Origin of the sequence: Achromobacter sp. GD03932, assembly GCF_029839485.1 — a bacterium.
GTDB lineage: Bacteria > Pseudomonadota > Gammaproteobacteria > Burkholderiales > Burkholderiaceae_B > Achromobacter > Achromobacter bronchisepticus_A.
Genome location: NZ_JAOCAT010000002.1, coordinates 278148 through 327337 on the forward strand (window position 1 = coordinate 278148; position 49190 = coordinate 327337).

Consider the following 49190-nt stretch of genomic DNA (forward strand, 5'->3'; position numbering starts at 1 on the left):
ATCCCCCGGCGGCGAGCTGGCGCCTGGGGTGGCCTATCCGATTCCCGAGCGGGTGAGCTTCGCGCTGGCCCATGGCGCGGATCCGGCCGTGGGCGGCTACGGCGAGGGCAAGGCGCTGGAGCGCAACGGCCTGAACGAAGCGCTGAGCCTGGCGGCGCGCTATATGCAGCCGGCGCTGGTGGACCAGTTGGTCCAGGCCGCAGGCAAGCCGCAAGCGCCGCTGACGCCGGAATCGCTGTCCAGCCTGTTGAGCGTGTGGAACCAGGTCGAGGTCCGTGCGGCGATCAAACAGAACGGCCCGGATTGGGACGAACTGCGCGCCCGGCTGCGCGCCACGGCGGCGCGTTTGCTGGCGGCCGGCGTGCCGCTGACGCAGGCCTCCGATGCGACCGGCGTGCTGGCCAACCGGATCGCGCCGCTGAGCCTGCCGTGGCTGCCGGACGACTTGTACCTGCAATGGCTGCAGGCGGGCGCCGATGTGTCGGATCGCACCGATCAAGGCATCCGCATCCAGGGCGTGGCCGACCCCGACGCGCTGCCGCTGGTCATCATGCTGAGGCTGGGCCAGGAGACCAAGGCAAAAATGCTGCTGGAACACGACGCCGGCCTGTACCGCACGCCCTGGCGCTGCGGCGCGGCGGTGGCCGACATGCTGGCCTGGCAAGCGAGCCAGGACGGCAGCCCGCAGGGACCGGCAGGCGCGCGCGCGGTGAAGCAGGTGCTGGATGGCGCCGAGGCCGCGCCCGCCTGCGACCTGAACCAGCGCGCTCGGGTGCAGCCTTTCGTGGGGGTCAGCGCAAGCGAACTGGCGCGCCGCGCCAATATCACGCTGAGCTTGCGGCCGGCCGGCTGAGGCCGACGCGATCGCAGGATCGCCGCGCAAAAAAACAGGCGCCCGCAGGCGCCTGTTTTTTTTGCTTCAACGGCGAGCCGTCATTACATGGCGTGGCCCATGTTGACGTTCATGTTGTACAGCACCCATGCCGAACCGCCGACGATGATGGCGATGATCATGACGGTGAAGACAAACGTGGCCAGGTTGTCGCGGGCCGACTTCGATGCGCCCATGTGCAGGAAGTACACCAGTTGCACCAGCAACTGGAGCACGCACAGCGCAACCACGCCGGCGATGGTGATGGCGTGGGACAGTCCGCCGTTCATCACCAGGCCGAAGGAGCCGAAGGTGAGAAGCAGCGAAAGCACGAAACCGATGATGTAGGACTTCAGGCTGCCGTGGTCGGCGGCGTGATCGTCGTGGCCGTGTGCGGCCGCAGCGGAGTGCGACATCAGATGGCTCCCATGAGATAGACGAAGGTGAAGACGCAGATCCAGACGATGTCCAGGAAGTGCCAGAACAGGCTCAGGCACGCCAGACGACGCTTGTTGATCGAGTCCAGGCCATGGCGGCGGATCATGTCCAGCAGGACGATGATCCAGATCAGGCCGAAGGTGACGTGCAGGCCGTGGGTGCCGATCAGCGTGAAGAACGCCGACAGGTACGCGCTGCGGCCCGGGCCGGCGCCGATCGAGATCAGGTGATGGAATTCATAGACTTCCATCGCGATGAAGCCCGCGCCGAACAGGAACGTCACCATCAACCAGCCCATGGCGCGGCTCTTGTTGTTGGCGTGCACGTTCAGGTTGGCCATGCCGAAGGTGAAGCTGGAGAACAGCAGCAACAGCGTTTCGACCAGCACGAACTTCAGATCGAACAGTTCCTTGCCCGTCGGGCCGCCCGCGGTGGCGTTGAACAACACCGCGAACGTGGCGAACAGCACCGAGAAGATCAGCAAGTCGCTCATCAGATAGACCCAGAAACCGAATACGGTCTTGGATCCATCGTCATGATGCGCGTGATCGTCGTGACCCGCGTGGGGGTGAGTGGCTACGGCTTGAATCATGGCTCAGGCGGCCTTCTGCATTTTGTCAAAGTGAGCGTTTTCGATGCGTTCGACTTCCGCGGCCGGGACCCAGTAGTCGACGTCGCGGTCATAGGCGCGGACGATGAACGAACCGATCATGCCGACGAAACCGACGATGGACAGCCACCAGATGTGCCAGATCAGCGCAAAGCACATGACCAGGCCAAAGGCGCCGATGAATACGCCGGCGGCGGTGTTCTTCGGCATGTGGATGTCTTCGTACTTGGCCGGGCGCTTGTAGGCCTTGCCGTTCTGCTTGTCTTCCCAGAACTGGTCCAGCGAGTCAACGTGCGGCACGTGGGCGAAGTTGTAGAAAGGAGCGGGCGAAGAAATGGCCCATTCCAGCGTACGGCCATCCCAGGGGTCGCCCGTGATGTCCTGGTTCTGCTTGCGCTGGCGGATCGAGACGAACACTTGCTGCAGCAGGAACCAGATGCCCAGCATGATCAGCGCGGCGCCAGCCAGGGCGACCAGCAGGTACGGCTGCCATTCGGGGTTGTCGTAGTGGTTCAGGCGGCGGGTCATGCCCTTGAAGCCCAGGATGTACAGGGGCATGAAGGCCAGGAAGAAGCCGACGAACCAGCAGTAGAACGAGTAGCGGCCCAGACGCTCATTCAGCTTGAAGCCGAAGGCCTTGGGGAACCAGTAGGTCATGCCGGCGATGCAGCCGAACACCACGCCACCGATGATGGTGTTGTGGAAGTGGGCGATCAGGAACAGGCTGTTGTGCAGCACGAACGACACGCCGGGGATAGCCAGCATCACGCCGGTCATGCCGCCGATGACGAACACGATCATGAAGCCCAGCGTCCACAGCACCGGCGTCGTGATGCGCAGGCGGCCGCGGTAGATGGTGAACAGCCAGTTGAAGATCTTCGCGCCCGTCGGGATCGAGATGATCATTGTCGCTATGCCGAAGAAGGCATTGACGTTGGCTCCCGCGCCCATGGTGAAGAAGTGGTGCAGCCAGACCAGGAACGACAGCACGCCGATGGCGGCCGTGGCGTAGACCATGGACTTGTAGCCGAACAGGGTCTTGCGGGCGAAGGTGGCGACGATTTCCGAATACACGCCGAACGCCGGCAGCACCAGGATGTAGACCTCGGGGTGGCCCCAGATCCAGATTAGGTTCACGTACATCATGACGTTGCCGCCCATGTCGTTCGTGAAGAAGTGCGTGCCCAGGTAGCGGTCCATCGTCAGCAGCGCGAGCGTTGCAGCCAGCACGGGGAAGGCGGCGACGATCAGGACGTTGGTGACCAGCGAGGTCCAGGTGAAGATCGGCATCTTCATCAGGCTCATGCCCGGCGCGCGCATGCGCAGGATGGTCACGATGAAGTTGATGCCGCTAAGCGTGGTGCCCAGCCCGGATATCTGCAGCGCCCAGATGTAGTAGTCCACCCCCACGCTCGGGCTGTAGTCCAGTCCGGAGAGCGGCGGATAGGCGAGCCAGCCGGTCGCGGCGAATTCGCCCACGAACAGCGAGATCATCATCAGCGCGACGCCGGCGCCGAACAGCCAGAAGCTCAGCGAGTTCAGGAACGGGTAGGCCACGTCGCGGGCGCCGATCTGCAGCGGCACCACGAGGTTCATCAGCCCGGTAATGAAGGGCATCGCCATGAAGAAAATCATGATGACGCCGTGGGCGGTGAAGATCTGGTCGTAGTGGTGCGGCGGCAGGAAGCCGGCCGAGTCGGCGGACGCGACCGCCAGCTGGGTACGCATCATGATGGCGTCGGCGAAGCCGCGCAGCAGCATGATCAGGGCGACGATGATGTACATCACGCCAATGCGCTTGTGGTCGACGGTGGTCAGCCATTCCGTCCAGAGGTACTTCCACTTCTGGAAGTAGGTGATGGCGCCGAAGACCGCTAGGCCTCCCAGGCACACGGCGGCCAGCGTAACCATGACGATGGGTTCATGGTACGGAATGGCCTCGAGGGTGAGTTTCCCGAGCATTGTTAGTTAATTCCTGCGATCAGATTGTTCGACGTGGGGGTGCACGTGGCGGAGTCCACGCCGGCCATCTTGGTCATGGTGCTGCCAAGAATGAAATCAAACATGGCGGGGGGCGCCGAGGAGTACTTGACGACCGGGTTGTGCTCGCTGCGCTTGGTCAGCTCTGCATAGACCTCGGGGGTCAGTGCGGTCGGGGCGGCCTTGGCTTCCTTGACCCAGTTGTCGAACCCGTCCTGGGACATCGCGATGGCCTTGAAGCGCATGCCGGAGAAGCCGGCGCCGCTGTAGTTGGCCGAGATGCCAGCGTAGGTGCCGGCTTCGCGCGCGTTCAGGTGCAGCTTGGTCTCCATGCCAGCCATCGAGTAGATCTGGCTGCCCAGCTGGGGGATGAAGAACGAGTTCATGACCGTGGCCGAGGTGATCCGGAAATTGACCGGAACATCGACCGGGAAGGCGATCTCGTTGACCGTGGCGATGTCGTACTCGGGGTAGATGAACAGCCACTTCCAATCCAGCGAAACCACCTCGATGGTCACCGGCTTGTGTTCGGACACGAGCGGCTTGTAGGGATCCAGCGCATGCGTCGAGCGCCAGGTGATCACGGCCAGGATGGCCACGATGATACAAGGGACGGTCCAGACCACGATTTCGATCGCCGTGGAGTGGGCCCACTTGGGCTGGTAGTCAGCTTTGGTGTTGGATGCGCGGTATTTCCAGGCAAAAACCAGGATCATGACGATGACCGGAATCACGACGATGAGCATGAGCCCGGTCGTCGTGAACAGCAAAGTCCTTTCCTGAATGCCGATATCTCCCTTGGGGGAGAGGATTTCCATGTTGCAGCCGCCAAGCAGCATGACCGCGCCGACGCTGAGAATGCGCGTAAGGGTCGCAAGGAGGGGGTGTTTCACGTACAGCCTTGGATGGAAGGTGGAAAATGCTGCATAGCAGCAGACTGGAATGCTGCTAGGCAGCAACGTCCATCCTATCGGCTTGATATGGGTCAAGCATGCGACGAATGGTCGCATTGCCTGGGAGGATTCCGCCCCAAGGGGAACAGATTCAGGGTTTTCCTAGGGGAGCAGGGGCTTGCTGCCAGGTTCCCGGGTGCGACGATATGTCGCACCCGCACATGTGGGGTCTGCGACAATTTGTCGCATCCGCACAAATCAGTCGATGAGCACTTCGCGTTCCGGCCCCGGTTTCTTGGCCAGTTTGCGCTGCAGGGAGCGCCGGTGCATGCCCAACAGGCGCGCCGCCGCCGAAACGTTGCCGCCGGTTTCGTGCAGGGCCTGGTGAATGTGCTCCCATTCTAGGCGGTGCAACGGTGTCATGGTGGTTTCGATCGTAACGTTTTCCGGCTTCACCAGGCCCAGGGTGCGCAGGATCATCGGCGCGGTGGCGGGCTTGGGCAGGTAGTCGTCGGCGCCGCGCTTGATGGCCTCGACGGCGGTGGCCACGCTGGCATAGCCGGTGACCAGCAGGATGCGCATGTCGGCGCGCAGGGCGCGCAGCGGGCGGATCAGGGTCAGGCCGGAGTCTTCGCCCAGGCGCAGGTCGACCAGGGCGAAGGCGGGGCGGATTTCCTCGGCCACGCGCAGCGCCTCGGCGATGCCGGTGGCGGTTCGGGTTTCCAGGCCGCGGCGCGACAGGCTGCGCTGCAGGGTGCGCACATACAGTTCGTCGTCGTCGATCAGCAGGCCAAGATCGGTTGGGTTCATTGCACTCAAGTCCCGGTACTCCCCAGCGGGAGGTAAAAGCGAATACGCGTGCCGCCGTCTTCGGCGGCGGTCATGGTCATTTCGCCGCCCATCTGTTCCACCGTGGCGTGCGACAGCGCCAGGCCCACGCCCAGCCCTCCCGGCTTGCCGCTGTTGAACAGGCTGGTCGCCGGCAGCAGGGTCTGGTCGGGATCGAAGCCCCGTCCGTAGTCCCTGACTTCGCCGCGCAAGGCGCCATAACCGTACTCCAGATGCAGGTCCACGCGGGGCGCGTCGGCGGCTTCGCCGGCGTCCGCCGCGTTGTTCAGCAGGGCCTGCAGCAGGTGGGCGATGGCCGGATCGACCCGCAGGCTGCCGGGCAGGGTGCCCGAGCGCTGCAGATCGATGGTCGGCCGGATCAGGCGCCATTGCCCCACCACGCGGACCAGGTCCACCGCGGTTGGGACCGCCAGATTGCGGATACGTTCCCGGCACAGGGCCAGCAGCTGGCTGAGCGTGGAGACGTCGGCGCGCAGGTCTTCGTCCTTGACCTCGGCGGCGATCTCGTCGGCCAGCAGGGTCATGGTTGCCAGCGGGGTGTTCAATTCATGCGCCATCGCCGCGGCGTGGGTGGCCAGGGCGACGATGCCTTCGTTGCGGGTGAAGCGTTCGCGCAGCCGCGCCAGTTCACGCTCGCGGTCGCGCAGGTCCGAGGCCAGGCGGGTCGAAAACACCAGCACCACCACCACCGAAATCAGGAAGTTGGCGCCCATGCCCCAGAGCAGCAGGGTGTGGGTGTCGACGTCGCCGCGCAGGGGCTGGCCGAAGATCGCGGCCGCCGCGTAGCCCGAGATGCCCGCCACGGCCGCGGCCAGTGCCCAGTTGCGCGGCAGCGCCAGGGCCGCCAGCGCGGTCAGGATCAGGAACATCATGCCGAAGGGATTGCTGATGCCGCCGCTCCAGCCCACCATCCAGGCCAGCACCGCCATGTCCACGAACAGGTGGCCGAAGGCGGTGGCGTGGGACAGGTCGCGGCGGTGGCGCAGGCGCAGGCTGGCGTAGGCGTTGAAGCCGATCAGCGCGCCGACGCCGATCCACAGCGGCTCCAGCGGCAGGGCCAGGCCCAGGACGCTGCTGGCCAGCAGAATGGTGGCGGCTTGGCCCGCGATGGCGAGCCAGCGCAGGCTGCAGAGGGTACGCAGGAATGAAAAGGCGGAACTACCGGGCATATCCAGACACAGAGGTGCCGGCAGGCTGCCGGCGGGCACGCGCCCGGCTGCGCGGAACGCTGGCATCCGGCGCGCGGCGGCTGGGCCGGCTGCCGCCGCGCCTTCAGGCAGGGCGGCGGTGGATGTGCTGGCATTGTATGGCGAATCAGGCGCCGCCGCCGGTCAGCGGGCAATCAATGTGTCCCTGATATGCCTGCGTGACGCCCGGACCTGCCACCGTTCCGGCCTCTGTCTCAATGGATATCAGAGGTGCCGCTATGGGCCATCGCGGGCGGCGGGTAGTCTTCCTCGTCGGACGCCATCTGGCCCTGGATCTGCGCCTGCTGCAATTCCTGCTCAACCTGGGCGCGGGTTTCAGACTGGTGCGACATGACCGGGGGAGGATAGTCTTCGTCGCCGAAGGTGTACTGGCCGTTGGCCTTGGCCTGGGCCAGTTCGGCGCTGACCTGGTCCGCCGTCTTGGCGGCGGGGGCGGCGTAGGTGACGCGCCAGTCGCCGTAGAGGTCGTGGGTGTACTGCGTGGTCTGGGCCTGCACGGCCCCGGCGGCTGCCAAGCCGGCGCATAGCAATAAGGTCTTGCTGAGGGTCTTCATGAAACGCTCCTGGCAATCAAAGCTTGCGGCCATCGTGCCGGCCGCGCCGACGTCCGCGATGCTGCCTGCGGGCGATTCCTGGATGCGGGAAAGCCTGGCCGGGCGCGCCGCGATGGCGCGCGCCGGACCTTTTCCAATTCGACCCGGCGCGCGGCGCGGCGTTGCACGCAGGACGGCCTTGTTGCAATGAAGCTGTTTCAGGCGTGTAGCATAGCTGTCAAGCCACTTTCAGGGGACGCTGCGGGCTCAGTGGCCGTGGCCGGCGACCGGGGCGGTTGCCGCGTTCAGCGGACGCGCCAGCGCGTCCACCGGCACGCGCCGCTGGCGTTTGTCGGCATCCTCGACGATGAGCGTCAGGGCAACGTGCTCGCCGGGCGAGATCTGGCCGGCCAGATCGATCAGCATCACGTGATAACCGCCGGGCTTGAGCTCCACGGTCTGGTTCGCGGGCAGCGCGATGCCCGGCACCTGGCGCATCTTCATGACGTTGTCCTGCATCGCCATTTCATGGATTTCGACGTGCTTGGCGGCCTGCGATTCCACGCCGACCAGGCGGCCGCCGGAGGCGGAGGTCAGGCGCATGAAGACGCCGGTGGCGTGCTGGCTGGGCACGGTGGAGCGCACCCAGGCGTCGTCCACCTTCAGGGCGGCATCCTGGGCCAACGCGGAAGGGCTGGCGCCGGCCAGGGCGCAGAAGGCGAAGGCGGCCGCCAGGGATTTGATCGTGGTGTTTTTCATGAGGGTTGCCTCTCTATATAGATTCTGGTCAGAGCACGGTGCGCAGGTCGTCCACGCATTCCTGAGCGCTTTGCTGATGGCGCAGGGCGATGCGCAGCTTGCCGCTGGCGTCGATGACGTAGGTCAGCGCGGTGTGGTCCATGGTGTAGGACGAGCCGGTCGCGACCTTCTGGTAGAAGACCTTGAACGATTGCGCGGCGGCGCGCGTCTGCTCGGCATTGCCGCGCAGGCCGACGAAGTCGGGATCGAAGGCCTGGGTATAGGCGCGCAGGATTTCCGGCGTGTCGCGTTCGGGATCGACGGTGATGAAGAGGACGCGCAGCTTCTTGGCGTCCGCGCCCAGCAGGCTCTTGATCTCGACGGCGCGGGTCAGCGCCGTGGGGCAGATGTCCGGGCATTGCGTGAAGCCGAAGAACAGCATGATCGGCTGGCCGGCGTAGTCGGCCAGCTTGCGCTCGCGGCCCTCGGTGTCCTGCAGCTGGAAGTCGCCGGACGGCATGCCGGACAGATCCATGCCGTGCAGCTTGGGCGCATCGGGGCCGCAGCCTGCCAAGGCCAGCAGGGCGACAGAGGACAGCAGCAGGCGGCGCCGCGGATCGGGCGCATGGGAGCGCGCCGCGCCGGATGGCGCGCGCAGAAAGGGGGAATGCATGAAAACCTCGTCGGTTGACGGTTCGTCCAGGGGCGCGGCGGGGCCGCGCGTGCAGGCGGAGTCAGGCGAGGCGTGGAGGAGCGCGGGAACCCAGCGGCGGTCCCGCGGCGGTGGACGCGGGCGGGGCGGCGCTGGCAGGCGCGGGCAGTGCGTGCCGGCCGGCGGCCAGCAGCAGGGGGGTGAGCGCGGGGGCCGGAGCGGGCGCGACGTGCGCCAGCAGGCCGAAGGGGCAGAGCGCGCCGGCATCGGCGGCATCGTGGCCGGCCTTGTTCTTGTCGCCGGGCGACAACGCCAGCGTCAGCGCGGAGACGTCGCCCGCGGCCGAGCAGAACGTGACTTCAAGCCGGCCGTCGTGCAGCGCCCGGGCGTCGGGCATGTAGCCCGCCGGAACCAGCGCGCGCAGCGCCAGGGCCAGAAGCGCCAGCCACAGCACGCCCCGCGCGCGTGCGGCGCTGCCGAGGTGCTGGAGGCGGATCAGGCGGGTCATGGCGGCATTCTATCCCGCGCGACCGGCGCAAGCATCTGACGCCGGCGCCCATGGCCCGCCAAAATCTTGGTACCCTTGAACGCACTCAAATATCTCCCGACATCCCACTCAGTGCCTCAGGTTTCAGTGCTTTCCTCGTCCGCCCAGACCCTGCCTCTTTCCACGTTGCCCGCTGCCGTACGCCGGGGCAGGCCGTCCTTCCGCTTGTGGATGTGCGTGCTGGCCGTGGCGCTGCTGGCTCTGCTGTCCGCCTGCGGCACCACCAAGGTCCAGCCCGGCTACTACCGTGTGCAGTCGGGCGACACGCTGACCCAGATCGCGCGCAAGCAGGGCACCAGCGTGAGCAATCTGGTGCGCTGGAACAATCTGTCGAATTCCAATGCCATCGAAGTCGGGCAATTGTTGCGGGTGGCGCCGCCGGCTGGGCAGGCCAGCACGTCCACCGCGCCCAGCAAGGCGCGCGGCAAGCCTGCCCCTTCGCCCAAGTCGTCTACCTCGACCGCCAAGCGCCGCACCGCCCCGCCGGGGGCGATCTCGCTGGTCTGGCCCGCCCAGGGCAAGGTCACGCGCGGCTATGACGGTTCGGGTTCCAACGGCATCGTCATCAGCAATTCCTCTGGCACGCCGGTGGTGGCCGCGGCGCAAGGCACCGTGGCCTATTCCGGCAGCGGCCTGCGCGGCTATGGCCACCTGGTCATCGTCAAGCACAACGCCAGCTTCCTGAGCATCTACGCCCACAACAGCAAGCTGCTGGTCAAGGAAGGGCAGCGCGTCAGCCAGGGGCAGAAGATCGCTGAAATGGGTAATAGCGACAGCAAGCAGGTCGGGCTGTATTTCGAGCTGCGCTACGACGGCCAGGCGGTCGACCCGGCGGGGTCCCTGCCGCCGAAGTAGGAGCTTAGAGTTGCACCAGCTGCTTGAGCGAATCCAGCTGCAGGATGCATAGCTCGCCGCGGCGGTCCGATATATAGCCCTGGCGTCGCCATTTCGAGAATATCCTGCTCAGCGTTTCGGCGCGCATGCCCAGCTTGACCGCTATCTGCGAATGGCTCAGCGGCAGCACCACGGGCCGGTTGTCTTGCGGCTTGCCCGCGCGCAGGATGTATTCGGCCAGGCGTTCCTCGGCCGAACTCGACGTCAGCCAATCGATCTGATCCGTGTGATGGCGGATCAGGTTGGCGCAATGCGCCATGACGCGGCAGGCGAAGCGCGCGTCGTTCAGGCAGAGCTGGCGGAATGCCGCGGCATTGAGCAGGCAGCCATTGCCCTCGGTACGCGCGCGCACGCCGTGCAGGTGCCGCGGCGTGGCCTCGAACAGCGTGGAAACGGACAGCCAGCCGCCCGGCCCGACATGGCCGAATACCTTGTCGCCGCCATCCGCCGTGTAGCGCACGCCCTGCAGCGATCCCGCGCACACCAGCAGGCAGGAGGAGGCCGCCTGGCCTTCCGAAAAAATCGTGTCGCCCGCGTTGAACTCCAACCAGCGGCTGCCGCCCGCCAGGGCGAGCAGGGCGGCATCGTCCACGCCATCGAACCAGGGATGCTGGCGCAGCGCCGCGATCAAGAGCGCGGATCGTGAATTGACAATAGTCATTTGGTCTGGGGGCTCTGGCAAATAGAATTAATGCGATTGATTCTTATTTGTAATGGTACCACTGCGGAGGCCGCCATCAATGACCGGCCTTTGCTGCGCAACCCACTCCCACATGACCATCTCAGCGTATTTCCGCACCGCCGCGGCGGCAGGGGTTTTCTTGTCGTCCGCCGCCAACGCGGCGCCCATCGTGTTCCAGGACATGCTGGGCAATCCCGTGAGCCTGTCAGCGCCAGCCCAACGCGCAGTGACCCTGCCGATGCCGGCCGGATCGCTGCTCATCTCGCTGGATGGGGGCGCACAGCGCCTGGCCGGCATGCATCCCAGCGCCCACGGGTTGATGAAGGACGGGCTGCTGGCGCGGATCTTTCCGGCCACGGCCCAGGTGCGCACCGACATCACCCGGTCCGGCTTCGTGCCCAATGTGGAAACGCTGCTGCAGATCCAGCCCGATCTGGTGTGGCAGTGGGGGCACATGGGCGACGATCTGATCGCACCTCTGCGCAATGCCGGACTGCCGACCGCGGCGCTGGTGTACGGCACCGAAGACCGTACCCGCGTATGGATACGCCTGATGGGCCAGTCGCTGGGGCAGGAGGCTCGCGCGCAGTCCCAGTTGCGCTGGCGCGATCAGGTGCGCGCGGACATCCGCGTCGTCACCGATGGCATTCCGGCCGCCAAGCGGCCGGGGGTGCTGTACCTGTCGCGTTATGCGCCGCAGCTGCGCGCAGCCGGCGGCAACACCAGCTTCGAGGACGACATCACCCTGGCGGGCGGGCGCAATGTTTCGGCTGCCATCGCCAGCGGCCAGACCGTGAACATCGAGCAGATCATGGCCTGGGCGCCCGAGGTGATCCTGCTGAACAACTTCGAATCGGGATTGACGCCCGAAACCCTGTATGGCGACCCGCTGTTTGCCGACATCCCCGCCGTGCGCGATCGCCGCGTCTACAAGGTGCCGATGGGCGGCTATCTGTGGGATCCCCCCAGCCAGGAATCGCCCTTGTACTGGCAGTGGCTGAGCATGCTGCTGCACCCGGAAAAATTCTCCTGGCCCTTGCGGGACAACATCGCGCGGGCCTACGGCGAACTCTATGGATATCAGCCTGCCGCTGGCGAGGTCGACGCAGTGCTGCGCCTGAAAATGAACGAGGGAGCCGCGGGCTATGAACGCTTCCGTTGAAACGGCGCGCGCGCCTGCCGCGGGCACTTGCGCGCGGCCGGGGCTGTGGGCGTGGCCGTGGCTGCTGATGGCGCTGGCGCTGCCGGCGTCCGTGTTGGCGGCGCTGTGCGTCGGCCGCTACCCCCTGGCGCTGTCGCAGGTGTCCAGCGTGCTGGCCGGGCTCGCATTGCCGGACGGCCTGGCGAACTGGCTGCCGTCGGTCGGCGCCACGGAGCATCGCGTCGTCATGCAGGTGCGCTTGCCGCGCGTGCTGCTGGCGGTGCTGGCCGGATCCAGCCTGGCGATGTGCGGCGCGGCGCTGCAAGGCGCTTTCCGCAATCCGCTGGTCGGGCCGCAGATCCTGGGCATTTCCTCGGGCGCGGCGTTTGGCGGCTGCGCGGCGATCCTGTTGTTCTCATCGCTGTGGGCAACGCTGGGCCTGGCGTTTGCCGGGGGCCTGCTGGCGGTGGCCGTGGTCTATCTGCTGGGCCGTTCCAACGGCCGCACGACGATCCTGATGCTGGTGCTGGCGGGCGTGGTGACCAGCGCCTTCTTTTCCGCGTTGATCTCGCTGACCACGTACTTCGCGGATCCGAACGACAGCTTGCCGGCCATCGTGTTCTGGCTGATGGGCAGCTTCGCCACCGCAACCTACGTCAAGCTGGCGGCCGCCGTGCCGCCCATCGTGGCTGGCATGGCGCTGCTGGTCGCGCTGCGTTTCCGCATCAACGTGCTGTCCTTGGGCGACGAGCAGGCCAGCGCCATGGGTATCGCCGTGGAGCCCTTGCGTTGGCTGCTGCTGGGCTGCGCCACGCTGGTGGTGTCGGCCAGCGTGGCCGTATCGGGCACGGTGGGCTGGGTGGGATTGGTGGTGCCGCACATTGCGCGCATGTTGGTCGGCCCCGACCACCGCGTGCTGCTGCCGGCCAGCGCCCTGATCGGCGGCACCTACATGGTGTGGGTCGATACCGTGGCCCGCAGCGCCACCAGCGCCGAGATTCCGCTGGGCGTGATTACCGCGCTGATCGGCGCGCCGCTGTTCGCATGGCTGTTGCGCCGCGCCCAGAGCAAGGGGGCGCAGCATGCTTGAACTTGCACAACTGTCCGTGCAGGCAGGCGGCCGGCGCCTGCTGAGCGACCTGTCCTTGAGTCTGCCCGCGGGCCAGATCCTGGCCGTGCTGGGGCCGAACGGGCGCGGCAAGACCACGCTGCTGCGCACGATATTGGGGCTGAACCCTCCTGCCGCGGGCACCGTGCGCCTGCAAGGCCACGCCGCCTATGTTCCGCAGCGCAGCGACACGCTCTACGCCTACGACGTGCTGACCATGGTCAGCATGGGGCGCGCGCGGCATCTGCGCTGGTATGCGGCGCCTGGCGCCCGGGACTGGAGCATCGCTCGCGACTGCCTGGGGCAGGTCGGCCTGGGGCATCTGGCGGACCGCCCGTTCCACGCCTTGAGCGGCGGCGAGCAACAACTGGCCTGCATTGCGCGCGCCTTGGCCAGCGCCAGTCCCATCATCATCCTGGACGAGCCCGCGGCGGCCCTGGACCTGCGCAACCAGGACGTGGTTTTGTCGCTGCTGCGCCGGCTGGCGCAGGAGCAGGGCCTGGCGGTGGTTTTCACCACGCACCAGCCGCAGCACGCGCAACACATCGCCGACCAGACCCTGCTCATGCATGCCGGCGCTTGCGAAACCGGCCCCACCGCCAGCATGTGCGTGGACGAGCGCCTGAGCCGCCTGTATGGCCTGCCGGTGCGCGTGGCCACGTTACACGGCGAGTCCGGCGACATCGTCGGCGTGATCCCCGTCTTCCGCTGAATCATGAAAAACACGATTGCCTACCTGAACAACTGGAGCGGGGACGGTCCCGCCGCGCTGACCGGCGGCGCCGCGCCGCGCGCGGCCTGCGTGCCGCTGTATCAACTGCATGAGCGCGATCTTTCCGGATTCCGCGCGCTGCTGCTCCCGGCGCACACGGACCAGCGCTATCTGTTGCAGCAGGGCGCGCTGCTGGAAGCCTATCTGGAATCGGGCGGCACGCTGGTCTTCAACGGCCATGTTGCCTATCCCTTTCTGCGCTGGCTCGCACCCTTCGTGCCGGGCTCCGGCGCGGGCATCGCGGGCCTGCGAGTGCAGCGCGCCGCGCCCCATCCGCTCTTTGACGGCGTGGATCCCGAGCACCTGACGTTCCGCCGCGGCGTGGCTGGCTTTTACGCCCGCGGCAGCAACCCCGCGCCGGCCGGCGCGCTGGTCCTCAACACGCTGGGACCTGACGCCCAGGCCATCGATTGGATCCTGGCCCTGCCGGGCGGCGGGCGGCTGCTGGTGCATTCCGGCAATGACCTGTGGATGTATGCCGGCAGCGCCGACAGCGCCGGCCGCATCGTCCCGCAACTGTGCGCCTGGCTGAACGGAGACGCGGCATGACTGCAGGCCCCACCCCCGTAATCGCGGCGCTGGACGCCGGCACCTATTACCACCATCGCACCTTCCGCACGCCGGAGCTGATGCCGCATATCGACCGCACGATATACATCCGCGACCTGGACCCAGCCGCGCTGGAGGGCTGCGATGCGCTGATCGTGTCCTGCCGCAGCAATCCGGATCTGCTGACGCCGCACCGGGAGCTCTGGCGCCGCTTCCTGGCCGCGGGCAAGACCCTGGTCGCCATGGGCGAAACGCATTCCGAACGCTGGCTGGACGGCGTGCGCTGGACCCCGTCCGAAGTGAACTTCTGGTGGTGGAAGGAGCCGGACGCCGACTCCGGCCTGCGCCTGGCGGCGCCCGAACATCCGCTGTTCCGCTATTTGACGCTGGCCGACGCTACCTGGCATCAGCACGGTTCCTTCGCGCCGCCGCCGGGCGCGCTGTCCCTGATCGACAAGGCCGGCGCCGGATCGGTGCTGTACGAAGACAGGTGCAGCACGCCGGGCCGGCTGATCGTGACCTCGCTGGACCCGATGTACCACCACGGCAGCTATTTCATGCCGGCGTCCAGCCGCTTCCTGCGCGGGTTTCTGCCCTGGTTGAAGGATTCCACGCCTGCCGTCGGTCAGGACATCCCTCCCGGCTGACGCAGCGCGGCTCTCCGCGCCCATTCCGATTTTGCCCCTCTCTCTTGTGTGCTTGTATGCAACGCTCCTATTTGTATGCCCCCTTGGTCGGCGCCGGACTGCTGACCGCCGCCATGGCCGCGCCCAGCGCCGCCGCCGACGTTCCGCAACTGCCGTCGATCCAGGTCACGGCCGAAGGCCAGCCCGATGACGGCCGCCTGCGGCCGATGGGGGCGACGCCGCCCGCGGCCTCGATCGACCACAATGTCACGCAGGCAGTCAGCGTGGTCGACAGCCAGGACATCGACCGGCTGAACACGATGAGCACGCTGGACCTGCTGGGCCGCGTGCCCAACGCCACCATCAGCCGCAGTGGGGGCATCGCCGGTACGCTATTCCTGCGCGGGCTGAACACCAACGACATGCGGGTGCCGATGTTCATCGACGGCGACCGCTTCCGCGGCCGCAATACGCTGCAGTTCATGCTGATCAGTCCGACCGAGATCGAACAAGTCGAAGTGGTGCGCGGGCCGAACTCCTCGCGCTTCGGCAGCGATGGCCTGGGCGGGCTGGTCAATTTCGTAACCAAGCGGGCGCACGGCAACCTGAGCCAGCCCTTCGGCCTGAACGGCGGCGAGGCTTCGGTCACGTACAACACCAACGGCGATGGCGTGCAGAGCAACGTGGCGCTGGAAGGCGCCGGCGACGGCTTCGACCTGCGCGTCTACGCCACCGGACGCCGCGCCAGCAACTATGACAGCGCGGCGGGCGAAGTGCCGAACAGCGACTTCCGCGGCGCGGGCGGGGGCATCGTGCTGGGCTACATGCCGGATGCGCGCCAACGCATCGAGGCCAGCGCCCGCGTGGCCTACGTCAAGGACGGCGCGGCCGGCACGGTGCCGCCGTATCCGCTGAGCTATAGCCGCCGCGATCCGCTCAAGGTGAAGCAGGGCAGGCTGGCCTACAGCGGCGAGTTCGACGGCGCCATCAGCGCGCTCAAGGCCAGCGTCTATGTGAACGAGTTCGGCACCGTCATGGCTACGCACAACGAAACCAATCCGGCGCGCGTGGTCGACGCGCGCAACAACGTGATCGGTCCCGTCGTGTGGGGCGGCAGCGTGGCCGCCACGGTGCCTTGGGCCGACACCAATACGACTTTTGGCCTGGACTTCATGCACGAGCGCCGTCCCGGATCGGAATCGCGCAGCGATATCACGGTGCGTCGTCCCAACGGCACCACCACCACCAGCACGCCCTACGTCAAGACCGGACCGGACCAGTACCAGACCAACGTCGGCGCGTTCCTGACCACGGAGTGGAAACCCGCTCCCAAATGGACCGTTACCGCTGGCGGCCGGTTCGACTGGTTCAAGTCTGACGTGGGACTGGAGCCCTTGCCGTCGCCCAATCTGCTGCCGGCATTCCGCGCCGCGCAGAACACGACCGAGACCGCCACCACCGGCAGCCTGGGGCTGTCCTACCGCGCCACCGAAGTCGTCGAACTGCTGGGCAGCGTGGGCAGCTCGTTCCGCATGCCTTGGACCTCGGAGATGTTCAGCAGCGGCTATACCGGCACCAGCTACACCATTCCGAATCCGGGCCTGAAACCGGAGCGCGGCGTGACCGTGGAGGCCGGCACCCGGCTGCACTTCGAGCAGGCCACCGTCGGCTTGACCGCCTTCAGCAGCAACTACAGCGACTTCCTGGAGAACGTCACCACCACCTATGAAGGCCTGCCCGCCACGCAGCGCCGCAACGTGGGCAAGGCGCGGATCCAGGGCCTGGAGCTGGATTGGCGCTGGCAGCTGAGCCGCGAGGTCAACCTGTACGGCAACGCCAGCTACCTGCACGGCACCAACCGCACGACCGACACGCCGCTGCAATCGATCGCGCCCTTCAGCGGCCTGGTCGGCCTGCAATACATGAGCCCCAATGAAGCCTATGCCTTGAGCGGCGAACTGCAATGGGCCAAGGGCCAGAGCCGCTACGCGGAACGCGCGGAGTATCCGGCGGCGGGCTTTGGCGTCGTGAATCTTTACGCCCAGTTCCAGCTGGATCGCCTTGGGCTGCCGCAGCTAGGCAATACCCAGGTCGTGCTGGGCGTGAACAACCTGTTCGACCGCGCCTACCGCACCGCGGCGACCTCATCCAACGTGGCCTACGCCATGACGGATCTGAATCCGCTGCTGGAACCCGGCCGCAGTTTCAGCCTGACGCTGCGCACGCGCTTCTGAGTAGGCTTGTCCGCCCCGGCGCGCCCAGGCGCGTCATTCAATCCCAGACCCACCCACGCGCAGGCGGGCCGCCATGGCGGCGGCCCGTCGCCGCGCACGATACGGAGAGAATCCATGATCACCCCTGAACAACAAGTTTCCTCATTGACCGTGATGGCCGAGGAAGGGCCGCTACCCATCTGTTTCGACGCGGTCCAGGCCTATCATGGCCATGGCGCGCTTGCCATGCTGGCGCTGACTTTCCAGGGTCTGCGCGGCGCGCTGTCCAGGCTGGAACAGGATGGCGTGCCAGTGCCGCGCAAGGAGTTGTCCGTCATTAGCGGGCATCCCGGCCCAGGCGTGCGCGACGCATTCGAATTCGTCACGCGCGCCGTCACGCGCGGTTGCTACGAGGTGGACCTGACGCTGCCCGAAGCGCGCTACAGCCGCGGCGCGGACAAGTCATACAGCTTCCATCTGCGCCGCGGCGCGCGCAGCGTCCAGGGCGTGTTGCGCCCCGGCGTGCTGCCGCCGGAATTTTTTGACTTGCTGGGAAATCCCGCGCCGAACGCCCAGCGCGTTCACGCCGAACTGCGGCGCGATATCGCCGCGCGGGTCATCGCGGCCGAACCTGCAACGCTGTTCGATTTTCGGGCAATGGAAAGCCAGGAGGGCTGAGGCGGCAGGGACGGCGGGCCTGACGGGGGCTCGCCCCACCGGCTCCTGCCGTCCTACAGCGCGGCATCCTGCGTCAGCGTCGATATGAACGCCGCCGTGCGCGGGTCCGCCGGCTGGCTGAACAGCGTGCGCGAGTCGCCGGATTCGACCACCGTGCCATCCAGCAGGAACACCACTTCGCGCGATACGCTGGCCGCCAGGCGCAGGTCGTGGGTGGCCATCAGCATGGTCATGCCTTCGGCGGCGAGCTGGCGCAGCACGTCCACCACTTCGGCGGCCAGGCCCGGATCCAGCGCCGAAGTCGGCTCGTCGCACAGCAGCACGCGCGGCGCGGGCGCCAGCGCGCGGGCGATTGCCACGCGCTGCTGCTGTCCGCCCGACAGGTTGGCGGGCCAGGCGTCGCGCTTTTCCAGCATGCCGACCTTGCGCAGCAATTCCTCGGCGCGGGCGCGCGCGCGGTCCAGCGGCCACTTCTGCACGGTCAGCAGGCCTTCCATGACATTGCCGATCACGGTCTGGTGCGGGAACAGCTGGAAGTTTTGGAACACCATGCCGGTCTGCTTGCGCACGCGCTGGACCTGGTCGCGCGAGAGCTTGCGGCCGGGTTCGAAATGCACCGTTTCCGGGCCGATCTCCAGCGTGCCTCGGTCCGGCACTTCCAGCAGGTTCACGCAGCGCAGCAAGGTGCTCTTGCCGCTGCCGGACGGGCCGATCAGGGCGGTGACGCTGCCTTCGGCGATGCTCACGTCCACCTGCTTGAGCACGGGATTGCCGCCGAACGCCTTTTCTATCTTTTCCAGGCGGATCATCGGTTTTTCTCGGTAAAGACCGCGTGCTGGCCGAAGCGCCGTTCCAGGCGCATCTGCGCGGCGGACAGGACGGAACTGAACACCAGGTAGATCAGCGCCGCCTCGGTGTACAGGATCAGCGGTTCATAGGTGACGGCGGCAATGCGCTGCGCCGCCTGGAAGATCTCGGGCACGGTCAGCACCGCCGCCAGCGAGGTGTCCTTGACCAGCGCGATGAAGGAATTGGACAGGGGCGGCACGGCCACCCGCGCCGCCTGCGGCAGGATGGTCCGGCGCAGCGCCTGCGCCCGCGTCATGCTCAGCGAGTACGCCGCTTCCCATTGGCCCTTGGTGATGGACTCGATGGCGCCGCGGATCACTTCCGAGTTGTACGCGCCCACGTTGAGGGTGAAGCCGATCAGCGCGGCCGGCAGCGGATCCAGCACGATGCCGACGCTGGGCAGGCCGTAAAAGATCACGAACAGCTGCACCAGCAGCGGCGTGCCGCGGATCAGCCAGACGTAGAAGCGCACCACGGCCACCAGCGGCGCCGGGCCGAACAGCCGGATCAGCGCCACCACGAAGGCCAGCGCCAGGCCCAGCGCGAACGACATCAGCGTCAGCGGAACCGTGAACATCAGCCCCGCGTGCAGCAGGGGCCAGAACGAGTCCAGCATCAGCTGCACCCAGGCCGGCACCGCCCAGTTGCCGAGTTGCGCCAGCAGCCAGTCGGGCAGGACGGATTGCAGCCAGGGGGGTAGCGTCATATGCGCTCCGCTCGCTTATTGCGCCGACAGGTCCGTGCCGAAATACTTGACCGAGATGGTCTTGTAGGTGCCGTCCGCCTTGATGTCGGCCAGCGCCTTGTTGATGGCGGCCTGCAGTTCGGGGTTGCCCTTGCGGATCAGCACGCCCGAATTGCTGAACTCGGCGGTCTTGTCGGTGGCGGCGATCTTTACCTTGGCATTGGGCTTCTGCTTCTTGAAGTCCAGGAACGACAGGTTGTCGTTCACCGTGGCCTCGACCCGACCCGAGGTCAGCAGGTCGATGGCTTCATTGAAGCCCTGCACCGCGATCACTTCCGCGCCATGCTTTTGGGCCAGCTTGCCGAAGTTGCTGGTCAGCGTGTTGGCGGATTTCTTGCCCTTCAGATCGTCGAAGGACTTGATGCTGGTGTTGTCGTCGCGCACGATCAGCACGGCGGCGGACGAGATGTAGGGATCCGAGAAGTCGTACTTGGCGCGGCGCGCGTCGGTGATGCCGACCTGGTTGATCACCGCGTCGTAGCGCTTGGCGTCCAGGCCGGCGATCAGGCCGTCCCACTTGCCTTCGACGAATTGCGCCTTGACGCCCAGGCGTTCCGCGATGGCGCGGCCGATGTCCACGTCAAACCCGGTAAGCTGGCCGGATGCGTCGTGGAAAGTGAAGGGGGCGTAGGTGCCTTCGGTGCCGATCTTGAACACGCCGGCGGATTTGATCTGGTCCAGTCCGGATTGGGCATGGGCCGCGGACAAGGCGGCGACCTGGACGAGGCCGGCGACGAACAGCGTACGGAAGAGTTTCATGGCGGTGCTCCACGGATGGCAGATATCTCGGTGGAGAGCATCCGTGCCTGCAATGCCCTCCGGCGTAGCCGCACTCTAACAACGCGTCTATTTTTCCACAAAGCATAAGGAATAGTAAAAATATAGCGGCAAGTCATATGGCGATACCCATGCTCCGGCGCGTTGCCGCCGGGGTTCATCCAGGCAGGACTTCAGTGGAGATCGGTGTGGAACAGCAATGGAACAGGCGGGCTTTCATGATCGCGGCCGCAGGCGCGGCAGCAGCAAGCGCAATGCCCGCCCAGGCCGCGGACGGCACGCGGCTGATGCCGGGCAGCGGCAGCATCACGCAGGTGGCGGGTTTGCGGGTGGGGCACTACACCGACACGCGCCGGCCCACGGGCTGCACCGTCATCATCGCCGAGGCCGGCGCGACCGCCGGGGTCGACGTGCGCGGCGCGGCGCCGGGTACGCGCGAGACCGACCTGCTCAATCCCGTCAACATGGTGGAGAAAGTGCACGCCGTGGTGCTGTCCGGCGGCAGCGCCTTCGGCCTGGATGCGGCTTCGGGCGTCATGCGCTATCTGGAAGAGAAGAAGATCGGCTTCGACGTGGGCGTGGCGCACGTGCCCATCGTGCCTTCGGCCATCCTGTTCGACCTGGGCGTGGGCGACGCCTCGATCCGGCCCGACGCGGCCGCGGGCTACCAGGCCTGCAAGTCGGCCACGGACGCCGCGCCGCAGGAAGGCAACGTGGGCGCGGGGGCGGGCGCGACGGTGGGCAAGCTGTACGGTCCCAAGCGCGCCATGAAGGGCGGCATCGGCAGCGCCTCGCTGACCGTGGCAGGCGTGACGGTGGGCGCCATCGTCGCGGTCAATGCGGTGGGCGACGTGGTGGATCCGGCCACCGGGCGCGTCCTGGCAGGCGCGCGCACCGCCGACGGCAAGATGCTGCTGGATACCCGCGCCGCGATCCTGGCGGGCGATTTGCCCAAGTCCATGCGCCCAGGCACCGCCACCACCATAGGGCTGGTCGCCACCGACGCCAAGCTCACCAAGGCGCAGGCGCAGAAGATCGCCGGCATGGCGCATGACGGCCTGGCCCGCACCATCAATCCCATCCACACCATGCTGGATGGCGACACCATCTTCGCGCTGGGCACGGGCACGTCCGGCAAGCCGGGCAACGTGATGCTGCTGGGCGTGATGGCGGCCGAGGCGATGGCGATCGCGGTGCAGCGCGCGATCCTGTCGGCGCGCGCGCTGGAAGGCTATCCGGCGGCGGTGGACTTCGTTTCCTGACGGCCGCGCGTCCTGACCTCGGCCTGTCACACAAGGGCTCCATCATGGATGGCGCCGGCGCGTGGCCGGCGGGCGGAGGGCGTGCATGTACAAGGGCGAACGATTCAACGGCGCGACGCACCTGGCCGGCCTGGCGCTGGCGGTGGCCGCTTCGGGCGCCCTGATCGCCCGCGCCGCCGAACTCAAGGTGGACACGCGGCAGGTGGTTGCCTGCGCCGTGTTCGCCGCGTCGATGATCGCCGTCTATGCCTCTTCTGTACTGTTCCATTGCTCGCGCGGCCGCCGCAAGGCCTGGTGGGCCAAGGCCGACCATTGCGCGATCTACCTGCTGATCGCCGGCACGTACACGCCGCTGGCCTACGGGCCGGTGGAGCATGGCTGGGGCGCGGCCATGGGCGTGGCGATCTGGCTGCTGGCGGCGGTCGGCATCAGCCGCGAGCTGTGGTGGGCGCGGGGCGCGGCGCCGGCCCTGCCGCTTTATCTGGCGATGGGCTGGCTGGGCGTGATGTTCGCCGCGCCGATCGCGGGCGCCTTGTCCGCGGCTGGGCTGGCCTGGCTGCTGGCGGGCGCGGCGGTCTATACCGCCGGTACGCTGTTCTACGCCAACGACCAGCGCTGGCCGCATGCCCACGGCATCTGGCACCTGTTCGTCATGGGCGGCACCGCCTGCCACTTCGTGACGGTGTTCGGCTTCCTGCGGCTGAGCCCGGCCTGAGCGGGGTTTCAGCGGGCCGCTAGCGCCAGCTTGCCAGCGGCAGCATGCCGCCGCGGTCCTTCACTTTGCGCATGACGATATGCGAGGACAGGTTCCGCACGCCCGGGATCTTGCTGAGCTTGTCTTCGACGAACTGTGAGAACGCCTTCAGGTTGCGCGTGCACACCGTCAGGATGTAGTTGGACGCGCCCGTCACGATGCTGGCCTCGGTGATCTCGTCATGCAGGGCGATGCCGGCCAGGAATTCCTCGTGCCAGCCGGGACGCGACTGGTCCAGCGACACATGGACGATGGCCTCCAGCTCGAACCCCAGTTTTTCGGCGTCCAGCACGGCGCGATAGTGGCGGATCAGCCCGCTTTCTTCCAGCGCGCGCACCCGCCGCAGGCAGGCCGAGGGCGACAGCGCCACCTGCTCGGCCAGGTCCTGGTTGCTGAGGTGGCCGTTCTCTTGCAGCCGGTAAAGAATGCGCTGGTCTATGGCGTCGATCTGCATGGTGCAATCAAATTCCAAAAAAGTGGATTATGTGCAATTCAATGCGGAAACCTAGGGTAATCCGCGCCTGAATTTGCAATTTATCAGCCTGATCGCGCTGATAGTATGTACCCAGAATATAGCCCCCCGGAGCACAAAATGAACACCCGTGAAGCCTGCGTAAATGCCGACCGCCAGGATCCCCTGGCGCCCCTGAAGGACCGTTTCGACCTGCCGCCCGGCGTCCTCTACATGGACGGCAATTCCCTGGGCGTGCTGCCCAAGGAGGCCGCCGGCCGCGCCGCCGCCGTGATCGGCCAGGAATGGGGTTCGGGCCTGATCCGCAGCTGGAATACCGCGGGCTGGTTCGAACTGCCCACCCGCCTGGGCGACAAGCTGGGCCGCCTGCTGGGCGCGCGCGAAGGCGAGCTGGTCGTGACCGACACGACCTCGCTGAACATCTTCAAGGCGCTGGCCGCCGCCTTGCGCATCCAGCAGCACCAGCACCCCAAGCGCCGCGTCATCCTGTCCGAACGCGACAACTTTCCGACCGATCTCTACATGATCCAGGGCATGATCGACCTGCTGCAGCAGGGCTACGAAATGCGCCTGATCGACGACGAGCTGCCGCTGGAAAAGGCGCTGGACGAGTCCGTGGCGGTGATGCTGCTGTCGCACGTGAACTACCGCAGCGGCCAGATGCACGACATGGCCGCGGTGACCGCGCTGGCGCACGAGCGCGGCGCGCTGGCGATCTGGGACCTGGCTCACGCCGCGGGCGCGGTGCCGGTGGACCTGAACGGCGCGGACGCCGACTTCGCCGTGGGTTGCACCTATAAATACCTGAACGGCGGCCCGGGCTCGCCCGCCTTCATCTGGGTGGCGCCGCGCCACACCAAGGACTTCTGGCAGCCGCTGTCCGGCTGGTGGGGCCACACGCGGCCGTTCGACATGACCGTGGCCTACGAGCCCGCCGGCGGCGTGCGCCGCTATCTGTGCGGCACCCAGCCTATCGTGTCGCTGTCGCTGGTGGAATGCGGCCTGGACGTGGCGCATGCCGCCGACATGGCCGAGGTGCGCAAGAAATCGCTGGCGCTGGGCGACCTGTTCATCGCGCTGGTCGAAGAGCGCTGCGCCGGCCATCCTCTCACGCTGGTGACGCCGCGCAAGCACGCCGACCGCGGCAGCCATGTCAGCTTCCGCCATCCCAACGGCTTCGAGGTGATGCAGGCCCTGATCGCGCGCGGCGTGATCGGCGACTATCGCGAACCCGAGGTGCTGCGCTTCGGCCTGACGCCGCTGTATTTCGGCTATGCCGACGTCTGGGACGCCGTCGACATCCTGAAGGACGTGCTGGACACGCGTTCCTGGGACAAGCCGGAATTCAAGCACCGCGCCGCCGTGACCTGAGCGCCGCAACATAACCCCATTGCGCGGGCCAAACCGGCCCTGTATCCACAAAGAGAGCGCGGGACCTGGAGGAGACAATGCAACAACAGAAAGGATTCGGCCAGATCGCCGAACGCGAGCAGGGCCTGAAGCGGCGGCTGACGTCGGGGCAGATGAGCATGATCGCCATCGGCGGCGCCATCGGCACGGGCCTGTTCCTGGGCAGCAAGTTCGCCATCGGCTTTGCCGGACCCAGCGTGATCATCAGCTATGCCATCGGCGGCTTGATCACGTTGCTGCTGATGGGCTGCCTGGCGGAAATGACGGTGGCGCATTCCACCTCGGGCTCCTTCGGCGCCTATGCCGAACACTACGTCGGCCCGCTGGCGGGATTTCTGGTGCGCTACGCGTACTGGTCCTGCGTGGTGCTGGCGGTAGGCACCGAAGTCACGGCCGTCGCGGAATACATGAAGTTCTGGTTCCCGGACGTGCCCGGCTGGCAGTGGGTCTGCCTGTTCTCGGCGGCGCTGATCTTCATCAACGCCATGAGCGTCAAGACCTTCGGCACGGTCGAATACTGGTTTTCCACGATCAAGATCACCGCCATCGTGGCCTTCATCATCCTGGGCGCCTACGTGGTCTGGGGCAATCCGCAGTACGGCACGGCGCTGTACACGTCGCATGGCGGGTTCTTCCCGAATGGCGTCTGGGGCATGTGGATCGCCGTGGTCATCTCGATCTTCAGCTATCTCAGCGTGGAGATGATCGCGGTGGCGGCGGGCGAGGCCGAAGACCCCGAGCGCGCGGTCAAGCAGGCGTTCCGCGCCACCATCGTCCGGCTGGTGGTGTTCTACCTGCTGACGCTGGCGCTGATCCTGGCCATCGTGCCCTGGGACGAGGCCGGCAAGGGCGGCAGCCCCTTCGTCAAGGTGATGCAGGCGCTTGAGATCCCGGGCGCGGCAGGCGTCATCAACTTCATCGTGCTGGTGGCGGCGCTGTCGGCCATGAACAGCCAGCTCTACATCACCACGCGCATGATGTTCAGCCTGTCGCGCGCCGGCCATGCGCCGTCCGCGTTCGGCAAGCTGACGCGCAGCGGCACGCCGCTGAACGCGCTGCTGCTGTCCACCAGCGGCATTGCCATCGCCGCGGTGCTGAACGTGCTGTACCCCGAGACCTCGTTCACGCTGATGATGGCGATTTCGATGTTCGGCGCGCTGTTTACGTGGATGATGATTTTCGTGACCCACTACTGCTTTCGCCGCCGCTGGGCGCGCGAAGGCGGCGGCAAGCTGTCGTTCCGCATGCCGGGCTTTCCGGTGCTGACGTTGCTGGGCGCGGGCGCGATGCTGGCCATTTTGGCCACCACCTACTTCACCAGCGTTTTCAAGATGACGCTGGTGTTCGGCGTGCCCTTCCTGGTGGTGCTGGCCGTGCTGTACCAGCTGCTGTTCCGCAGGCGTGGCGAAGCGGTGGCGCTGACCCCGCGCGGCCAGCGTTCCTGATATTGCTACGCCCGGTTCAGCCACGGGCCTGGGGCCAGCGCCTCAGGCCCGTATTTCATGAGCGCGCGGCATGACTGCGCTTCAAGCGCTGGCCATGGCCGGCGCGGGCTGCTCCGCAGCCTGTTCCTGAGGCGCCGGCGCGAACACGCGCAACCGGTGGCCGTCGGGGTCCAGCGCCACGAAGGTGCGGCCGAAATCCATGTCGGTGGGCGCTTGCAGGATGGGCAGGCCGCGCAGGCTCCAGTCCAGGTGGCGGCGGTCCAGCGCCTGCGCGTCAGCAACGGTGAAGGCGAGTTCGGTGGCGCCGCCGCGGCCGGCGGCGGCAGGTTCCACCGTGTAGCGCGACCACAGGCCCAGCATCAGGCCGGAATCCAGCCTGAACAGCGCGAAGGTGGGGGAGCTTTCCGTGGGTGGACGCTGCAGCAGGGCGCTGTAGAACGCGGCGCTGGCGGCGGGCTTTTCAACGTAGAAAATCACGAAATTGGTGTCTGACATGATGCGCTCCGGGTGGTAGACGCGCTCATCTTAGACAGGGGTACTGTCAGTTTTTGGCAGTAGCTTTCAGCCGCGTTTTCAGCCGCAATTCTTCGGCGTGCGATCGATCGCGCGCCACTCCTTCAGCAGCGCATGGCGGCGCTTGGGATAACGCTCACCGGGCGTCAGCGTGGCGATGCGGTCGGTGCGGAAATGGCGGAAATCCTGGCGCAGTTCGCACCAGGCCATGACGATGCGCACGCTGTCGAAAAAACCCAGCGCGAACGGCCAGATCACCCGCGTGGAATCGGCGCCCTTGTCGTCGCGGTAGGTGATGTCGATCTTCTGTTCGCAGCGTATGGCCTGGCGGATCAGCGACAGGTCCACGCGGTCCACCACCTGCATCGAACTGGGACCGACCAGCAGCGGTATCGCGTCCAGCCCGTCGCGCAGTTCGCCCGGCAGCACGGCGCCGATCTTGGCCAGCGCGTTGCTCGCGGCCTGCGCCAGGCGCGGGTCGGCGCGGTCCGCCACCCAGCGGGTGCCCAGCACCAGCGCCTCGATCTCCTCGGTGCTGAACATCAGCGGCGGCAGCATGAAACCCGGCCTCAGCACGTAGCCCACGCCCGGTTCGCCCTCGATCTCGGCGCCTTGCGATTGCAGGGTGGCGATGTCGCGGTACAGCGTGCGGATGCTGACGCCGAGGTCGGCGGCCAGTTGGCGGCCGCTGACGGGGCGGCGATGGCAGCGCAAGGTCTGCATCAGGCCCAGGAGGCGTTCGGTGCGGGACATGGGGGCGGACGGGGATGACGGATCCATAATGCTGCCACGAAATGGCAGCAGGCGGGGCCCGTCCGCAGCGGGATGTCAGGCGGGCGGCAGGGCCATCAGCCAGTCGTGCACGCGGGCGGCCAGGTCCAGGCTGTTGCGGTCCATCATCAGCATGTGCGAATTGCCGGCGATGCCCAGTTCGGGCAGCGGCAGCAGGGTGACGCAAGCGTGCCGCCGCGCGAAATCGCGCACCCGCTCGCGCATGCGCGGCCAGCGCGGGTCCGTGTCCATGTTGTCGCCCATGAGGATCAGCGTGGGCGTGCGGTAGCCGGCGTCCAGTTCCGGGATGCTGGCCGGCTCCAGCGCCACCACGGCGCGCACCAGATCGGGCCGGGCGGCGGCCGCGCGGATGCCGAATACGCCCGCCTGCGAATGGCAGATGACGATCATGCGGCCGACCCGCTCCAGCAAGGCCAGATAGCCGCGCAGGACGGCGGCGTCGGTATGCACCCAGCGCGGCACCATCTGCGCGGCCAGCTCGCCGAAGGCTTCCACCGGGAACAGCGTGTTGCCATAGGCGCTGCCGGGGCCGGGGCGGGCGCCCGGGCGGCCGATGCGAAAACGCGTGTAGCAGTCTTCCTGCGCCTGCACGATGGGGCCTTCCGGCCAGATCTCGGGGACCGGCGCGTAGCCCGAGCGGCCGCGTTCCACGGCATCGCAGAGATAGGCGTCCCAGCCGCGCCGCAGGAAGGCATGGAGCCAGCCCTGGCGGCCGTCGGGCGTGGTCTCCCACGCCGCGCCGGTCATGCCGCCGCCATGCCAGAAGGCCAGGGGCGGGCGGCCGCTGGCCGGCTCGGCCAGGAAGTACTGCGCGTACATCTGCTCGACGCGGTAGGTGCCGTTGGGGTCCAGCGCGACGGGCTGGCCGCCCTCGGCCATGACGACTTCGCGCCGCGGCAGACCGGATAAGCTGACCTCGCGCCCGCCGACATGGAAGGCGCCCATGTCGCGCAGACGGATCGGCGCGAGCGCGTCCGATGCGGCGCGGCCGGGTTCGTCCGCCATCATTCCGCCCGGATGTGGTTGGCCTGGATCACGTCCTTCCAGCGCGCGGTCTCGGCCAGCACGAAGTCGCCCAGCGCCTGGCGCGGGCCGGCGGCGGTTTCCACGCCCAGTTCGCGCATCTTGGCGGCGACCTCGGGCGCCTGCAGGGCGTCGTTGAAGGCTTGGTGCAGCGCGGCCAGCGTGGCGTCCGGCGTGCCGGCGGGCGCCATGATGCCGAACCAGGGCGTGATCAGGAAATCGGCCACGCCGGCCTCCGCGAAGGTCGGCACGTCCGGAATGGCCGGCGCGCGCTTGGCGCTGGCCACGGCCAGGGCCCGCAGCTTGCCCGCGCGGATGTTCGCCAGCGATGCCGGCAGGTTGTCGAAATACATGTCGACCTGGCCGCCCAGCAGATCGGCCGCGACCTGTCCGGCGCCCTTGTAGGGGATGTGCGCCACGTCGATGCCGGTGCGCAGCTTCAGCAGTTCGGTGGCCAGGTGGGCCGAGCCGCCCACGCCCGACGAGGCCGAGTTCAGCTTGCCCGGATGGGCGCGGGCGTAGGCCAGCAGCTCGGCCACGGTCTGCGCCGGCACCTTGGGATTGACGACCAGCACGCTGGGCACCGTGCCGACCATGGCGACGGGCGCGAAGTCCTTGACGATGTCGTAGGGCGCGGGCTGGTAGAGCGAGGGCGCGACCGTGCAGCCGAAGGCGCACATCAGCAAGGTGTAGCCGTCGGGCGCGGCGCGCGCCACCGCCTGCGCGCCGATGTTGCCGCCGGCGCCGGCGCGGTTTTCCACGATCAGGGGCTGGCCCAGGCGCTTGGCCAGGCTGTCGCTGAGGATGCGGGCCAGGATGTCGGGCGTGCCGCCGGCGGGGAAGGGCACCACCAGCGTCACGGGGCGTTCGGGGAAGGCGGCGGCGGCCGGTTGGGCTGCGCCCGCCAGCAGCGCTGCGCCGGCCAGCGCGGCCGCCATCCAGCGGCGGGGGGAAGCGCGCCAGCGCGCGGCGGTCGGGCCCAAGGGGTTCATTGCGGCAGTCTCCGGAAAGTCGGGTCGGGTGCGGAAGGCCCCGATCTGCCGCGGACTGTAGCCAAGGCCGGCGGCCTTGCCCAATGCTGGCTGCGCAAGCCATATATGTCGAAAATGGTATGGAATTTTCAACGCATGCATTTCAGGCATAGTATGGGCGGCATGAGCGACGCCCAATCCTTGCCCTATCTGCGCCGGCTGGACATGAACCTGCTGCTGACGTTCGACGTCCTGATGCGCACTCGCAGCGCCACCGCCAGTTCAGCCCTGCTGCATAAGACGCAGCCCGCCATCAGCCGTGACCTGGCGCGCCTGCGCCGCCGGCTGGAAGATCCCTTGCTGGTGGTGGTGAAGGGCCGATTCATTCCAACGGAGCGGGCGCTGGAACTGCATTCGGCGGTGCATGACGCGCTGGCGCAGATCGAAGCGGCGCTGCGTCCGGCCGAGGCTTTCGATCCGGCCAAGGCCAGCGGCGTGGTCAACATCGGCACCGGCGCGCACAGCGAGATCCTGCTGGCGGCGCCGCTGATCGAACGGCTGCACCGCGCCGCGCCGGGCATCACGCTGCGTTTCCAGTCGGTGCACGGAGACTTCGTGCCGGACGATCTGGACGCGGAACGGTTGGACATGGCCATCGGCCTGTTCGGCAAGGTGCCGGCGCGTTTCCATCGCGATACGCTGCTGAAGGACCGGCGCGTGTGCGTGGTGTCGGCGCGGCATCCCTGGGCAGGCAAGCGCGCGCTGGCGCTGGCGGATCTGCCGTCCATCAAGTGGTTCGCCTTCGCGCACATGTATGGCCGCGAAACCAACTTCGACCGCGCGCTCAAGCCGGATGCCAGCCGGCTGGAATTTTCGGCCTACCTGTCCGGCTTCGGCATCACGCCCTATGTGCTGCTGGACACTGATTACGCCACCACCATGCCGGCCAGCGTGGCGCGGGTGCACGCCCGGCATTTCCCCCTGGCGACGCTGGAACTGCCTGCCAGCCTGCGCAAGATCGAACTGGTGATGGTGTGGCCGCGGCGCCTGCATACGTCGCCGCTGCAGGCCTGGCTGCGCGGGCAGATCCGCGAGGTGCTGCGGGAACGCGTGGACGCTCCCGCAGCCGGTGCGGCTTAGGAACCGACCTTCTTGCCCGTCGCCACGTCGATGGCCGAGCCGTCTTCCAGGCTGACGCGGTAGATCTCGCGCACCACGTTGCCGGCGAAGCCGATCTCGACGATGGACACGTCCTTGAAGGTGGTGTTGATGCCGTCCGGCAGCACGGCGTTGAACTTGTCGGACTCCTGCTTCATGGCGTCCTGCAGGCGCGTGTCGTACAGCGCCATGCTGTAGACCAGCGTGGTGTGCGGATTGTGCGCGCGCACTTCCTTGCCGTCCTGCATGATGTTCACGCCGCTCACGCCCATGGTCTTGACCAGGTCTTTTCCGGCGTCGCCCATCTTGGCGTAGACCGGACCGGTGACGCGCGGCAGCGGGCCGTCGCGCAGCGGCGCCAGCGCGGCGGTCGCGACGGTGTTGTAGCGCATCATGTCCTCGAAGCCCTGGCCGCTCTTGACCACGCCCAGGTCCAGCCACCACGGATGGCCCGCGCCCTTGGCGGCTTCGGTGGGATAGAAGTTCTTCAGCGTGACCTGCAGCGGGGCCGGCGGCTTGGGCAGGGCCTTGAGCATGCGGGCGGGCGTTTCAGGGTCGGCGCTGTGGATGTGCACCACCGTCACGTGCGGCATGTTGGGCGTTTCGGCCTCGGTCTTCAGGCCCAGCTGGAGCAGGTCGGCCTTCAGCGTGCCGTTGATCTTGGCGTCCAGGATGGCGTTGACGTCCTGGGGCAGGCGGTAGACCACGCCGTAGGTCGCCTTGTGTTCGCGGAACCCGGTCTGGTCCAGGGCGCTGTTGTCGATGGGAGCGGCGGCATGCGCGGCCGAGGCGGAAACGAACAGGCCGAGGGCGGCCAGCTGGAAGACACGCTTGATCATGGAGATTCCTTTTGTTTGTGTGAGCCCGCGAGAGTCATCCGCAGTGTGGCCAGCGCGGATGTAATGCGTATTGCACCAAGCAAAAGAATTCCGATACCAGCCTGCGCATGCCCGATAGCTCGCGGGCGCCGGCTGATATCCAGCTACCCCAGAAAGACGATGGCCACGATGGCGATGCCCAGCAGCAGGTTGATGCCCACCCAGCGGCGTATGCCGCCCATGGCCTGGCCGCCCTGGGGCCAGTCGGACGCGGCGACCGCCGCCCGCAGCTGCGGGTAGAGCACGAAGCGGATGTAGGCGTAGATGGCCGTCATGACCAGGCCGCCCGAGGCCATGAGGGTCCAGCTGCGCGGCATGAAGAAGGCGCCGCCCGTCTGCGCCGCCTGGCTGGCTTCCTGGCCGATCATGATCGCGCCCGTCGCCAGGATCAGAAGAATGGCCGCCAGCACCGCATTCAGGAACGGCCCCAGCACCGCCGCCATCAGCCGCAGCCGGACCGGCGGTTCCAGCTGCGCGGCCGCCGGCCGCAGGAAACAGTGCGCGAAAAGCATGCCCCCGACCCAGAGGATCACGGCCATCAGGTGGATGAATTTGAGCGCGGCATAGAGCATGGGGCAGGCCTGTAGGGAGGAATCCGTCCCCATCATATCGCCGTCAAGCGCGGCGCGCGGGCTTGACCGGAATCATGGTTTTGCATTTAGAATGAGATTGATTTCTATTTGTGATTGAAAGTTCAGGGAGCCACCCGTGCCGAATCCCGCGGTCGCCGCCGGCGACAACGTCCATCTGCTGTACCGCGCTCATCATGGATGGCTGCATGGCTGGCTGCGCGCCAAGCTGGGCAACAGCTTCGACGCCGCCGACCTGGCGCAGGACACCTTCGTGCGGGTGCTGCGCCACCGCCACGAACTGGACGCCTTGCGCGAGCCGCGCGCCTATCTCACCACCATCGCCAAGCGCCTGCTGCTGAACCACCACCGGCGACGCTCGGTGGAGCAGGCCTATCTGGAAGCCCTGGCCTTAACGCCGGAGGCGCTGGCGCCCTCGGCCGAGCAGCGCCTGATCATCCTGGAAACGCTGCAGGAGATCGACGAGATGCTGGCCGGCCTGTCGCTGCCGGCCCGCCAGGCCTTCCTGATGGCGCAGCTGGAAGGACTGAGCCATGGCGAAATCGCCGCCCGCCTGAACGTGTCGCTGCGCACCGTGCATCGCTACATCGCCAAGGGATTCGAACAATGCATCATGGCGTCGATCTGAACCCGCAGGCCGAGGCGGCGCCCGAGCTGCCCGCCGTCGAACGCAGCGTGGCGCGCGAGGCCGCGCGCTGGCTGCTGCGGCTGAGTTCGGGCCGCGCCACCGACGCCGACCAGCGGGCCTGTGAACTGTGGCGCGCCAGCAAGGCCGAGCACGAGCACGCCTGGCAGCGCGCGCAGCGCGTGAATGAGCGCTTCGGCCTGATCCCGGCGGCGCTGGGCATGGCCACCTTGAACCGCCCCGGACTCGGAAGCCGTCGTGCCGCGCTCAAGACGCTGATTGCGCTGGTGGCGGCCGGGCCCGTCGGTTGGGCAGCCTGGCGCGCCGATCCGCTGGACTGGACCGCGGACTACCGCAGCGCGCCGGGCGAACGGCGCGAAGTGGCGCTGGCGGATGGCTCCACGCTGCTGCTGAACACGGCCAGCGCCGTCGACGTGATGTACAGCTCCACGGCGCGCCTGCTGCGGCTGCGCGCCGGCGAGATCGCGGTGCATGCCGTGGCCGACACGGCGCCTGCGCCGCGGCCCTTCGTGGTGCGCACGAGCCAGGGAGACATCGAGGCGCAGTCCTCGCGATTCTGCGTGCGCCAAGAAGGCGGCGTGTGCCGCGTCAGCGTGCAGGAAGGGCGGATCCGCGTCGGCAGCGCCGCGCATCCGCGCAGCCTGGTCAGCCTGGAGGCCGGCCAGCAGAGCAGCCTGACGGACGAGGGCGCGTCGCCGCCATCCCCTGCGGATCCGCATGCCAGCGACTGGCAACGTGGCGTGCTGTACGCCAACCGCATGCGGCTGGACGCTTTCGCGGCCGAACTGGGCCGCTACCGTTCCGGCATTCTGCGCTGCGATCCCGGGGCCGCGCATCTGCGCATCTCGGGCGCGTTCCAGGTGCGCGATACCGATGCGGTCCTGGCGGCCTTGCCCGCGACCCTGCCTGTGCGGGTGCGCTATCGCACGCCGTACTGGGTGACGATCACCTTGCGCGCGGCTGCCGAGGCCTGAATCCGCGCCGTTACAAAAAAGGGGAGGGCCAGCTGTCCGATTCCGATTTCACGAGGGTCATGGTCTGTAGAGGCAAACGAATGCCGACACCTTTTGGATCGAAAGGACGACCATGGCTTATCTTCCCGCCGGCCGCGCAAGCGGCTCCCGACCCGCCCGAGGCCTGCAATGCCGCATGACCCGCCTGGCCGCCGCCGTGCATGCCGCCCTGGCGCTGGCTGCCGTGTCCGCCACCTTGCTGCCCGCAAGCGCCGCGTGGGCGCAGTCCGCGCAGCAGACGCAGGCGCGCGGCTATCGCATTCCGGCGGGTGCGCTGGCCGAGGCGCTGCCGCGCTTTGCCGACAGCGCGGGCGTGACGGTGCTGTTCGACGCGGCGCTGGTGGGCCAGCGCCGCACGGCGGGGCTCGACGGGGTCTATTCCGTGAATGAAGGCTTTGCGCGCTTGCTGGCGGGCAGCGGCCTGGGCGTGCAGGAGCGCAGCGCCCGCGTTTACGTGTTGCAGGCATTGTCCGCGGACGTGACGCAGTTGGCGCCGGTCCAGGTGGAAGGCGAGGGCGCGCCGGCCGCACCGGCCTGGGAAACCAGCACCGACCGCAAGCGCCTGGACGAACTGCAGGTCAAGAACTGGAGCGATTTCGGCAAGCGCGCCGAGCCCGGCGTGAGCTTCAACCGTACGACCAACAGCATCAATATCCGCGGCCTGGACCAGGATCGTGTGCTGACGCGCGTGGACGGTATCCGCCTGCCATGGCTGGACGACGGCGCGCGCGGCCTGAAGGGCGGCCTGGAAGCGGTGGATTTCAACAGCCTGTCGCGATTGGACATCGTGCGCGGCGCCGACGCCAGCGGCGGCGGCTCTGGCGCGATTTCCGGCACTGCCGACCTGCACACGCTGCAACCGTCTGACCTGCTGACCGACGGCAAGACCTTCGGCGCGCTGGCCAAGACCGACTACGACACGGCCGACAGCAGCTGGGGCGCCAACGCCGCGCTGGCGGGCCAGATCCACAGCAACACGTTCTGGCTGGTGCAGGCGGGCGTACGCAACGGCCATGCCCTGGACAATCGCGGCGACGTCGGCGGCTATGGACCCAAGCGCAGCGAACCCAGCCCGGAAGACTACGACCAGCGCAGCTTCCTTCTGAAGCTGCAGCAGCGCGTCGAAGGCGGCCACCGCTTCGGCCTGACCGGCGAATACTTCAAGCGCAACGCCGACATCGACAGCATGTTCGAGCAGGGCGCGGGCACCAGCTATCTGTACGGCGAAAACAGCACCCGCAAGGAAACCGAGCGCCAGCGCGTGTCCTTCGATTACTCGTACAAGGCGCCCGGCGCGGACAGCCTGATCGACACGGCCAGCGCGGTCGTTTATTGGCAGCGCCTGCAGCTGGACAGCTCGCTGAGCGGCGTGCGCAGCGTCGATTCCCGGGCCTACGCCATACCGGGCGATCCGTTCCGTTACGGCTATCCCAGCGGGCCATATGGCCGCAGCAACTCCATCCGTCAGACCATGTTCGGCGCCAATGCCGAGATCACCAAGCGTCTGGCAGGCGCGTCGGTGTCGCAGTTGTGGACCGTGGGCGGGGAATGGTACGGCAACAAGACCGAGCAGTACTCCGGCGGCTACGACAATTGCCCGGCGATCCCGGCAGGCACGCGGGCGCCGATGGGTCCGCGCCTGTGCGACATGCTGCACACCAACCAGGCCGACGTGCCGCAGTCCAAGGGCAACCAGTGGGCTCTGTGGGTGCAGGACGAATTCAGCTTCGCCGACGGCCGCTACACCATCATGCCGGCGCTGCGCTACGACCACTACGAACAGAAGCCGCAGTCCACGGCCAGCTACGAAAGCAACCCGAACGCGGGCGCGCTGCCGCCGTCCAACAGCGGCAGCCGTTTTTCGCCCAAGCTGCTGGCCACCTGGAAGGCCGCGGACGAACTCAGCCTCTATGCCCAATACGCATACGGCTTCAAGGCGCCCAGCCCGACGCAGCTCTACACCAACTATGGCGGCCCCGGCACCTACCTGCGCGTGGGCAATCCCTATCTGAAGCCTGAAACCAGCAAGGGCTGGGAGCTGGGCGCCAAGATCGGTTCCGATTCCCTGGGCGGCGCGGTATCGTTGTTCGACAACCGCTACCAGAACTTCATCGACGGCGACGTGCCGCTGAACGCGTCCTCGCCGCAGTGGCAGCCGGGCTGGGCCGGACAGTACCCCTTGGGCGTGACCGGCAACGTCAACCGCGCCAAGGTGCGCATCTACGGCGCCGAAGCCAGCGCGCACTGGAAGTTTTCGCCCGGCTGGCGCACCTGGGGTTCGCTGGCGTGGGCCGTGGGCAAGGACGAAAGCACGGGGCAGTACCTGAACTCGGTGGCGCCGCTGAAGGCGGTGCTGGGCCTGGGCTATAGCCGCGATGCGTGGGGCGTGGACGCCATGCTGACCACGGCCCTGAAGCGCGACAAGGTCGAGTACCCCGAGGCCACGGCCACGGCCCGCAATCCCGATTTCCAGGCGCCCGGCTACGGCGTGGTGGACCTGATGGGCTATTGGCGTCCGGCCGCGGTGAAGGGCCTGCAGGTGCAGGCGGGCGTTTTCAACCTGTTCGACAAGAAGTATTGGGAGGCCATCAACGTGCCGACCGCCGGCGCCATCGCCATTCCGCGGCCGGTCGATTGGTACACGGAACCGGGACGCAGCCTGCGCGTCTCACTGACATACCAGTATTGATCCAGACCCGCCGCCGGTCCGGACCATACCGGGGCGGCGGCGGTTTACGCAAACCTTAGCAACGGCCGGAGGGCCCACGATGAGCAACACCGATTTCACGTCCCGCGCCCAGGAACTGCGCGCCCGCAACGAGGCCCTGGCCGCCTCGCAACCCAAGCTGCGCGCCCGCAATCTGGCGCAGGCGCTGGGAGTGTCCGAAGCCGAATGGGTGGCGGCGCAATGCGGCGGCCTGAAGGCCACGGCCCTGCACGGCACGCCTCAGGAAATCTTCCGCGAACTGGGCACGCTGGGCCCGGTCATGGCGCTTACCCGCAACGACTGGTGTGTGCACGAGCGCCATGGCGTGTATGAGGATATCCAGGCCGAAGGTCCGGTAGGCCTGGTGCTCGGACCGGACATCGACCTGCGTGTTTTCTTCACGACCTGGAAGTCGGCCTGGGCAGTCGAACAGGACGGCCGCCACAGCCTGCAGTTCTTCGATGGCGCGGGCGTGGCGGTGCACAAGGTCTACCGCACCGACGCTACCGACGCCGCCGCCTACGATGCCCTGGTCGCCAAGTTCGCGGGCGAGGCGCAATGGCCCGAGACCCAGCCCTATGCGCCCGCCGCCGACGCCGACCGGGTCGAGAACAGCGCGCAGTGGCGCGAAGCCTGGCTGGGCATGCAGGACACGCACGAGTTCTTTCCCCTGCTGCGCAAGTTCAAGGTGTCGCGCCTGGCCGCCCTGGCGGGCGCGGGCGAGGATCTGGCGCAGCAGGTGCCGGCCGACGCCGTCGAACGCATGCTCGAATCCGCGGCGCAGTCCGGCCTGTCCATCATGTGCTTCGTGGGCAACCGCGGCATGATCCAGATCCATACCGGCCCGGTGCAGCAATTGCGCCGCACCGGCCCCTGGTACAACGTGCTGGACCCGAAGTTCAACCTGCACCTGGATACCACCGCCATTGCCTCGGCCTGGGTGGTGAACAAGCCGACCTCGGACGGTTGGGTCACCTCGCTGGAGCTGTATGCCTCGACGGGCGACCTGATCGCGCAGTTCTTCGGCGAGCGCAAGCCCGGCAAGCCGGAACTGACGCAATGGCGCGAACTGATGATCAGCCTGTGCAGCGTGCCGCTGGCCGCCTGAGCCCATAAGGACGTAGCGATGAAAAAATGGTTGGCAATGGCGGCGGGCTGGGCAATCGCGCTCGGCGCGTACGCGGCGCCGCCCGCCCGGGTAGTGACCCTGGGCGGCACCGTGACCGAAATCGTGTATCAGCTGGGGCAGGGCGGCAAGCTGGTGGGAGACGATCTCTCCAGCCTCTATCCCGAGGCCGCGACCAAGCTGCCGCGCGTCGGCTACTACCGTTCGGTACCCGTGGAAGGCGTCTTGTCGCTAAAGCCGGATCTGGTGCTGGCCTCTGAGCAGGCCGGCCCGCCGGACTCGCTCAAGCGGCTGGCGGACGTCGGCGTGCGCGTCGTCACCGTGTCGGACGCGCCGTCGGTGGATTCGCTCAAGTCGCGCATCCGCGGCATTGCGGACGCGCTGGGCGTGGCGCCGGCGGGCGAACGCATGGTGGAAGACGTCACGCGCGAGCTCGCGCGCGCCGAGGCTGTGCCCGCGACGCGCGCGCGGGCGCTGCTGCTGATCAACCGCACGGGCTCGCCGCAAGGCGCCGGCCGCGACACCGCCGCCAACGAAGTCATGCACCTGGCGGGGCTGGTGAACGTGCTGCAAGATCAGCATGGCTATAAGCCCTTGTCCGCCGAGGCCATGGGCGCGCTGGCGCCTGACCTGATCATCGTGACGCAGGCATCGCTGGACGCCGGCGGCGGCATGGACGCCTTCCTGCGCATGCCCGGCATCGCGTCCACCCAGGCGGCCGCGAAGCGGCGCATCGTGGTGATGGACGACCTGCTCATCCTGGGCATGGGACCGCGCCTGCCGCTGGCGCTGACCCAGCTCAAGCAGGAGGTTGCGCATGTCATGGCGCGTTAGCGCGCCGCTGGCGTTGGGCCTGCTGGCAGCGGCCCTGATGCTGGCGGTGGTGGCCGCCACCGCCAACGGCGCGGTGGCGATCCCCCTGCGCGAACTGCCGTCCTTGTTGTGGGGCGCGCCCACGCCCGAGACTGCCTTGTGGCGCAATGTGCTGATCGACATCCGCTTGCCGCGCGTGCTGTTCGCGCTGGTGGCGGGCGCCGGCCTGGCGGTGGCCGGCGCGGCCATGCAGGCGCTGTTCCGCAATCCGCTGGCCGAGCCCGGCCTGATCGGCATATCGGCGGGCGGCGCGCTGGGGGCGGTGGCCGCCATCGTGCTGACGTCCGGCGGTTTCTGGGTCACCGCGCCTGCCGCCTTCGCCGGCAGCCTGCTGGCCACGCTCTGCGCCTACGCGGTGGGCCGGCGCGTGCCGGGTGTGGCGGGGCTGTTGCTGGCGGGCGTGGCCATCACGGCCATGGCGTTCAGCTTGATCGGCCTGTTCACCTTCGTCGCCACCGATGCGCAGCTGCGCGACCTGACGTTCTGGAACATGGGCAGCCTGGGCGGCGCGAACTGGAAGGTGTTGTCGTTCCTGGGGCCGTGGGTGCTGCTGGTGAGCCTGTGGCTGATGAGTCAGTGGCGCGTCATGAACGCGCTGCTGCTGGGCGAACGCGAAGCCCAGCACCTGGGCTACACGCTCAAGCGCGTGCGGGCCAGGCTGGTGCTGGCCAGTGCGCTCATCGTGGGACCGCTGGTCGCCGCCACGGGCACCATCGTCTTCGTCGGCCTGGTGGTGCCGCACCTGGTGCGCATGACGCTGGGCGCCAATCACCGCTGGCTGCTGCCCGCGACCGTCCTGGCCGGCGGTCTGGCGCTGATCCTCGCGGATTGGCTGGCGCGTACCGTGGTGGTGCCGGCCGAACTGCCCATCGGCCTGGTGACGGGCCTGGTGGGCGGGCCGTTCTTCTTGTGGCTGCTGGCGCGCGGACGGAGGATAGGATGACGCTTTCCGCGCAAAACGTGACCGTGAACCGCGGCGCAGCGCGCATTCTCACCGATGTATCGCTGGATATCCGCCCCGGAGAAGTGGTGGGCTTGCTGGGGGCCAACGGCGCTGGCAAATCCACCCTGCTGGGCGCGTTGTCAGCGGAATTGGCTGCCGATGCGGGCCAGCTGAGTTTGGGCGAGACCCCGCTTGCCGCCATGCCGCACCGGCAACAGGCGCGCCGCCGCGCCGTGCTGCCGCAAAAGCCGGGGCTGAGCTTCGACCTGAGCGTGCGCGAGGTGGTCGCCATGGGCGCCTATCCGTTCCCGGAGTTGGCGCCATCCGTGGTGGACGCGCTGGTGACGCAAACGCTGGCAGAGGCCGACGCGGTGCATCTTGCCGGGCGGCGCTATCCCGAGCTGTCCGGCGGCGAACAGCAGCGCGTCCAGTTCGCCCGCGTACTGGTTCAATGCCATGCCGCGCGCGAACGCGACGAGCCGCGCTACCTGTTGCTGGACGAACCCACCGCCAGCCTGGACCCCAAACATCAGGGCGACCTGCTGCGGCGCTCCTGGGAGCTGGCCCATGCCGGCAATACGGGCGTACTGGTGATCCTGCACGATATGAATCTGGCCGCGCGCTGGTGCGACCGCCTGCTGCTGCTCTGCGGCGGACGCGGCATCGCGCAGGGGACGCCGGCAGAGGTCCTGACGCCGGCCAATCTGTATCTGGCCTACGGCATCGACGCGCAGGTGATTGCGCATCCCCTGCAAGCCGGCCGCCTGCTGGTGCTGACGGCGTGACTCGGGCCGCGGGGCCGGTAAAATAGGCGATACCCCGGTATTCGCCTTTTTCAACATTTACCCAACAGGACCCCGTGTCATGCCTACTTTTGACGTCGTCTCCGAAGTCGACAAACACGAACTCTCCAACGCCGTCGACCAGGCCAACCGCGAACTGGCCACCCGCTTCGATTTCAAGGGCAGCGACGCCAAGTTCGAGCTCGACGAGTTTGTCGTAACGCAGGTCGCTTCCAGCGCCTTCCAGCTCAAGCAGATGCTGGACATCCTGCGCGGCCGCCTGTCGGCCCGCGGCATCGACGTGCGCTGCCTGGACGTAGCCGATCCCCTCGAAAACCTGGGCGGCGCCCGCCAGAAGGTCACCATCAAGCAGGGCATCGAGCAGCCGGTGGCCAAGAAGCTCATCGCCGCCATCAAGAACGCCAAGCTCAAGGTGGAATCGCAGATCAACGGCGACAAGCTGCGCATCAGCGGCAAGAAGCGCGACGACCTGCAGACCGCCATCGCGCTGCTGAAGAAGACCGACGTCGACCTGCCGCTGCAGTTCGAAAACTTCCGCGACTGATCCGCCCCGCGCCAGGGTGCCGCGCACCCTGCGGACCTGGAGGGGCCATGGGACATTCCAACGAGTTGCAGCTGGTCGTCGAACTGGTGCGCGCCGGCGGCATGTCCGCCGCCGCCCGCGAGCTGGGCGTCACGCCGGCCGCGGTCAGCAAGCGGCTGGCCCAGATCGAGGCGCGGCTGGGCGTGCGGCTGGTCAACCGCAGCACGCGGCGCCTGAGCCTGACCGCGGAAGGCGAGGTCTACCTGGAAAACGCCCGCCGCATCCTGGGCGAGATCGAGGACCTGGACCAGCTGATCGCCAGCCGCCAGGACAGCCCGCGCGGCCTGCTCAAGGTCAACGCGCCGCTGGGTTTCGGCCGCAGCTACATCGCGCCCGCGATTGCGGAATTCGCCCAGAAATATCCCGAGGTGTCGCTGCAATTACAGCTGACCGACAGCCCGGCCGACTTCGTGCAGGACGCCGTCGACGTGGCCGTGCGCTTCGGCGACCTGCCCGACACCCGCCTCATCGCCCGCAAGATCGCGCCCAACCGGCGCCTGGTCTGCGCGTCGCCGGGCTATCTGAAGAGCCACGGCATTCCCGCCACACCGCACGACCTGGCGCGGCACCAGTGCATCGTGCTGCGGCAGAATGAAGCCGCGTACGGCCTGTGGCGCTTCACCAAGGGACGCCGCAGCGAAACCGTGAAGGTGCGCGGCAACCTCAGCAGCAATGACGGCGAAGTGACGCTGACCTGGGGCCTGGCCGGCCTGGGCATCCTGCAGCGCGCCGAATGGGACCTGGCGCGCTATCTGCGCAGCGGCAGGCTGGTGCAGGTGCTGGAGGACTACGCCTTGCCGCAAGCCGACATCTACGCGGTCTTTCCGGAACGGCACCATCTGTCGGCCAAGGTGCGCGTGTTCGTGGACTTCCTGATGGCGTATTTCAGGAAGGGCGCGGAAGACCGGTGGTAAGCCCGGCGTTCGCTCAGGCCGTCCACAGGTGCTGCGCCGCGTAGGCGCGCCAGGGCCGCCAGGTTTCGGCGCGGGCCAGCAATTGCGCGGGCGTATAGGTCCGCGCTTCCAGCCTTTCCAAGGCCCGGATCAGGCCGATGTCGGCGGACGGAAACGCGTCCGGCTCGCGCAACTGGCGCAGCGCGATGTATTGCGCCGTCCATTCGCCCACGCCCCGTATTGTGCGCAGCCGGCGGACCGCATCCTCCAGGCCGCCGGCGGCATCGAACAGATGCCTGTCCGCCACCGCCGCCGCGGCGACCGCCGACAAGGTTGCGGCGCGGCTGCGCGGCATGCCCAGCGAGGCCAGCTCGGCCGCCGCCACGGCTTCAGGCAAGGGGAATACATGCGTCAGCGCGCCTTCTGGACGCGCCATGGCCGCGCCGTGCGCGGCCACCAGCTTGCCGGCCAGGCGTATGGCCGCGGCCACGGTGATCTGCTGGCCCAGCACGGCGCGCATGGCCAGCTCGAAGCCGTCCCAGGCGCCGGGCACGCGCAGGCCAGGCCGCGCGCGGATCAGCTCGGTCATCACGGGATCGCTGGCGAACTGCGCGGCGATGGCGACCGGATCGCTGGCCAGGTCGAAGACGCGGCGCAGGCGCGCGATGATGGCCGGCAGCGCCTGCAGCCGGGGAAAGCGCACCGTGGCCTCGAGCGCATCGCCGCGGTCCGGGCGCACCGTCACCGTGCCTTGGCAGCCGTCCAGCAGGACGGTGCGCGCGTAGCTGTCGTCCGTGACCTGCTCGATGCCGGGAATCGCGCGCAGCCGCAGGAAGGCCAGCATGGCGTCCCAGTCATAGGGCGGGCGGTAGCGCAGCAGCAGCTTGATCTCGCCTTCTTGCGCCGCCGACACTTCCGGCTTGCCGGAGCGCCGCAGGTCGCCTGGGGCGCGCGCGAACAGGTCGTGGAAGATCTCGTTGAAGCGGCGGATGCTGCCAAAGCCCGATGCGAAGGCGATCTCGGCCATCGGCAGCCGGGTCTCGTGGATCAGCTGCTTGGCCAACAGCACGCGCCGCGTTTGTGCCACGGCCACGGGCGAGGCGCCCAGGTGCTGGCGGAACTGGCGCCGCAACTGGCGTTCGCCCACGCCCAGGCGCTGCGCCAGCACGTCCACGCCGTCCTCGTCCAGCGCGCCCAGTTCGATCAGCTGCAGCGCGCGGGCCACGCCATCGGGCAGCTCATGCCCCGGCCCGACCTCCGGCGCGGTCTCGGGCCGGCAGCGCAGGCAGGGGTGGTAGCCGGCCTCTTGCGCCGCTGCCGCCGTGGCATAGAACGTGACGTTCTTCGACAATGGGGTGCGTGCCGGACAGACCGGACGGCAATAGATGCGCGTGGTCTTCACGGCGGTGAAGAAGCGGCCGTCGTAACGGGAGTCGCGCACTTGGATGGCGCTGTAGCAGGCGTCGTGGTTCAGGTCCATGAGATCATGCTAACGCCGCGGCGAGCGTTGGATCTAGCGGTTTTCGGACAGTGTTGTGGATGCGGAATTCCTGTCCGAAAACCGCCAGCGCAGAGCCCGCGTCAACGCCTATAGTGCTTCGGTCGATCACCTACGCTGGAGTCCGCCATGCCCGTCCAAACCCAGGCTTTCTTTCTTGAGCGCGTTCCCACGCCCATCGGCCTGATGCTGGTCCTGAGCGACGAGCAGCAGCGCCTGCGGGCGGTCGATTGGGAAGACTACGAAGCGCGCATGCACCTGCTGTTGCGCAGGCAGTACCGCAAGCAGCAGGTCGAATTGCGCGATGCGGTCCAGGCGTCGCCCGCGCGGCGCGCGCTGCTGGACTACTTCGACGGCGACGTGCGCGCCATCGACGCGCTGGACGTGGCCACCGGCGGCACCGATTTCCAGCGCGCGGTGTGGCGGGCATTGCGGGAAGTATCGGGCGGCCAGTCGATCAGCTACGGCGCGCTGGCGCACCGCATCGCGCGTCCCGCCGCCGTGCGCGCGGTGGGCGCGGCCAACGGGGCGAATCCCATCGGCATCGTCGTGCCTTGCCACCGCATCGTGGGCGCGGACGCTGCCCTGACCGGTTACGGCGGCGGTTTGCACCGCAAGCGCTGGTTGCTGGATCACGAGCAGAGATGGCTTGAAAATTCTTGTGACAGGGTTGAATAGATTTGTAGCGTGTTAAGCATCTGGAGGACATATCATGCGTCCCCTTCAGAGCAACCCGCAACAGGAATCAAAGATGTTTATGCCGCGCCCCTTGCGCATGTTCGCAGTTCTGGCCGTCACGCTGGCGCTCGCCGCGTGCGGCGACGACAGCGCCAAGAAGGAAGCGAAAGCGTCCGAGCCGACTACCGCTCAGTCCGAGATCATCAAGTACAACCAGTACGTCGACACCGCCAACAGCATTTCCACGACCTTCGAGCAGGCGCTGGAACGCTACGAGGCCTACGCCGTCCCGGCGCTGAAGGAAGGCAAGCCGCTCAAGGATTTCGTCATCAGCAACGACTCGACCATCCAGCGCACCAAGGAGAAGCTCGATCGCGCGCTGGCGATGTCGACGCCTATCGCCGAGATCGACGCGCCCGCCAAGGCGTTCTCGGATGCGCTGGGCAAGCTGGCGCCGCTGAGCCATGAACTGCAGAACTATGCTGCAGCCAAGACCTTCCTGTCCGACAATGGCGCGCTGGCGCGCGAGAAGAGCCCGGCCTACGTCGCGGCGCTGACCGAAGTCGTGAAGGCGGAAAACGGCTTCTACCGCGGCATCTCCATCAAGGACACGGCCAACACCAAGCAAGCCTTTGAAAAGGCCAAGAAGGACACGGTCGCCTATTACCGCGCCGGCATGGTCTATTACGGCAAGGCTACGATGGACAAGGCGTCGGGCGTGTTCGAGGGCAAGGGCCTGGGCGCCGACCAGGAGGCCTTCAAGCAGGAGCTGGACAAGATGAACGAAATGGCGCTGGGCTTCGACAAGAAGACGCGCGAGGCCGATGCCAAGGGCTGCACCGGCATGATGATGAACGTCAACGGCTTCCTGGCCTCCGGCCGCAAGATCCTGGAGCACACCAACAATGGCCGCTACAAGGAAGACGCGGCGCGCACCGGTGCGTTCAAGATGATGCGTCCCACCATCGAGGACGACGCCAACAGTCTGCGCCAGAATTTCAACAACCTGATCTCCGACCTGAACATCGGCCGCTGCTGATTGCTGCATGCCTGCGGCCGGTCATGGCCGCTACCTGGAACAGCGCCACATGCGGGCGCTGTTTTTTTGCGCGTTCGCTTTTCCCGCCCGTGCGCCACCTTCAACTCCAGGTAAAAGATGTTTTGAATTCCATTGCGCCCGCCGCTCGCGGGCGTCAGTACAGTGCCGACAGCATTCCACCAGCAAGGAGCCCAGTCGGCATATGAAGACCTATCGCATCGCAACCATCCCCGGCGACGGCATCGGCAAGGAAGTGATTCCGGCCGGACGGCGCATCATGCAGGAACTGGCCCGGGACGGCGGCCTGAGCTTCGAGTTCGAGGATTTCGACTGGGGCGGCGACTATTACCGCAAGCACGGCGTGATGATGCCGGCCGACGGCCTGGACGCGCTACGCGGCAAGGACGCCATCCTGTTCGGTTCGGCCGGCGATCCGCACATTCCCGACCACATCACTCTGTGGGGCTTGCGGCTGAAGATCTGCCAGGGCTTCGACCAGTACGCCAATGTGCGCCCGACGCGCATCCTGCCCGGCATCGACGCGCCGCTCAAGCGCTGCGCGCCGGGCCAGCTGGACTGGGTCATCGTGCGCGAGAACTCCGAGGGCGAATACTCCGGCGTGGGCGGCCGGGTGCACCAGGGCCATCCGCTGGAAGCCGCGACCGACGTGTCCATCATGACCCGCGCGGGCGTCGAACGCATCCTGCGCTTCGCCTTCAAGCTGGCGCAATCCCGTCCGCGCAAGCTGCTGACGGTGGTCACCAAGTCCAACGCGCAGCGCCACGCCATGGTCATGTGGGATGAGATCGCCCTGGAGGTGAGCCGCGAGTTTCCGGACGTGGCCTGGGACAAGGAACTGGTCGACGCGGCCACCGCCCGCATGGTGAACCGCCCGGCATCGCTGGACACCATCGTCGCCACCAATCTGCACGCCGACATCCTGAGCGACCTGGCGGCGGCGCTGGCCGGCAGCCTGGGCATCGCGCCCACCGGCAACATCGATCCGGAACGCCGCTATCCCTCCATGTTTGAACCCATCCACGGGTCGGCCTTCGACATCATGGGCAAGGGCCTGGCGAACCCGGTCGGCACCTTCTGGTCCGTGGTCATGCTGCTGGAGCACCTGGGCGAGACGCAGGCCGCGGCGCGGCTGATGCAGGCGATCGAAAGCGTGACCGCCGATCCCTCTCTGCATACGGGCGACCTGGGCGGAACCGCCACCACGGAGCAGGTCACGGCAGCCGTGTGCGCGAAGCTGGCGGCTGCGGGCAGGGCCAAGGCCGCATAGGCGTAGCAGACCCGCAGCAGACCTGAAGCGGGACCGGGGCGCGAGACCCCAGGCCCGCCGCGGGATCCACGACAACAAGCGAATTCCATTCGTACCGAGGAGACAAGCATGCACAAGAGAACGATACCCGCGCGCGTCCTGGCGCTGGCCTGCCTGGCGGGCCTGACCATCGCCGGCGGCGCGCAGGCGCAGGGCTATCCGGCCCGGCCGGTGAACCTGGTGGTGCCGTTTCCGGCCGGCGGCACCACCGACGTGCTGGCGCGCGCGCTGGGCCAGGAGCTCGCCAAGAGCCTGGGCCAGCCCGTGGTGGTGGAGAACAAGCCGGGCGCGGGTTCGACCCTGGGCGCGGATTACGTGGCCAAGGCTGCGCCCGACGGCTATACGCTGCTGATGGGCGCCGTGCACCACACCATCGCCACCAGCGTCTACAAGAGCCTGCATTACGACTTCCAGAAGGATTTCGCGCCGGTGACTACCGTGGCGCTGGTGCCCAACGTGCTGGTGGTCAATCCCAAGCTGCCGGCGCAGGACGTGAAGTCGCTGCTGAAACTGGCGCAAGGCCAGCCGGGCAAGCTGACCTATGGCTCGAACGGCATGGGCACGGGACAACACCTGATCGGCGCGCAGTTCGAAAAGGAAGGGCATGTGCAGTTGCTGCATGTGCCTTACAAGGGTAGCGGCCCGCTGACGACCGACCTGCTGGGCGGCCAGATCGACATGTCCTTCGACACCGTGACGCCGGTGCTGGCGCACATTCAGAGCGGCAAGCTGCGCGCGCTGGCCGTCACCACCAATCAGCGTTCGGCCGCGCTGCCCGATGTGCCGACCATGGAGGAAGCCGGCCTCAAACCCTTCAACATGGGGACCTGGTTCGGCGTGCTGGCGCCGGCGGCCACGCCGGCGGACGTGGTCGGGCGCCTGAATGCCGAGATGGTCAAGATCATCCGTTCGCCCGACTTCTCGCGGCGGATGGCGGAAATAGGCGCGGTGCCTATCGGTGATACGCCTGCCGAGATGAAGGCGCGCATCGGCGCGGATACCGAGAACTACGCCAAGCTGGTCAAGGACGCCAAGGTCGCGATCAACTGAGCGCGGCGCGCCTTCAGGCGCGGATCCAGCCGCGCGCGATCGGCAGGGCCAGCGCCTTGCGGTACAGGCCCTGCGCCGCGCCTGTCAGGGGCTCGCCGCAGCGGCGCCATGCCATGGCGGTCAGCCCGGCGGCCAGCGGCGCCAGCAGGAGTCCGCCCAGGATGTCCAGCGGGAAGTGCACGCCCAGGTAGACGCGCGAGGCGCCGACCAGGACGGCCGCGGCCAGCGCCAGCCAGCCCCATCCGGCCCAGCGCCGGTCGTAGATCAGCGCGAACGCCAGCGTGGCGATGATGATGGTGTGATTGCTGGGAAACGAGGACGTCGCCTTGTGCGGGAAGAACGCATGTCCCAGGCCGAGGACGAAGGGGCGCGCGTGCGGCCACAGTGCGCCGCACAGGTAGCTTGCGAACAGCGCCAAGGCGATGCTGGCCAACGCCTTCAGCGCCACATCGCGCTGCGGCCGGCCGCCCCACAGCCACAGGGCGGCTAGTACGGCCGGCACCAGCAGGATCAGCCGGTTCGCCACCAGCATGGCGGCGTGGATCTGCCAGATCGGGGTGGCCGGGTCGGCGTTGATCGAAAGAAAAAGGGACTGGTTGAGGCTTTCAAGGGAATTCATGAATTGTCATCGCGGCGTAATGAAACGATTGCCGCGATGGTAATGATCCCAGCCGTCAGTCCGCTTACAAAAGGCCGCGGACCGCGTCCTTTTACTTCTGGATGCGTTTGCCCTGCGCGTCGATTACGGCTTCGCCGTCTTCCTTGGCGAAGGCGCCTTGCTGCGGGGCCGGCAGGATGTCCAGCACCAGTTCCGACGGGCGGCACAGGCGCGCGCCCAGCGGCGTCGTGACAAAGGGACGGTTCAGCAGGATGGGGTGCTGCTCGATCGCGTCCAGCAGCGCATCGTCCGAGAGCGACGCGTCGTCCAGGCCCAGTTCCTGATAGGGCGTGCCCTTTTCACGCAGGGCCTCGCGCACGCTGACGCCGGCCTTCTTGAACAGCGCCTTCAGGGTGGCGCGCGAGGGCGGCGTTTCCAGATACAGCACGACTTCCGGTTCGATGCCGGCGTTGCGGATCATGGCCAGGGTGTTGCGCGAGGTGCCGCACTTGGGGTTGTGATAGATGGTTACGTCGGACATGGAAGCTCCTCTTTCCGGTAGATCGTCATGCAAGGCTGTGAGCATAGTGCATCCGCGCCCGCGCTTCAGGCGCGCAGCTTCTTGCCCAGCCGCCGCCAGCCTATCACCGCGCCTGTCAGGCTGAGCGCCGCGCCGCCCAGGCTCAGGAACACCAGCAGGACGTCCCACAGCGGGCGGCGCGCCAGGAGGCCGGTCCAGTCCCAGCTATGCAGGAAGGCGAACAGCCAGCGGCTGGTGCGCGCGCCGCTGTCCTGCCGGCTCACGATCTGTCCCGTGCGCGGGTCCAGATAGACCCAGGTCGCCTGGGGATCGTCATAGGCCAGCCGCCAGACGGGAAGCGGCTTCTCGACATGGCCCAGCATCGCGTGTTCGTCGCGGGCGTAGTAATAGAAGTCGTAGGCCTGCAGCGTTTCGGCGCTGGCGAGCCGGGCGCCGGGGACCAGCCGGGCGGCGGCGGCGCGCAAGGCCGCCGGGTCGAACGCATGGGGCTGCGCGTTGCCGGCCGACAGCACCAGCGGGGCGCCAGCGGCGCTGCGCGCCAGCACTACGTCCTGGCCATCGGCGCGGGCCCAGCGCAATTCGCGCGGCGCGGCCGGCAGGGCGGCGATCAGCTCACCGGGCGCGGCCAGCGTGTCCCCCGGCGCGCCGGCATAGGCCGCCTGTGCCAAGGGTGGCGCGCCCGTGCTGAACAGCTTCCACGGATTCATGGACATCAGTCCGCTGAAGATCCAGGTGATGGTGATGACCGCGAACAGCAGGCCGCTCAAATGATGCCAGCGCATCATGTTTTCGCGGTAGGGCGAGCGGCTGCCGCTGGCATAGGGCCGCGAGAAGCGCCAGCGCAGGATGCCGACCACCGTGCCCGTCACGGCCAGCAGCACCCCGGCGACCGACAGCCACACCACGATGTCGTGCCACCAGCCGTCCAGCGCATTGCCGCGGAATGGATACAGCCAGTGGATCCAGGCGCCGGCGTAGTTCCAGATGCGCTCGGCGCGGGTGGCGTCCAGCACCACCATGCCCGTGGCGGACGAGATGTAGAGCCGCGTATGCGCGGGATCATCCAGGTCCACCCGGTGCAGCGGCCTGTCCGGACCCAGCGCGCGCGAATGGGTGTAGGCGTCTTCGTCCACCGTGCCCAGATAGCGGGCGGCGTGCTGTCCGCCGGACCAGGCCTGCGCCGTGGCCAGCGCGGTGGCGGCGTCGGCCGGGGGCAACAGCGCGCCGCTGGCGGCGTCCACCATCCTGGGT

The 49190-nt window shown here is 67.5% G+C and carries 52 protein-coding genes (1 of these 52 only partly in view); 27 read left to right on the forward strand and 25 right to left on the reverse strand.

The features are described 5' to 3' along the window. A protein-coding gene (locus N5C88_RS03025; RefSeq protein WP_280014662.1) for an ankyrin repeat domain-containing protein crosses the window boundary here: on the forward strand, nt 1–853 show its end. It extends 1658 nt beyond the left edge of the window; the window shows 853 of its 2511 coding nt (coding positions 1659–2511); the start codon falls outside the window, past its left edge; its stop codon occupies nt 851–853. An 83-nt stretch (nt 854–936) separates the two neighbouring features. Here N5C88_RS03025 and cyoD read toward each other — a convergent pair whose 3' ends face one another. The 10 genes from cyoD to N5C88_RS03075 form a co-directional block, all read right to left on the reverse strand. After that, nucleotides 937–1287 (reverse strand): cytochrome o ubiquinol oxidase subunit IV, encoded by a 351-nt coding sequence (gene cyoD / locus N5C88_RS03030; protein WP_054451659.1) that lies wholly within the window; start codon nt 1285–1287, stop codon nt 937–939. After that, the gene (cyoC, locus tag N5C88_RS03035) at nt 1287–1901 is read right to left on the reverse strand and encodes a cytochrome o ubiquinol oxidase subunit III (RefSeq protein ID WP_042794897.1); all 615 of its coding nucleotides are present in this window, start codon (nt 1899–1901) and stop codon (nt 1287–1289) included. The genes cyoD and cyoC overlap by 1 nt, the downstream gene beginning before the upstream one ends. A gap of 3 nt (nt 1902–1904) precedes the next feature. Continuing rightward, nucleotides 1905–3881, reverse strand: a complete 1977-nt coding sequence (gene cyoB / locus N5C88_RS03040; protein WP_054451658.1) for a cytochrome o ubiquinol oxidase subunit I — start codon at nt 3879–3881, stop codon at nt 1905–1907. A 2-nt stretch (nt 3882–3883) separates the two neighbouring features. Then, nucleotides 3884–4792 (reverse strand): ubiquinol oxidase subunit II, encoded by a 909-nt coding sequence (gene cyoA, locus N5C88_RS03045; protein WP_054451657.1) that lies wholly within the window; start codon nt 4790–4792, stop codon nt 3884–3886. 258 nt (nt 4793–5050) lie between these two features. Beyond that, nucleotides 5051–5602, reverse strand: coding sequence for a response regulator transcription factor (locus N5C88_RS03050; protein WP_042794894.1), 552 nt, complete (start codon nt 5600–5602; stop codon nt 5051–5053). Between the two features lie 5 nt (nt 5603–5607). Continuing rightward, nucleotides 5608–6810, reverse strand: a complete 1203-nt coding sequence (locus tag N5C88_RS03055) for a HAMP domain-containing histidine kinase (protein WP_059377685.1) — start codon at nt 6808–6810, stop codon at nt 5608–5610. Nucleotides 6811–7043: 233 nt separating this feature from the next. Further along, a complete protein-coding gene (locus N5C88_RS03060; RefSeq protein ID WP_059377687.1) occupies nt 7044–7403 on the reverse strand; it encodes a DUF4148 domain-containing protein in 360 nt (119 codons plus the stop codon). 246 nt (nt 7404–7649) lie between these two features. Continuing rightward, nucleotides 7650–8141 carry a copper chaperone PCu(A)C gene (locus N5C88_RS03065; RefSeq protein WP_280014663.1) on the reverse strand — a complete coding sequence of 164 codons (492 nt, stop codon included), beginning with the start codon at nt 8139–8141 and terminating at the stop codon, nt 7650–7652. A 28-nt stretch (nt 8142–8169) separates the two neighbouring features. Then, nucleotides 8170–8793: an SCO family protein gene (locus N5C88_RS03070; RefSeq protein WP_280014664.1), complete on the reverse strand. Its 624-nt coding sequence runs from the start codon at nt 8791–8793 to the stop codon at nt 8170–8172. A gap of 61 nt (nt 8794–8854) precedes the next feature. Then, nucleotides 8855–9280, reverse strand: coding sequence for a DUF2946 family protein (locus N5C88_RS03075; RefSeq protein ID WP_059377694.1), 426 nt, complete (start codon nt 9278–9280; stop codon nt 8855–8857). Between the two features lie 210 nt (nt 9281–9490). Between N5C88_RS03075 and N5C88_RS03080 the strand changes: the two genes are divergently transcribed. Continuing rightward, nucleotides 9491–10174, forward strand: a complete 684-nt coding sequence (locus N5C88_RS03080) for a M23 family metallopeptidase (RefSeq protein ID WP_059377697.1) — start codon at nt 9491–9493, stop codon at nt 10172–10174. Nucleotides 10175–10178: 4 nt separating this feature from the next. On the opposite strand, the gene N5C88_RS03085 is transcribed toward N5C88_RS03080, so the two are convergent. Continuing rightward, nucleotides 10179–10874: a Crp/Fnr family transcriptional regulator gene (locus N5C88_RS03085; protein ID WP_165867971.1), complete on the reverse strand. Its 696-nt coding sequence runs from the start codon at nt 10872–10874 to the stop codon at nt 10179–10181. A gap of 112 nt (nt 10875–10986) precedes the next feature. On the opposite strand from N5C88_RS03085, the gene N5C88_RS03090 reads away from it, so the two are divergent. From N5C88_RS03090 to N5C88_RS03120, 7 genes are all read left to right on the forward strand, one after another. Continuing rightward, nucleotides 10987–12057 (forward strand): ABC transporter substrate-binding protein, encoded by a 1071-nt coding sequence (locus N5C88_RS03090; protein WP_118934777.1) that lies wholly within the window; start codon nt 10987–10989, stop codon nt 12055–12057. Then, the gene (locus N5C88_RS03095; protein WP_280014665.1) at nt 12041–13126 is read left to right on the forward strand and encodes an iron ABC transporter permease; all 1086 of its coding nucleotides are present in this window, start codon (nt 12041–12043) and stop codon (nt 13124–13126) included. The genes N5C88_RS03090 and N5C88_RS03095 overlap by 17 nt, the downstream gene beginning before the upstream one ends. Next, complete coding sequence (locus N5C88_RS03100) at nt 13119–13856, forward strand: ABC transporter ATP-binding protein (protein ID WP_118934779.1); 738 nt, start codon at nt 13119–13121, stop codon at nt 13854–13856. Before N5C88_RS03095 ends, N5C88_RS03100 begins: the two co-directional genes overlap by 8 nt. Nucleotides 13857–13859: 3 nt before the next feature. After that, nucleotides 13860–14465: a hypothetical protein gene (locus N5C88_RS03105; RefSeq protein ID WP_280014666.1), complete on the forward strand. Its 606-nt coding sequence runs from the start codon at nt 13860–13862 to the stop codon at nt 14463–14465. Next, nucleotides 14462–15112: a hypothetical protein gene (locus N5C88_RS03110; RefSeq protein WP_118934782.1), complete on the forward strand. Its 651-nt coding sequence runs from the start codon at nt 14462–14464 to the stop codon at nt 15110–15112. The genes N5C88_RS03105 and N5C88_RS03110 overlap by 4 nt, the downstream gene beginning before the upstream one ends. 56 nt (nt 15113–15168) lie before the next feature. Next, nucleotides 15169–17325, forward strand: a complete 2157-nt coding sequence (locus N5C88_RS03115) for a TonB-dependent receptor (RefSeq protein WP_251880977.1) — start codon at nt 15169–15171, stop codon at nt 17323–17325. Between the two features lie 114 nt (nt 17326–17439). Next, complete coding sequence (locus tag N5C88_RS03120; protein ID WP_118934786.1) at nt 17440–17982, forward strand: hypothetical protein; 543 nt, start codon at nt 17440–17442, stop codon at nt 17980–17982. Nucleotides 17983–18035: 53 nt separating this feature from the next. On the opposite strand, the gene N5C88_RS03125 is transcribed toward N5C88_RS03120, so the two are convergent. From N5C88_RS03125 to N5C88_RS03135, 3 genes are all read right to left on the reverse strand, one after another. Continuing rightward, the gene (locus N5C88_RS03125) at nt 18036–18791 is read right to left on the reverse strand and encodes an amino acid ABC transporter ATP-binding protein (protein WP_251880980.1); all 756 of its coding nucleotides are present in this window, start codon (nt 18789–18791) and stop codon (nt 18036–18038) included. Further along, complete coding sequence (locus N5C88_RS03130; RefSeq protein WP_280014680.1) at nt 18788–19468, reverse strand: ABC transporter permease subunit; 681 nt, start codon at nt 19466–19468, stop codon at nt 18788–18790. Before N5C88_RS03130 ends, N5C88_RS03125 begins: the two co-directional genes overlap by 4 nt. A gap of 84 nt (nt 19469–19552) precedes the next feature. Continuing rightward, nucleotides 19553–20335, reverse strand: a complete 783-nt coding sequence (locus N5C88_RS03135; protein WP_059377702.1) for an amino acid ABC transporter substrate-binding protein — start codon at nt 20333–20335, stop codon at nt 19553–19555. A 194-nt stretch (nt 20336–20529) separates the two neighbouring features. Between N5C88_RS03135 and N5C88_RS03140 the strand changes: the two genes are divergently transcribed. Both N5C88_RS03140 and N5C88_RS03145 read left to right on the forward strand, forming a co-directional pair. Continuing rightward, on the forward strand, nt 20530–21615 hold the full coding sequence (locus N5C88_RS03140; protein WP_205736624.1) for a P1 family peptidase: 1086 nt from the start codon (nt 20530–20532) through the stop codon (nt 21613–21615). Nucleotides 21616–21700: 85 nt separating this feature from the next. Then, a complete protein-coding gene (locus N5C88_RS03145) occupies nt 21701–22330 on the forward strand; it encodes a hemolysin III family protein (RefSeq protein ID WP_118934789.1) in 630 nt (209 codons plus the stop codon). Between the two features lie 19 nt (nt 22331–22349). Here N5C88_RS03145 and N5C88_RS03150 read toward each other — a convergent pair whose 3' ends face one another. After that, nucleotides 22350–22823 (reverse strand): Lrp/AsnC family transcriptional regulator, encoded by a 474-nt coding sequence (locus N5C88_RS03150; RefSeq protein ID WP_059377705.1) that lies wholly within the window; start codon nt 22821–22823, stop codon nt 22350–22352. Nucleotides 22824–22961: 138 nt separating this feature from the next. On the opposite strand from N5C88_RS03150, the gene kynU reads away from it, so the two are divergent. Together kynU and N5C88_RS03160 are read left to right on the forward strand one after the other, a co-directional pair. After that, nucleotides 22962–24212: a kynureninase gene (gene kynU / locus N5C88_RS03155; protein WP_059377717.1), complete on the forward strand. Its 1251-nt coding sequence runs from the start codon at nt 22962–22964 to the stop codon at nt 24210–24212. Between the two features lie 77 nt (nt 24213–24289). Beyond that, nucleotides 24290–25696: an amino acid permease gene (locus tag N5C88_RS03160; RefSeq protein ID WP_118934791.1), complete on the forward strand. Its 1407-nt coding sequence runs from the start codon at nt 24290–24292 to the stop codon at nt 25694–25696. A gap of 81 nt (nt 25697–25777) precedes the next feature. Here N5C88_RS03160 and N5C88_RS03165 read toward each other — a convergent pair whose 3' ends face one another. From N5C88_RS03165 to N5C88_RS03180, 4 genes are all read right to left on the reverse strand, one after another. Continuing rightward, nucleotides 25778–26191: a VOC family protein gene (locus N5C88_RS03165; RefSeq protein WP_059377722.1), complete on the reverse strand. Its 414-nt coding sequence runs from the start codon at nt 26189–26191 to the stop codon at nt 25778–25780. Between the two features lie 78 nt (nt 26192–26269). After that, nucleotides 26270–26962 (reverse strand): YafY family protein, encoded by a 693-nt coding sequence (locus N5C88_RS03170; protein WP_059377724.1) that lies wholly within the window; start codon nt 26960–26962, stop codon nt 26270–26272. Nucleotides 26963–27037: 75 nt separating this feature from the next. After that, a complete protein-coding gene (locus N5C88_RS03175; RefSeq protein ID WP_280014667.1) occupies nt 27038–28009 on the reverse strand; it encodes a hypothetical protein in 972 nt (323 codons plus the stop codon). Then, on the reverse strand, nt 28006–29016 hold the full coding sequence (locus tag N5C88_RS03180) for a tripartite tricarboxylate transporter substrate binding protein (RefSeq protein ID WP_187774082.1): 1011 nt from the start codon (nt 29014–29016) through the stop codon (nt 28006–28008). Before N5C88_RS03180 ends, N5C88_RS03175 begins: the two co-directional genes overlap by 4 nt. A gap of 162 nt (nt 29017–29178) precedes the next feature. On the opposite strand from N5C88_RS03180, the gene N5C88_RS03185 reads away from it, so the two are divergent. Then, nucleotides 29179–30135, forward strand: coding sequence for a LysR family transcriptional regulator (locus N5C88_RS03185; protein ID WP_059377956.1), 957 nt, complete (start codon nt 29179–29181; stop codon nt 30133–30135). Here N5C88_RS03185 and N5C88_RS03190 read toward each other — a convergent pair. Both N5C88_RS03190 and N5C88_RS03195 read right to left on the reverse strand, forming a co-directional pair. Continuing rightward, nucleotides 30132–30992: a hypothetical protein gene (locus N5C88_RS03190; protein WP_059377730.1), complete on the reverse strand. Its 861-nt coding sequence runs from the start codon at nt 30990–30992 to the stop codon at nt 30132–30134. The two genes, N5C88_RS03185 and N5C88_RS03190, sit on opposite strands and share 4 nt — an antisense overlap. 143 nt (nt 30993–31135) lie before the next feature. Further along, complete coding sequence (locus tag N5C88_RS03195; protein WP_059377732.1) at nt 31136–31603, reverse strand: CopD family protein; 468 nt, start codon at nt 31601–31603, stop codon at nt 31136–31138. Between the two features lie 136 nt (nt 31604–31739). Between N5C88_RS03195 and N5C88_RS03200 the strand changes: the two genes are divergently transcribed. From N5C88_RS03200 to N5C88_RS03240, 9 genes are all read left to right on the forward strand, one after another. Then, nucleotides 31740–32249 (forward strand): sigma-70 family RNA polymerase sigma factor, encoded by a 510-nt coding sequence (locus tag N5C88_RS03200; protein WP_251880990.1) that lies wholly within the window; start codon nt 31740–31742, stop codon nt 32247–32249. Beyond that, entirely contained in the window at nt 32228–33241 is a 1014-nt protein-coding gene (locus N5C88_RS03205; protein ID WP_251880992.1) for a FecR domain-containing protein, read from the forward strand. Before N5C88_RS03200 ends, N5C88_RS03205 begins: the two co-directional genes overlap by 22 nt. Before the next feature lie 175 nt (nt 33242–33416). Next, a complete protein-coding gene (locus tag N5C88_RS03210) occupies nt 33417–35969 on the forward strand; it encodes a TonB-dependent hemoglobin/transferrin/lactoferrin family receptor (RefSeq protein ID WP_280014681.1) in 2553 nt (850 codons plus the stop codon). 79 nt (nt 35970–36048) lie between these two features. After that, nucleotides 36049–37095, forward strand: coding sequence for a ChuX/HutX family heme-like substrate-binding protein (locus N5C88_RS03215; RefSeq protein ID WP_280014668.1), 1047 nt, complete (start codon nt 36049–36051; stop codon nt 37093–37095). An 18-nt stretch (nt 37096–37113) separates the two neighbouring features. Then, nucleotides 37114–37947 carry an ABC transporter substrate-binding protein gene (locus tag N5C88_RS03220; protein WP_059377748.1) on the forward strand — a complete coding sequence of 278 codons (834 nt, stop codon included), beginning with the start codon at nt 37114–37116 and terminating at the stop codon, nt 37945–37947. Between the two features lie 37 nt (nt 37948–37984). Then, a complete protein-coding gene (locus N5C88_RS03225; protein ID WP_118934840.1) occupies nt 37985–38929 on the forward strand; it encodes an iron ABC transporter permease in 945 nt (314 codons plus the stop codon). Further along, on the forward strand, nt 38926–39714 hold the full coding sequence (locus N5C88_RS03230; protein WP_280014669.1) for a heme ABC transporter ATP-binding protein: 789 nt from the start codon (nt 38926–38928) through the stop codon (nt 39712–39714). The genes N5C88_RS03225 and N5C88_RS03230 overlap by 4 nt, the downstream gene beginning before the upstream one ends. A gap of 79 nt (nt 39715–39793) precedes the next feature. Further along, the gene (locus N5C88_RS03235) at nt 39794–40276 is read left to right on the forward strand and encodes a YajQ family cyclic di-GMP-binding protein (RefSeq protein WP_059377757.1); all 483 of its coding nucleotides are present in this window, start codon (nt 39794–39796) and stop codon (nt 40274–40276) included. Between the two features lie 47 nt (nt 40277–40323). Further along, a complete protein-coding gene (locus N5C88_RS03240) occupies nt 40324–41229 on the forward strand; it encodes a LysR family transcriptional regulator (RefSeq protein WP_280014670.1) in 906 nt (301 codons plus the stop codon). A gap of 13 nt (nt 41230–41242) precedes the next feature. Here N5C88_RS03240 and N5C88_RS03245 read toward each other — a convergent pair whose 3' ends face one another. Further along, nucleotides 41243–42688, reverse strand: coding sequence for an AlkA N-terminal domain-containing protein (locus tag N5C88_RS03245; protein WP_280014671.1), 1446 nt, complete (start codon nt 42686–42688; stop codon nt 41243–41245). A 147-nt stretch (nt 42689–42835) separates the two neighbouring features. Between N5C88_RS03245 and ogt the strand changes: the two genes are divergently transcribed. The 4 genes from ogt (at nt 42836) to N5C88_RS03265 (ending at nt 46800) form a co-directional block, all read left to right on the forward strand. Continuing rightward, nucleotides 42836–43384: a methylated-DNA--[protein]-cysteine S-methyltransferase gene (gene ogt, locus N5C88_RS03250; protein WP_251881001.1), complete on the forward strand. Its 549-nt coding sequence runs from the start codon at nt 42836–42838 to the stop codon at nt 43382–43384. Between the two features lie 73 nt (nt 43385–43457). Continuing rightward, nucleotides 43458–44423: a DUF3829 domain-containing protein gene (locus N5C88_RS03255; protein WP_280014672.1), complete on the forward strand. Its 966-nt coding sequence runs from the start codon at nt 43458–43460 to the stop codon at nt 44421–44423. Nucleotides 44424–44625: 202 nt separating this feature from the next. Further along, nucleotides 44626–45711 (forward strand): tartrate dehydrogenase, encoded by a 1086-nt coding sequence (locus N5C88_RS03260; protein ID WP_280014673.1) that lies wholly within the window; start codon nt 44626–44628, stop codon nt 45709–45711. A gap of 108 nt (nt 45712–45819) precedes the next feature. Beyond that, nucleotides 45820–46800 (forward strand): tripartite tricarboxylate transporter substrate binding protein, encoded by a 981-nt coding sequence (locus N5C88_RS03265; RefSeq protein WP_251881005.1) that lies wholly within the window; start codon nt 45820–45822, stop codon nt 46798–46800. A gap of 13 nt (nt 46801–46813) precedes the next feature. Here N5C88_RS03265 and N5C88_RS03270 read toward each other — a convergent pair whose 3' ends face one another. The 3 genes from N5C88_RS03270 to N5C88_RS03280 form a co-directional block, all read right to left on the reverse strand. Next, nucleotides 46814–47419, reverse strand: coding sequence for a phosphatase PAP2 family protein (locus tag N5C88_RS03270; RefSeq protein ID WP_118934818.1), 606 nt, complete (start codon nt 47417–47419; stop codon nt 46814–46816). A gap of 91 nt (nt 47420–47510) precedes the next feature. Next, the gene (gene arsC, locus N5C88_RS03275) at nt 47511–47939 is read right to left on the reverse strand and encodes an arsenate reductase (glutaredoxin) (protein WP_118934816.1); all 429 of its coding nucleotides are present in this window, start codon (nt 47937–47939) and stop codon (nt 47511–47513) included. 65 nt (nt 47940–48004) lie between these two features. Then, nucleotides 48005–49190 (reverse strand): PepSY-associated TM helix domain-containing protein (locus N5C88_RS03280; protein ID WP_280014674.1); only part of this gene is annotated, 1186 nt, incomplete at its 5' end.

What these genes read in the sequence shown, in the direction of transcription:
- cyoD (WP_054451659.1), bottom strand. Translation starts at nt 1,287, where the DNA reads ATGTCGCACTCCGCTGCGGCCGCACACGGCCACGACGATCACGCCGCC.
- cyoC (WP_042794897.1), bottom strand. Translation starts at nt 1,901, where the DNA reads ATGATTCAAGCCGTAGCCACTCACCCCCACGCGGGTCACGACGATCAC.
- cyoB (WP_054451658.1), bottom strand. Translation starts at nt 3,881, where the DNA reads ATGCTCGGGAAACTCACCCTCGAGGCCATTCCGTACCATGAACCCATC.
- N5C88_RS03050 (WP_042794894.1), bottom strand. Translation starts at nt 5,602, where the DNA reads ATGAACCCAACCGATCTTGGCCTGCTGATCGACGACGACGAACTGTAT.
- N5C88_RS03055 (WP_059377685.1), bottom strand. Translation starts at nt 6,810, where the DNA reads ATGCCCGGTAGTTCCGCCTTTTCATTCCTGCGTACCCTCTGCAGCCTG.
- N5C88_RS03060 (WP_059377687.1), bottom strand. Translation starts at nt 7,403, where the DNA reads ATGAAGACCCTCAGCAAGACCTTATTGCTATGCGCCGGCTTGGCAGCC.
- N5C88_RS03065 (WP_280014663.1), bottom strand. Translation starts at nt 8,141, where the DNA reads ATGAAAAACACCACGATCAAATCCCTGGCGGCCGCCTTCGCCTTCTGC.
- N5C88_RS03070 (WP_280014664.1), bottom strand. Translation starts at nt 8,793, where the DNA reads ATGCATTCCCCCTTTCTGCGCGCGCCATCCGGCGCGGCGCGCTCCCAT.
- N5C88_RS03075 (WP_059377694.1), bottom strand. Translation starts at nt 9,280, where the DNA reads ATGACCCGCCTGATCCGCCTCCAGCACCTCGGCAGCGCCGCACGCGCG.
- N5C88_RS03080 (WP_059377697.1), top strand. Translation starts at nt 9,491, where the DNA reads ATGTGCGTGCTGGCCGTGGCGCTGCTGGCTCTGCTGTCCGCCTGCGGC.
- N5C88_RS03085 (WP_165867971.1), bottom strand. Translation starts at nt 10,874, where the DNA reads ATGACTATTGTCAATTCACGATCCGCGCTCTTGATCGCGGCGCTGCGC.
- N5C88_RS03090 (WP_118934777.1), top strand. Translation starts at nt 10,987, where the DNA reads ATGACCATCTCAGCGTATTTCCGCACCGCCGCGGCGGCAGGGGTTTTC.
- N5C88_RS03095 (WP_280014665.1), top strand. Translation starts at nt 12,041, where the DNA reads ATGAACGCTTCCGTTGAAACGGCGCGCGCGCCTGCCGCGGGCACTTGC.
- N5C88_RS03100 (WP_118934779.1), top strand. Translation starts at nt 13,119, where the DNA reads ATGCTTGAACTTGCACAACTGTCCGTGCAGGCAGGCGGCCGGCGCCTG.
- N5C88_RS03105 (WP_280014666.1), top strand. Translation starts at nt 13,860, where the DNA reads ATGAAAAACACGATTGCCTACCTGAACAACTGGAGCGGGGACGGTCCC.
- N5C88_RS03110 (WP_118934782.1), top strand. Translation starts at nt 14,462, where the DNA reads ATGACTGCAGGCCCCACCCCCGTAATCGCGGCGCTGGACGCCGGCACC.
- N5C88_RS03115 (WP_251880977.1), top strand. Translation starts at nt 15,169, where the DNA reads ATGCAACGCTCCTATTTGTATGCCCCCTTGGTCGGCGCCGGACTGCTG.
- N5C88_RS03120 (WP_118934786.1), top strand. Translation starts at nt 17,440, where the DNA reads ATGATCACCCCTGAACAACAAGTTTCCTCATTGACCGTGATGGCCGAG.
- N5C88_RS03125 (WP_251880980.1), bottom strand. Translation starts at nt 18,791, where the DNA reads ATGATCCGCCTGGAAAAGATAGAAAAGGCGTTCGGCGGCAATCCCGTG.
- N5C88_RS03135 (WP_059377702.1), bottom strand. Translation starts at nt 20,335, where the DNA reads ATGAAACTCTTCCGTACGCTGTTCGTCGCCGGCCTCGTCCAGGTCGCC.
- N5C88_RS03145 (WP_118934789.1), top strand. Translation starts at nt 21,701, where the DNA reads ATGTACAAGGGCGAACGATTCAACGGCGCGACGCACCTGGCCGGCCTG.
- N5C88_RS03150 (WP_059377705.1), bottom strand. Translation starts at nt 22,823, where the DNA reads ATGCAGATCGACGCCATAGACCAGCGCATTCTTTACCGGCTGCAAGAG.
- kynU (WP_059377717.1), top strand. Translation starts at nt 22,962, where the DNA reads ATGAACACCCGTGAAGCCTGCGTAAATGCCGACCGCCAGGATCCCCTG.
- N5C88_RS03160 (WP_118934791.1), top strand. Translation starts at nt 24,290, where the DNA reads ATGCAACAACAGAAAGGATTCGGCCAGATCGCCGAACGCGAGCAGGGC.
- N5C88_RS03165 (WP_059377722.1), bottom strand. Translation starts at nt 26,191, where the DNA reads ATGTCAGACACCAATTTCGTGATTTTCTACGTTGAAAAGCCCGCCGCC.
- N5C88_RS03170 (WP_059377724.1), bottom strand. Translation starts at nt 26,962, where the DNA reads ATGTCCCGCACCGAACGCCTCCTGGGCCTGATGCAGACCTTGCGCTGC.
- N5C88_RS03175 (WP_280014667.1), bottom strand. Translation starts at nt 28,009, where the DNA reads ATGATGGCGGACGAACCCGGCCGCGCCGCATCGGACGCGCTCGCGCCG.
- N5C88_RS03180 (WP_187774082.1), bottom strand. Translation starts at nt 29,016, where the DNA reads ATGAACCCCTTGGGCCCGACCGCCGCGCGCTGGCGCGCTTCCCCCCGC.
- N5C88_RS03185 (WP_059377956.1), top strand. Translation starts at nt 29,179, where the DNA reads ATGAGCGACGCCCAATCCTTGCCCTATCTGCGCCGGCTGGACATGAAC.
- N5C88_RS03190 (WP_059377730.1), bottom strand. Translation starts at nt 30,992, where the DNA reads ATGATCAAGCGTGTCTTCCAGCTGGCCGCCCTCGGCCTGTTCGTTTCC.
- N5C88_RS03195 (WP_059377732.1), bottom strand. Translation starts at nt 31,603, where the DNA reads ATGCTCTATGCCGCGCTCAAATTCATCCACCTGATGGCCGTGATCCTC.
- N5C88_RS03205 (WP_251880992.1), top strand. Translation starts at nt 32,228, where the DNA reads ATGCATCATGGCGTCGATCTGAACCCGCAGGCCGAGGCGGCGCCCGAG.
- N5C88_RS03210 (WP_280014681.1), top strand. Translation starts at nt 33,417, where the DNA reads ATGACCCGCCTGGCCGCCGCCGTGCATGCCGCCCTGGCGCTGGCTGCC.
- N5C88_RS03215 (WP_280014668.1), top strand. Translation starts at nt 36,049, where the DNA reads ATGAGCAACACCGATTTCACGTCCCGCGCCCAGGAACTGCGCGCCCGC.
- N5C88_RS03220 (WP_059377748.1), top strand. Translation starts at nt 37,114, where the DNA reads ATGAAAAAATGGTTGGCAATGGCGGCGGGCTGGGCAATCGCGCTCGGC.
- N5C88_RS03225 (WP_118934840.1), top strand. Translation starts at nt 37,985, where the DNA reads ATGCTGGCGGTGGTGGCCGCCACCGCCAACGGCGCGGTGGCGATCCCC.
- N5C88_RS03230 (WP_280014669.1), top strand. Translation starts at nt 38,926, where the DNA reads ATGACGCTTTCCGCGCAAAACGTGACCGTGAACCGCGGCGCAGCGCGC.
- N5C88_RS03235 (WP_059377757.1), top strand. Translation starts at nt 39,794, where the DNA reads ATGCCTACTTTTGACGTCGTCTCCGAAGTCGACAAACACGAACTCTCC.
- N5C88_RS03240 (WP_280014670.1), top strand. Translation starts at nt 40,324, where the DNA reads ATGGGACATTCCAACGAGTTGCAGCTGGTCGTCGAACTGGTGCGCGCC.
- N5C88_RS03245 (WP_280014671.1), bottom strand. Translation starts at nt 42,688, where the DNA reads ATGGACCTGAACCACGACGCCTGCTACAGCGCCATCCAAGTGCGCGAC.
- ogt (WP_251881001.1), top strand. Translation starts at nt 42,836, where the DNA reads ATGCCCGTCCAAACCCAGGCTTTCTTTCTTGAGCGCGTTCCCACGCCC.
- N5C88_RS03255 (WP_280014672.1), top strand. Translation starts at nt 43,458, where the DNA reads ATGTTTATGCCGCGCCCCTTGCGCATGTTCGCAGTTCTGGCCGTCACG.
- N5C88_RS03260 (WP_280014673.1), top strand. Translation starts at nt 44,626, where the DNA reads ATGAAGACCTATCGCATCGCAACCATCCCCGGCGACGGCATCGGCAAG.
- N5C88_RS03265 (WP_251881005.1), top strand. Translation starts at nt 45,820, where the DNA reads ATGCACAAGAGAACGATACCCGCGCGCGTCCTGGCGCTGGCCTGCCTG.
- N5C88_RS03270 (WP_118934818.1), bottom strand. Translation starts at nt 47,419, where the DNA reads ATGAATTCCCTTGAAAGCCTCAACCAGTCCCTTTTTCTTTCGATCAAC.
- arsC (WP_118934816.1), bottom strand. Translation starts at nt 47,939, where the DNA reads ATGTCCGACGTAACCATCTATCACAACCCCAAGTGCGGCACCTCGCGC.